This is a genomic window from Mesorhizobium sp. M8A.F.Ca.ET.218.01.1.1 (assembly GCF_004791165.1).
Taxonomy (GTDB): Bacteria; Pseudomonadota; Alphaproteobacteria; order Rhizobiales; family Rhizobiaceae; genus Mesorhizobium.
The window spans coordinates 1-54,937 of the sequence record NZ_SRUZ01000008.1 but is presented as its reverse complement, the minus strand read 5'-3'; the positions used below and the strand labels follow the sequence as shown (position 1 = coordinate 54,937).

Annotated in this window: 58 protein-coding genes and 1 other RNA gene (1 of these 59 cut by a window edge); 28 read left to right on the top strand and 31 right to left on the bottom strand. The window is 63.8% G+C overall.

Annotated features, from left to right (window positions below):
• From EN861_RS26315 to EN861_RS26295, 5 genes are all read right to left on the bottom strand, one after another.
• Positions 1-851, bottom strand: partial view of an efflux RND transporter permease subunit gene (locus EN861_RS26315; RefSeq protein ID WP_135866510.1) — the 5' end (the start) only. It extends 2,311 nt beyond the left edge of the window; 851 of the gene's 3,162 nt are visible here — the first part of the coding sequence; the start codon lies at positions 849-851; the stop codon falls past the left edge of the window.
• Positions 848-2,110 (bottom strand): efflux RND transporter periplasmic adaptor subunit, encoded by a 1,263-nt coding sequence (locus tag EN861_RS26310; RefSeq protein ID WP_135866508.1) that lies wholly within the window; start codon positions 2,108-2,110, stop codon positions 848-850. Before EN861_RS26310 ends, EN861_RS26315 begins: the two co-directional genes overlap by 4 nt.
• 242 nt (positions 2,111-2,352) lie before the next feature.
• Positions 2,353-2,949 carry a LysE family translocator gene (locus EN861_RS26305; protein ID WP_135866506.1) on the bottom strand — a complete coding sequence of 199 codons (597 nt, stop codon included), beginning with the start codon at positions 2,947-2,949 and terminating at the stop codon, positions 2,353-2,355.
• A 119-nt stretch (positions 2,950-3,068) separates the two neighbouring features.
• Positions 3,069-3,641, bottom strand: coding sequence for an acetolactate synthase small subunit (ilvN, locus tag EN861_RS26300; protein WP_027051201.1), 573 nt, complete (start codon positions 3,639-3,641; stop codon positions 3,069-3,071).
• A 64-nt stretch (positions 3,642-3,705) separates the two neighbouring features.
• Complete coding sequence (locus tag EN861_RS26295) at positions 3,706-5,505, bottom strand: acetolactate synthase 3 large subunit (RefSeq protein WP_127278511.1); 1,800 nt, start codon at positions 5,503-5,505, stop codon at positions 3,706-3,708.
• Between the two features lie 356 nt (positions 5,506-5,861).
• On the opposite strand from EN861_RS26295, the gene EN861_RS26290 reads away from it, so the two are divergent.
• The 3 genes from EN861_RS26290 to EN861_RS26280 all read left to right on the top strand — a co-directional run bounded on the left by EN861_RS26290 (position 5,862) and on the right by EN861_RS26280 (position 10,903).
• Positions 5,862-7,784, top strand: coding sequence for a sigma-54-dependent Fis family transcriptional regulator (locus EN861_RS26290; protein ID WP_127278512.1), 1,923 nt, complete (start codon positions 5,862-5,864; stop codon positions 7,782-7,784).
• A gap of 213 nt (positions 7,785-7,997) precedes the next feature.
• Positions 7,998-9,068, top strand: a complete 1,071-nt coding sequence (locus tag EN861_RS26285; protein ID WP_135866879.1) for a 2,3-butanediol dehydrogenase — start codon at positions 7,998-8,000, stop codon at positions 9,066-9,068.
• Between the two features lie 26 nt (positions 9,069-9,094).
• The gene (locus EN861_RS26280; protein WP_135866503.1) at positions 9,095-10,903 is read left to right on the top strand and encodes an NAD(P)/FAD-dependent oxidoreductase; all 1,809 of its coding nucleotides are present in this window, start codon (positions 9,095-9,097) and stop codon (positions 10,901-10,903) included.
• A gap of 218 nt (positions 10,904-11,121) precedes the next feature.
• Here EN861_RS26280 and EN861_RS26275 read toward each other — a convergent pair whose 3' ends face one another.
• Together EN861_RS26275 and EN861_RS26270 are read right to left on the bottom strand one after the other, a co-directional pair.
• Positions 11,122-11,706, bottom strand: a complete 585-nt coding sequence (locus EN861_RS26275) for an HD domain-containing protein (protein ID WP_135866501.1) — start codon at positions 11,704-11,706, stop codon at positions 11,122-11,124.
• Positions 11,703-12,854, bottom strand: coding sequence for a gamma-butyrobetaine dioxygenase (locus EN861_RS26270; protein ID WP_135866499.1), 1,152 nt, complete (start codon positions 12,852-12,854; stop codon positions 11,703-11,705). The genes EN861_RS26275 and EN861_RS26270 overlap by 4 nt, the downstream gene beginning before the upstream one ends.
• A gap of 119 nt (positions 12,855-12,973) precedes the next feature.
• Between EN861_RS26270 and EN861_RS26265 the strand changes: the two genes are divergently transcribed.
• Positions 12,974-13,861 (top strand): LysR family transcriptional regulator, encoded by an 888-nt coding sequence (locus EN861_RS26265; protein WP_135866497.1) that lies wholly within the window; start codon positions 12,974-12,976, stop codon positions 13,859-13,861.
• Positions 13,862-13,869: 8 nt separating this feature from the next.
• Here the strand turns inward: EN861_RS26265 and EN861_RS26260 are convergent, their stop codons facing one another.
• Genes EN861_RS26260 through EN861_RS26250 form a run of 3 tightly spaced genes read right to left on the bottom strand, consistent with a single transcriptional unit; the run spans position 13,870 to position 15,321 of the window.
• Positions 13,870-14,400, bottom strand: coding sequence for a GNAT family N-acetyltransferase (locus EN861_RS26260; RefSeq protein WP_135866495.1), 531 nt, complete (start codon positions 14,398-14,400; stop codon positions 13,870-13,872).
• A 44-nt stretch (positions 14,401-14,444) separates the two neighbouring features.
• Positions 14,445-14,753, bottom strand: coding sequence for a hypothetical protein (locus EN861_RS26255; protein WP_127280697.1), 309 nt, complete (start codon positions 14,751-14,753; stop codon positions 14,445-14,447).
• 4 nt (positions 14,754-14,757) lie between these two features.
• Positions 14,758-15,321, bottom strand: a complete 564-nt coding sequence (locus EN861_RS26250; protein ID WP_127280696.1) for an XRE family transcriptional regulator — start codon at positions 15,319-15,321, stop codon at positions 14,758-14,760.
• A gap of 153 nt (positions 15,322-15,474) precedes the next feature.
• Between EN861_RS26250 and EN861_RS26245 the strand changes: the two genes are divergently transcribed.
• Positions 15,475-17,304 carry an ATP-binding protein gene (locus EN861_RS26245; protein WP_127280695.1) on the top strand — a complete coding sequence of 610 codons (1,830 nt, stop codon included), beginning with the start codon at positions 15,475-15,477 and terminating at the stop codon, positions 17,302-17,304.
• Positions 17,305-17,513: 209 nt separating this feature from the next.
• Here EN861_RS26245 and EN861_RS26240 read toward each other — a convergent pair whose 3' ends face one another.
• Both EN861_RS26240 and miaA read right to left on the bottom strand, forming a co-directional pair.
• Positions 17,514-18,308 (bottom strand): GGDEF domain-containing protein, encoded by a 795-nt coding sequence (locus EN861_RS26240; protein WP_127871635.1) that lies wholly within the window; start codon positions 18,306-18,308, stop codon positions 17,514-17,516.
• Between the two features lie 104 nt (positions 18,309-18,412).
• Entirely contained in the window at positions 18,413-19,378 is a 966-nt protein-coding gene (gene miaA / locus EN861_RS26235) for a tRNA (adenosine(37)-N6)-dimethylallyltransferase MiaA (protein ID WP_135866492.1), read from the bottom strand.
• Between miaA and serB the strand changes: the two genes are divergently transcribed.
• Positions 19,368-20,255 carry a phosphoserine phosphatase SerB gene (gene serB, locus EN861_RS26230; protein WP_127280405.1) on the top strand — a complete coding sequence of 296 codons (888 nt, stop codon included), beginning with the start codon at positions 19,368-19,370 and terminating at the stop codon, positions 20,253-20,255. The two genes, miaA and serB, sit on opposite strands and share 11 nt — an antisense overlap.
• Positions 20,252-20,824, top strand: a complete 573-nt coding sequence (locus EN861_RS26225) for a GNAT family N-acetyltransferase (protein WP_127280406.1) — start codon at positions 20,252-20,254, stop codon at positions 20,822-20,824. Before serB ends, EN861_RS26225 begins: the two co-directional genes overlap by 4 nt.
• Positions 20,825-20,867: 43 nt before the next feature.
• Here EN861_RS26225 and EN861_RS26220 read toward each other — a convergent pair whose 3' ends face one another.
• Entirely contained in the window at positions 20,868-22,385 is a 1,518-nt protein-coding gene (locus tag EN861_RS26220) for a DegQ family serine endoprotease (protein WP_135866490.1), read from the bottom strand.
• Between EN861_RS26220 and EN861_RS36685 the strand changes: the two genes are divergently transcribed.
• Positions 22,375-22,500, top strand: a complete 126-nt coding sequence (locus tag EN861_RS36685; RefSeq protein ID WP_272483008.1) for a hypothetical protein — start codon at positions 22,375-22,377, stop codon at positions 22,498-22,500. The genes EN861_RS26220 and EN861_RS36685 overlap by 11 nt on opposite strands.
• Positions 22,501-22,530: 30 nt before the next feature.
• On the opposite strand, the gene EN861_RS26215 is transcribed toward EN861_RS36685, so the two are convergent.
• From EN861_RS26215 to EN861_RS26195, 5 genes are all read right to left on the bottom strand, one after another.
• On the bottom strand, positions 22,531-22,719 hold the full coding sequence (locus EN861_RS26215) for a DUF2065 domain-containing protein (protein WP_127281294.1): 189 nt from the start codon (positions 22,717-22,719) through the stop codon (positions 22,531-22,533).
• 6 nt (positions 22,720-22,725) lie between these two features.
• Complete coding sequence (locus tag EN861_RS26210; RefSeq protein WP_135866488.1) at positions 22,726-23,691, bottom strand: protease modulator HflC; 966 nt, start codon at positions 23,689-23,691, stop codon at positions 22,726-22,728.
• Complete coding sequence (gene hflK, locus EN861_RS26205) at positions 23,691-24,806, bottom strand: FtsH protease activity modulator HflK (RefSeq protein WP_127871641.1); 1,116 nt, start codon at positions 24,804-24,806, stop codon at positions 23,691-23,693. Before hflK ends, EN861_RS26210 begins: the two co-directional genes overlap by 1 nt.
• 166 nt (positions 24,807-24,972) lie before the next feature.
• On the bottom strand, positions 24,973-25,491 hold the full coding sequence (locus EN861_RS26200; RefSeq protein ID WP_127279687.1) for a dihydrofolate reductase: 519 nt from the start codon (positions 25,489-25,491) through the stop codon (positions 24,973-24,975).
• Positions 25,491-26,507 carry a DUF4424 domain-containing protein gene (locus EN861_RS26195; protein WP_135866485.1) on the bottom strand — a complete coding sequence of 339 codons (1,017 nt, stop codon included), beginning with the start codon at positions 26,505-26,507 and terminating at the stop codon, positions 25,491-25,493. The genes EN861_RS26200 and EN861_RS26195 overlap by 1 nt, the downstream gene beginning before the upstream one ends.
• Positions 26,508-26,689: 182 nt before the next feature.
• Between EN861_RS26195 and cobF the strand changes: the two genes are divergently transcribed.
• Entirely contained in the window at positions 26,690-27,454 is a 765-nt protein-coding gene (gene cobF / locus EN861_RS26190; protein WP_127279685.1) for a precorrin-6A synthase (deacetylating), read from the top strand.
• A gap of 43 nt (positions 27,455-27,497) precedes the next feature.
• Here the strand turns inward: cobF and EN861_RS26185 are convergent, their stop codons facing one another.
• The 4 genes from EN861_RS26185 to modA form a co-directional block, all read right to left on the bottom strand.
• The gene (locus EN861_RS26185) at positions 27,498-27,839 is read right to left on the bottom strand and encodes a winged helix-turn-helix domain-containing protein (RefSeq protein ID WP_127279684.1); all 342 of its coding nucleotides are present in this window, start codon (positions 27,837-27,839) and stop codon (positions 27,498-27,500) included.
• A gap of 74 nt (positions 27,840-27,913) precedes the next feature.
• Complete coding sequence (gene modC, locus EN861_RS26180; protein ID WP_135866483.1) at positions 27,914-29,026, bottom strand: molybdenum ABC transporter ATP-binding protein; 1,113 nt, start codon at positions 29,024-29,026, stop codon at positions 27,914-27,916.
• Positions 29,023-29,727 (bottom strand): molybdate ABC transporter permease subunit, encoded by a 705-nt coding sequence (modB, locus tag EN861_RS26175; RefSeq protein WP_135866481.1) that lies wholly within the window; start codon positions 29,725-29,727, stop codon positions 29,023-29,025. The genes modC and modB overlap by 4 nt, the downstream gene beginning before the upstream one ends.
• A gap of 27 nt (positions 29,728-29,754) precedes the next feature.
• Positions 29,755-30,549 carry a molybdate ABC transporter substrate-binding protein gene (gene modA / locus EN861_RS26170; protein ID WP_135866479.1) on the bottom strand — a complete coding sequence of 265 codons (795 nt, stop codon included), beginning with the start codon at positions 30,547-30,549 and terminating at the stop codon, positions 29,755-29,757.
• A gap of 172 nt (positions 30,550-30,721) precedes the next feature.
• On the opposite strand from modA, the gene EN861_RS26165 reads away from it, so the two are divergent.
• Positions 30,722-30,931: a molybdopterin-binding protein gene (locus EN861_RS26165; protein ID WP_063172453.1), complete on the top strand. Its 210-nt coding sequence runs from the start codon at positions 30,722-30,724 to the stop codon at positions 30,929-30,931.
• Positions 30,932-30,942: 11 nt separating this feature from the next.
• Here the strand turns inward: EN861_RS26165 and EN861_RS26160 are convergent, their stop codons facing one another.
• Positions 30,943-31,737: a thymidylate synthase gene (locus EN861_RS26160; protein ID WP_127871648.1), complete on the bottom strand. Its 795-nt coding sequence runs from the start codon at positions 31,735-31,737 to the stop codon at positions 30,943-30,945.
• A gap of 365 nt (positions 31,738-32,102) precedes the next feature.
• Positions 32,103-32,414 (bottom strand): DUF2853 family protein, encoded by a 312-nt coding sequence (locus EN861_RS26150; protein WP_135866477.1) that lies wholly within the window; start codon positions 32,412-32,414, stop codon positions 32,103-32,105.
• Between the two features lie 168 nt (positions 32,415-32,582).
• On the opposite strand from EN861_RS26150, the gene ssrA reads away from it, so the two are divergent.
• From ssrA to EN861_RS26135, 3 genes are all read left to right on the top strand, one after another.
• Positions 32,583-32,943: a transfer-messenger RNA gene (gene ssrA, locus EN861_RS26145) on the top strand.
• 211 nt (positions 32,944-33,154) lie between these two features.
• Positions 33,155-33,721 (top strand): AAA family ATPase, encoded by a 567-nt coding sequence (locus EN861_RS26140; RefSeq protein ID WP_135866475.1) that lies wholly within the window; start codon positions 33,155-33,157, stop codon positions 33,719-33,721.
• Positions 33,722-33,809: 88 nt separating this feature from the next.
• The gene (locus EN861_RS26135) at positions 33,810-34,247 is read left to right on the top strand and encodes a VOC family protein (protein WP_135866473.1); all 438 of its coding nucleotides are present in this window, start codon (positions 33,810-33,812) and stop codon (positions 34,245-34,247) included.
• Between the two features lie 70 nt (positions 34,248-34,317).
• Here the strand turns inward: EN861_RS26135 and EN861_RS26130 are convergent, their stop codons facing one another.
• The gene (locus EN861_RS26130; protein ID WP_127279265.1) at positions 34,318-35,523 is read right to left on the bottom strand and encodes a multidrug effflux MFS transporter; all 1,206 of its coding nucleotides are present in this window, start codon (positions 35,521-35,523) and stop codon (positions 34,318-34,320) included.
• A gap of 186 nt (positions 35,524-35,709) precedes the next feature.
• Between EN861_RS26130 and EN861_RS26125 the strand changes: the two genes are divergently transcribed.
• The 4 genes from EN861_RS26125 (at position 35,710) to EN861_RS26110 (ending at position 37,532) form a co-directional block, all read left to right on the top strand.
• Positions 35,710-36,399 carry a TetR/AcrR family transcriptional regulator gene (locus EN861_RS26125; RefSeq protein ID WP_135866471.1) on the top strand — a complete coding sequence of 230 codons (690 nt, stop codon included), beginning with the start codon at positions 35,710-35,712 and terminating at the stop codon, positions 36,397-36,399.
• 146 nt (positions 36,400-36,545) lie between these two features.
• Positions 36,546-37,079 carry an SspB family protein gene (locus tag EN861_RS26120; protein ID WP_135866469.1) on the top strand — a complete coding sequence of 178 codons (534 nt, stop codon included), beginning with the start codon at positions 36,546-36,548 and terminating at the stop codon, positions 37,077-37,079.
• A gap of 16 nt (positions 37,080-37,095) precedes the next feature.
• Entirely contained in the window at positions 37,096-37,305 is a 210-nt protein-coding gene (locus tag EN861_RS26115) for a DUF4169 family protein (RefSeq protein WP_135866466.1), read from the top strand.
• Positions 37,302-37,532: a ribbon-helix-helix domain-containing protein gene (locus tag EN861_RS26110; protein WP_135866464.1), complete on the top strand. Its 231-nt coding sequence runs from the start codon at positions 37,302-37,304 to the stop codon at positions 37,530-37,532. Before EN861_RS26115 ends, EN861_RS26110 begins: the two co-directional genes overlap by 4 nt.
• Here EN861_RS26110 and EN861_RS26105 read toward each other — a convergent pair.
• Positions 37,529-39,328, bottom strand: a complete 1,800-nt coding sequence (locus EN861_RS26105; RefSeq protein WP_135866462.1) for a chloride channel protein — start codon at positions 39,326-39,328, stop codon at positions 37,529-37,531. The two genes, EN861_RS26110 and EN861_RS26105, sit on opposite strands and share 4 nt — an antisense overlap.
• Before the next feature lie 164 nt (positions 39,329-39,492).
• Here EN861_RS26105 and EN861_RS26100 point away from each other — a divergent pair, with 164 nt between their 5' ends.
• The 3 genes from EN861_RS26100 to EN861_RS26090 all read left to right on the top strand — a co-directional run bounded on the left by EN861_RS26100 (position 39,493) and on the right by EN861_RS26090 (position 41,250).
• Positions 39,493-39,924 (top strand): MarR family winged helix-turn-helix transcriptional regulator, encoded by a 432-nt coding sequence (locus tag EN861_RS26100; protein WP_189343736.1) that lies wholly within the window; start codon positions 39,493-39,495, stop codon positions 39,922-39,924.
• Positions 39,925-40,029: 105 nt separating this feature from the next.
• Positions 40,030-40,335: a hypothetical protein gene (locus tag EN861_RS26095; protein WP_127871655.1), complete on the top strand. Its 306-nt coding sequence runs from the start codon at positions 40,030-40,032 to the stop codon at positions 40,333-40,335.
• Between the two features lie 33 nt (positions 40,336-40,368).
• Positions 40,369-41,250, top strand: a complete 882-nt coding sequence (locus EN861_RS26090) for a sigma-70 family RNA polymerase sigma factor (protein WP_127871656.1) — start codon at positions 40,369-40,371, stop codon at positions 41,248-41,250.
• A gap of 39 nt (positions 41,251-41,289) precedes the next feature.
• Here EN861_RS26090 and EN861_RS26085 read toward each other — a convergent pair whose 3' ends face one another.
• Positions 41,290-45,294: an AsmA-like C-terminal region-containing protein gene (locus tag EN861_RS26085; RefSeq protein WP_135866460.1), complete on the bottom strand. Its 4,005-nt coding sequence runs from the start codon at positions 45,292-45,294 to the stop codon at positions 41,290-41,292.
• Between the two features lie 133 nt (positions 45,295-45,427).
• On the opposite strand from EN861_RS26085, the gene EN861_RS26080 reads away from it, so the two are divergent.
• The gene (locus tag EN861_RS26080; protein ID WP_135866458.1) at positions 45,428-46,390 is read left to right on the top strand and encodes a Dyp-type peroxidase; all 963 of its coding nucleotides are present in this window, start codon (positions 45,428-45,430) and stop codon (positions 46,388-46,390) included.
• A gap of 57 nt (positions 46,391-46,447) precedes the next feature.
• Here the strand turns inward: EN861_RS26080 and EN861_RS26075 are convergent, their stop codons facing one another.
• Positions 46,448-46,966, bottom strand: a complete 519-nt coding sequence (locus EN861_RS26075; protein WP_135866456.1) for a hypothetical protein — start codon at positions 46,964-46,966, stop codon at positions 46,448-46,450.
• Positions 46,967-47,066: 100 nt separating this feature from the next.
• Positions 47,067-48,482, bottom strand: a complete 1,416-nt coding sequence (locus EN861_RS26070) for an FAD-linked oxidase C-terminal domain-containing protein (protein WP_135866454.1) — start codon at positions 48,480-48,482, stop codon at positions 47,067-47,069.
• A 102-nt stretch (positions 48,483-48,584) separates the two neighbouring features.
• On the opposite strand from EN861_RS26070, the gene EN861_RS26065 reads away from it, so the two are divergent.
• Together EN861_RS26065 and EN861_RS26060 are read left to right on the top strand one after the other, a co-directional pair.
• Positions 48,585-49,070 carry a thioesterase family protein gene (locus EN861_RS26065; RefSeq protein ID WP_127871660.1) on the top strand — a complete coding sequence of 162 codons (486 nt, stop codon included), beginning with the start codon at positions 48,585-48,587 and terminating at the stop codon, positions 49,068-49,070.
• 232 nt (positions 49,071-49,302) lie between these two features.
• Positions 49,303-49,500: a hypothetical protein gene (locus EN861_RS26060; RefSeq protein WP_015317249.1), complete on the top strand. Its 198-nt coding sequence runs from the start codon at positions 49,303-49,305 to the stop codon at positions 49,498-49,500.
• A gap of 61 nt (positions 49,501-49,561) precedes the next feature.
• On the opposite strand, the gene EN861_RS26055 is transcribed toward EN861_RS26060, so the two are convergent.
• Entirely contained in the window at positions 49,562-50,041 is a 480-nt protein-coding gene (locus EN861_RS26055; protein ID WP_127277573.1) for an Lrp/AsnC family transcriptional regulator, read from the bottom strand.
• Between the two features lie 89 nt (positions 50,042-50,130).
• Between EN861_RS26055 and EN861_RS26050 the strand changes: the two genes are divergently transcribed.
• From EN861_RS26050 to EN861_RS26040, 3 genes are all read left to right on the top strand, one after another.
• Complete coding sequence (locus tag EN861_RS26050; protein ID WP_135866452.1) at positions 50,131-51,048, top strand: DMT family transporter; 918 nt, start codon at positions 50,131-50,133, stop codon at positions 51,046-51,048.
• A gap of 143 nt (positions 51,049-51,191) precedes the next feature.
• Positions 51,192-52,340, top strand: a complete 1,149-nt coding sequence (locus tag EN861_RS36680) for a histidine kinase dimerization/phosphoacceptor domain -containing protein (protein WP_135866449.1) — start codon at positions 51,192-51,194, stop codon at positions 52,338-52,340.
• Positions 52,337-52,783 carry a response regulator gene (locus EN861_RS26040; protein WP_127277581.1) on the top strand — a complete coding sequence of 149 codons (447 nt, stop codon included), beginning with the start codon at positions 52,337-52,339 and terminating at the stop codon, positions 52,781-52,783. The genes EN861_RS36680 and EN861_RS26040 overlap by 4 nt, the downstream gene beginning before the upstream one ends.
• Before the next feature lie 6 nt (positions 52,784-52,789).
• Here the strand turns inward: EN861_RS26040 and EN861_RS26035 are convergent, their stop codons facing one another.
• Positions 52,790-53,677, bottom strand: coding sequence for a dienelactone hydrolase family protein (locus EN861_RS26035; protein WP_135866446.1), 888 nt, complete (start codon positions 53,675-53,677; stop codon positions 52,790-52,792).
• A gap of 348 nt (positions 53,678-54,025) precedes the next feature.
• Here EN861_RS26035 and EN861_RS35560 point away from each other — a divergent pair, with 348 nt between their 5' ends.
• Both EN861_RS35560 and EN861_RS26030 read left to right on the top strand, forming a co-directional pair.
• Complete coding sequence (locus EN861_RS35560) at positions 54,026-54,178, top strand: hypothetical protein (RefSeq protein WP_189343756.1); 153 nt, start codon at positions 54,026-54,028, stop codon at positions 54,176-54,178.
• 9 nt (positions 54,179-54,187) lie between these two features.
• Complete coding sequence (locus tag EN861_RS26030) at positions 54,188-54,619, top strand: hypothetical protein (protein ID WP_135866444.1); 432 nt, start codon at positions 54,188-54,190, stop codon at positions 54,617-54,619.
• Positions 54,620-54,937: the final 318 nt, after the last annotated feature.

The following is a 54,937-nucleotide window of genomic DNA, read 5'->3' as shown; positions in this document are numbered from 1 at the left end:
ACCGCCATGATGATGGCGCGGGTGCCGTCGTACCAGCTTGCGGTCGTGGTCGTCTGCACCGAATCGACGACGCGGGTCACCTCGCCCAGTCGCACCGGATGACCGTTCTTGGTGGCGATGATGAGGTTGGAGAAGCCGGCCGCGTTGGTAAGCTGCGTGTTGGCGGTAATGGTCAGCTGCTGCTTGTTGTTCTGCAGCACGCCGAGCGGCGTGTTGCTGTTGGCCGAAGCCACAGCCGCCTGCAGCTGATCGATCGAGATGCCCCGCGCGGCCAGCGCGGTCGGATCGATCTGGATGCGCACGGCGTATTTCTGCTGGCCGAAGATCGAGACCTGGGCCACGCCGTCGATGGTCGACAGCGACGGCGAGATGACGTTTTCGGCGAAGGCGTCGAGGTCGGTCAGCGGAACCGTATCGCTGACCAGCGACATCAGCAGGATCGGCGCGTCGGCCGGATTGACCTTGCGATAGCTCGGCGGCGACGTCATCTGCGGCGGCAGCGATTTCTGCGTGCGCGCGATCGCGGCCTGCACGTCGGCCGCCGCCGCGTCGATGTCGCGGTTGAGGACGAACTGGATGGCGATCGAGGTCTGGCCGAGCGAGTTGGTGGTCGAAATGGAATCGATGCCGGCGATGGTCGCGAACTGCTTGATCAGCGGCGTCGCCACCGATGTCGCCATGGTCTCCGGCGAGGCGCCGGGCAGCGATGCCGAGACGTTGACGACAGGGAATTCGGCGCTCGGCAGTGCCGCGACCGGCAGGAATTTGTAGGCGAACAGCCCGCCCAGCACGAGGGCGAACGACATCAGGAGCGTGGCGACGGGCCTGCGAATGCAGAATTCGGAGATCATTGGGCCGCCCCGCCGGCATTGGTCGCCTGGGCCACTTTGGGCGCGGCCTCCTTGCCTTCATGCACCGCGGCGCCGTCCTTCAGCCGTGTCTGGCCTTCGGTGACAACCTTCTCGCCGCTTTTCAGCCCTTGGCTGATGGCGCTGTTTTCGCCCTCGGTCAGCGCCACCTGCACTGGCCGCATCTGGACGGTGTTGTCCGGCTTGACCACATAGACGAACGGCCCCTTCTGGCTGGGCTGGACCGCGACGGTGGGAACCGAGGTCATCTGCGGCATGATGCCGGCGTCAAGCACGACGTTCACATATTGGCCCGGCCACAAGGAAAGATCCGCATTGGGAATGCTGGCCCGCGTGGCGATCGTGCCCGACGCGGTGTCGACGCTGGAATCGACGAAATCGAGCGTGCCCTTGCCGATCGGCCTCGGGTCGCCGTTTTGGGTCAGCGTCACCGCATTCTGCTGCGGATTGGCAAGCGCCTTGTGCAGCAGCGCGAGGTCGCGTTCCGGCAGATTGAAGTTGACCTGCAGCGGATCCATCTGGGTGATGGTCACCAGCGGCGTCGCCGTGCTGCTGTTGCCATTGCTGACCGTGACGAGATCGCCGACGGCGACGTTGACCGCGCCCAACCTGCCCGAGATTGGCGCGGCAATGGTGGCAAAGCCAAGCTGGACATTGTCGGCGTCGATCGTCGCCTTGTCGGCATCGACGGTCGCCGCCGCCGCCTTCTGCGCGGCAACGGCCTGGTCGTAGGTCTGCTGCGTCCCGGCCTGCTTGGCGACAAGATCCTTGGCGCGCTGAAGATCGGAATTCGAACTGGCAAGCAGCGCCTGGTCCTTGGCAAGCGTGGCCTGGTCCTTGGCCAGTTGCGCTTTCAGGGCGCGGTCATCCAGTGAAAACAGCACGTCACCGGTCTTCACCATCTGTCCGTCCTTGACGTCGATCGACACGATCTGGCTGGAGACGCGGGCGTTGATGTTGACCACGGCCGGAGAGGAAACGAAGCCGATGGCATAGCGGCGGATCGGAAAGTCAGCTGTCGTTGCAGTCGCCGAAACGATAGAGGCCGAACGGGCGCCGCCATTGCCGCCGCTGGCCTGTTTGCCGCCTGCCGGCTTGTCGGCCGCTGGCTTGTCTGTCGCGGCGACCTGCTTTGTGCCGATGAGCTGCTGAGCCTTGTTCAGCGCTTCCGGCGACAAATAGAGCCAGGCCGCGCCCGCACAGGCAATCGCCAGCAATGAAAGAAGGACTTTTCCACGCATCGACAAAAGACCTCTCCGTCCGACACGCCATAGCCAGGTGGTCGTATTCTAGCGCAATTCACGGCTCACTGCCGCGATTTCGCCGAATAGATAGGACGGGCGTTTGTCGGAAAAGGGCCAAAACACGGCATTACGAAGATTTAATGTGCACTGCACAATAGCTGTGCAGCCGGCTATCGTTTAGGGCCGAAGGCCCGATTGGCCCCGAAAATAGCCTCCGAAAGGGTGGAGCGGGCCGTAGCCTAGCGCAGCATCGGCCAAAGCGTCGCCGCCAGCAGCACGCCCATGGCGATGTTGAACCATTTCAGCCGCACCGCATCCGACAGGAAACCACGCAGCGCCGTGCCGAACCCCGCCCACACCGAGACGCTGGGAAGATTGACCACGGTAAAAGCCACGCCAATCAGAATGACGGACAGGAACGGCCGTTCCGGATTGGTGTAGACGGCCATCGCGGTGATGGCCATCACCCAGGCCTTGGGGTTGACCCATTGGAAAGCCGCCGCATCGACGAAGCGCATCGGCCGCGCATTGGTCTCACCCTTGCCGCTGAGCGAGCGCGACATGGCGATCTTCCAGGCCAAGTAGAGTAGGTAGACGGCACCGGCGATCTTCAGCCCGGTGTGCAATGCCGGAAACGCGGTCAGCACCGCGCCCAGGCCGAAGCCGACGGCGAGCAACAGGACGAGAAAGCCGATGCTGATGCCCAGCATGTGCGGCACTGTCCTGGCGATGCCGAAATTGACGCCGGAGGCCAGCAGCATGAGGTTGTTCGGCCCTGGCGTGATCGAGGTCACCAAGGCGTAGACAAGCAGGGCGAGGAATGCGTCGAGGGACATGATATCCTCCCAGATACGTCAGTACTCTTGTCTCTTTCCGACGGCTGCACAAAGGCCAGTGCCGGCCGTTGGTCACGCCAGTCCTGCATTCGTGGAAAATTCGGCTGGGTTACGTCGGTCTACATGCCTTGCGGGCCGCGGTTCATCGCCGCCACGCCGGTGCGGCAGATCTCGACCAGGCCGAGCGGCTTCATGATGGCGATGAACTGGTCGAGCTTGGAGCCCTTGCCGGTGATCTCGAAGATGAAATGCTCGGTATTGGCGTCGATGACGCTGGCGCGGAAAGCGTCGGCGAGTCTCAGCGCCTCGACCCGGGCCTCGCCGGTGCCGGCAACCTTGACCAGCGCGAGTTCCCGCTCCAGCGGCCGCTCCTGGCCGAGCTCGTGCGAGCGGACAGTCAGATCGACCACGCGGTGCACCGGCACGATGCGTTCGAGCTGATGCTTGATCTGCTCCATCACATGCGGCGTGCCGCGCGTCACGATGGTGATGCGCGAGAGATGTTTTTCATGCTCGGTCTCGGAGACGGTCAGGCTTTCGATGTTGTAGCCGCGGCCCGAAAACAGGCCGATGACCCGGGCGAGCACGCCCGGCTCGTTGTCGACCAGCACGGAAAGCGTGTGCGTTTCCGGCTTCTCGGTTTCCTTGGCGATGAAGTAGGCGGAGCCGGTGGGCTGAAGCTGTGCGTTCATGACGTGAATCTCGATTTCAAACTTTTGAGCTAATTCTCTGTTTTAACACGGCTTCCGCCTGCGGTTAAACCAGTTCCCTGCCCTTGGCGTCGATGGCGTTGGCCACCGCTTCATCCGTCGCCTCGTCGGGCAACAGCATCTCGTTATGCGCCTTGCCCGAAGGGATCATCGGGAAGCAGTTGGCGAGTGTCGCCACGCGGCAGTCGAACAGCACCGGCTTCCTGACCGAGATCATCTCCTTGATCGCATCGTCGAGCTCGTCCGGTTTGTCGCAGCGTATGCCGTGGCCGCCATAGGCTTCGGCCAGCTTGACGAAGTCCGGCATCGCCTCGGTATAGGAATGCGACAGCCGGTTGCCGTGCAGCAGCTGCTGCCACTGCCGCACCATGCCCATATACTGGTTGTTGAGGATGAAGATCTTGATCGGCGCGTCATACTGCACCGCCGCACTCATCTCCTGCATCGTCATCTGCACCGAGGCGTCGCCGGCGATATCGACCACCAGCGCGTTCGGATGCGCGATCTGCACGCCGAGCGCGGCCGGCAGGCCGTAGCCCATCGTGCCGAGACCACCCGATGTCATCCAGCGGTTCGGCTTGTCGAAATGATAGTGCTGCGCCGCCCACATCTGGTGCTGGCCGACCTCGGTGGTGATGTAGGTGTCCATGTCCTTGGTCAGCGCGTAAAGCCGCTGGATGGCGTATTGCGGCATGATCACGTCGTTGTTCATCTTGTAGGCGAGTGAATCGCGCGCCCGCCATTTGGCGATCTGCTCCCACCAGGGATAGAGCGCCTTCTTGTCGGCCTTGGCGCTCGCCCGCCACAGCCGCACCAGATCCTCCAGCACCCGGCCGACATCGCCAATGATCGGCACGTCGGTGTGGACGTTCTTGTTGATCGAGGACGGATCGATGTCGATGTGAATCTTCTTCGAATTCGGCGAAAACGCGGTCAGCCGGCCGGTGATGCGGTCGTCGAAGCGCGCGCCGATGCAGATCATCACGTCGCAATCATGCATCGCCATGTTGGCTTCATAGGTACCGTGCATGCCGAGCATGCCCATCCAGTTCTTGCCCGAGGCCGGATAGGCGCCGAGTCCCATCAGCGTCGAGGTGATCGGGAAACCGGTGAGGTCGACCAGTTCGCGCAGCAGGTGGCTCGCTTCCGGACCGGAATTGATGACGCCGCCGCCCGAATAGATGATCGGCTTCTTGGCGCTCGCCATCAGTTCGACCGCGGCCTTGACCTTCTCCAGGTCGCCCTGGACCTTCGGCTGGTAGGAGGTGCGCGGTGCGATCTGCGGCGGGACATAAAAGCCCTTGGCGAACTGCACGTCCTTCGGGATGTCGACCACGACCGGACCGGGACGGCCGGTCGTGGCGACATGGAAGGCCTCGTGGATGGTCGCGGCGAGCTCGTTGACGTCCTTCACAAGCCAGTTGTGCTTGGTGCAGGGCCGCGTGATGCCGACAGTATCGCATTCCTGGAACGCGTCCGAACCGATCAGCGAGGTCGGCACTTGCCCCGTCAGACAGACCAGCGGGATCGAGTCCATCAGTGCGTCCTGCAGCGGCGTCACCGCATTGGTGGCGCCGGGGCCCGATGTCACCAGCATGACGCCGGCCTTGCCGGTCGACCGCGCATAACCCTCGGCCGCGTGGCCGGCGCCCTGCTCGTGGCGCACGAGAATATGTTCGACCTCGTCCTGCTGGAATATCTCGTCATAGATCGGGAGAACCGCGCCGCCCGGATAGCCGAAGACATGCTTGACGCCATTGTCCTTCAGCGCCTGCACCACCATTTCGGCGCCAGTCATTTCCCTGCTGCTTGGCATTTCGCGCCGCTCACTCTGTCCGTTGCTCATCGGTCTGGTCCCGTACTGTCGCCATTTGGGCGTTTGCTGGTCGTTTAGTCGTGTTTCAGGCAATAAAAAAGGCCCCCGAGGGAGCCTGTGTGGTGCGCATGGGAGGTTTTCGCCCGGCGGTTACACCGCCTTGCCCACGCGCCTTCCTACGAGAATGAGTGCCGTTTTCATGGTGGCGGACCATAAAGGCGAACTCGCGGGGTCGTCAATGGGGTACGGCACGAATTCACTCAGCCGTGAGATCGGCTCCGCCACGCGATAACGCGGTAAAGCCACGCGCTACCATAGTACAGTTGAGCCCATGCGGCCGGCGCACCACTATGCCAGGCTAGGACGTTGCCTTGGGAGGAGGACGCGTGGCTGGTGAACGGGAGCATATCCGGGAGATAGAGCAGGTCCTGTCCGGCAGGACATCGGCGCGCGACGATGTCGTGGTCAAGTCCTGGCTGCGCTGTGTCGACACCCACCGGCTCGACCCCGCCCGGCCGACGGAAGCCTATATCGTCCCCGATACCCAGTTGCGCGAACATCGCGAACAGTCCGAGCGGCTGATCGCGATCGCCCGCAGCGGCCTGGAAACGCTCTTCAAGCAGGTGGCGGGCCAGAACTATGTGCTGCTGCTGGCAAATGCCAAGGGCGTCACCGTCGACTTCCTCGGCGATCCCCTGTTCATGGACCAGTTGCGAACGGCAGGGCTTTATCTCGGCTCCGAATGGTCGGAAAGCCGCACTGGAACCTGCGGTGTCGGCTCCTGCATCGTCACCGGCGAGGCGATGACGATCCACCAGACCGATCATTTCGACACGACCCACACGCCGCTCTCCTGCACCGCCGCGCCGATCTTCGACACCAATGGCGAGCTCGCCGCCGTGCTCGACATTTCCCTGCTGCGCTCCCCGCAACCGAAAATCAGCCAGAATCTGGCGTTGCATTTGGTGACGGCTTCCGCGCGGCGCATCGAGCTCGCCAATCTGATGGCACAGATGCACTCCGAATGGGTGCTGCGGTTTTCCCGTTCGCCGGAATTCCTGGACGTCGACCCCGAGGCAGCCATCGCCCTCGATGCCTCGGGCCGCATCCTTGGCACGACGCGTGGCGGAGCGCTGCTTCTGGCGCAGGCCGGAGGCGTCGACTGGCGGCACTCGCCCTCCCCCATCGGCCAGTCTATCTCGCGCTATCTCGATGTCAGCGTCGACGATCTGCCGAGCCTGACACGCGGCCGCCCGACCGAGGAGCGGCTGGTGTTCGGCCGCAGCGGCAGCGCGCTGTTCGCGCACGCCATCGAACCGCAGCCGACGACCGGACGTCGCGCGCCGGCCGAGGCGGTGCCGAAGCCGATCGGCGACCTTTCCGGCGGCGATACGGCGATGGCCGCCACGCAACTGCGTGCCGCCAAGCTGGCGCGCACGACCATTCCCATCCTGATCCATGGCGAGACCGGCTCCGGCAAGGAGTATCTCGCCCGCGCGATCCACGATTGTGCGCAGCGGCCCGGCCCGTTTGTCGCCATCAACTGCGCGGCGATTCCCGAGCATCTGATCGAGAGCGAGCTCTTTGGCCATGTCGCCGGTGCTTTTACCGGAGCCGCCGCCAGGGGGCGCAAGGGACTGATCGAGGGTGCGAACGGCGGCACGCTGTTCCTCGACGAGATCGGCGACATGCCCTACTCCCTGCAATCGCGGCTGCTGCGCGTGATCGCCGAACGCGAACTGGTCCCGGTTGGCGCCATCGAGCCGCGACAGGTCGACATCAAGATCATTTCGGCCTCGCACCATGACCTGCGCAAGCTGGTCGAAGAGGGACGTTTCCGCGAGGATCTGTTATACCGGCTGAACGCGGCCTCGCTGACCTTGCCGGCGCTGCGCGAACGCACCGATTTCGAATGGTTGCTGGACCGGCTAGTGGATCAGCGCGCCCACCTCGCCGGCCGGACGGCGAGGCTCTCGCCCGCGGCGCGTCTGGCACTGATCCGTCACCGCTGGCCCGGCAACATCCGCGAACTCGCAAACGCCATCGATCTGGCGGTGACGCTTTGCGAGGGCGGGATGATCGAGCCCACCGACCTGCCCGACTTCGCATTGCCATACCTGACGCCGCTTGCTTCGCCCGCCAGGCTGGTCGCCCTGCGTGCTCCGTCGCCCGAGGACGAGCGTGCGGCCCTGCTGGACGCTCTCGTGGCCGCGGGCTGGAACATCTCCGAAGCCGCGCGGCGTCTGGGTGTCGACCGCACGACGGTGCATCGCCGCATGAAACGGCTGCGGCTGGACGCGCCCAATTAGTGTTGCGTCGGCTGTGGCGCGCCATGGCGCGCGCAACACCGCCGCAACAGCCTGTGACAGCAGAAACCGCTAGATGATGCTGATTTTATTACGATTTCCGACTCAGCAGCATGGTTGGCATGCTGCTTGCTCCCTGTTCCAGGTACCCACATGGAACTTGGAGGAGAAGCCATGACACAGAACGCGGTCAATCTCGCGGCCACGGCGAGGAGCATGCAGGCCCTGCGCTTTCATGCAGCCAGGGATTTGCGCATCGAGGACATTCCCAGGCCGGCAAAGCCGGGGCCGGGACAGGTTGTTCTCCGCAACAGGTTTGTCGGAATCTGCGGCACTGACCTCCATGAATACAGTTACGGGCCGATCTTCATACCGACGCAGCCGCATCCGTTCACCGGCGCCAGCGGTGTGCAGGTGCTTGGACATGAATTCGGCGGCGTGATCGAGGCCGTCGGCGATGGCGTGACGTCGGTCTGGGTCGGCGACCGCGTGGCCGTGCAGCCGCTGATCATGCCGCGCTCGGGAGACTATTATGCCGCGCGCGGCCTGTACCATCTGTCCGACAAGCTTGCCCTGGCGGGTTTGAGCTGGATCGGCGGCGGCATGGCGGAAGCTGCCTTGCTCAACGACTACAATGTCGAGCGCATTCCAGACGAAATGTCCGATGAGGAAGCTGCATTGGTCGAGCCGACCGCGGTCGCAGTCTATGCCTGCGACCGTGGTGGGGTAAGCGCCGGGAGCTCGGTGCTGATCACCGGCGCCGGACCGATCGGCATTCTGACGATGCTGGCCGCGCGCGCCGCGGGCGCGACGCAACTGTTCATCTCGGACCTGAACGACACCAGGCTGGAGATGGCGCGTTCGATCCTGCCTGGCGTGGTGACGCTCAATCCGAAGCGGGACAAAGTGGATGAGGCAGTGCGCGCCGCGAGCGAAGGCGGCGTCGGTTGCGATATCGCCATCGAATGCGTCGGCAACGAGCATGCGCTGAAGGCCTGCCTCGCGGCTGTGCGCAAGCAAGGTGTCGTGGTGCAAACCGGCCTGCATCCGCACGAGAACCCGCTCGACTGGTTCCAGGTCACATTCAAGGACGTCGATATCCGCGGCTCCTGGGCCTATCCAACGCATCTATGGCCGCGTGTCATCCGCCTCATCAGTTCGGGACAGTTGCCTGCCTCCAAGGTGGTCACCAGGCGCATACGTCTTGCGGAGGCGGTGTCCGACGGTTTCGAAGCTCTGCTCGATCCAGCCGGGACCCAACTGAAAATCCTGATCGACCTGTCCTGATCAATTTGACAACCGGAGGAGAAAACATGCTCGAGAGAACCCCCACCACGAAGGCGCAGGCGCTGCTCGACAAGTTCGGCAAGGCGCTTGCGGACGGCGACATCGACGCCGCCGTCAACTGTTTCCAGGCGGATTGCTACTGGCGCGACCTTGTCACCTTTACCTGGAACCTGAAGACGATGGAGGGCCAGGACCAGGTTCGCGACATGCTGACGGCAACCTTGGCTGAAACCGGACCGAGCGACTGGAAGGTTGCGGAAGGCGAGGAAGCGAGCGAGGCAGACGGCGTCACCACTGCCTGGATCACCTTCGAGACGAGGGCGGCGCGCGGCTTCGGCCTGGTGCGCTTCAAGGGCGACTTCATCTGGACCTTGCTCACCACCATGGCTGAACTGAAGGGACACGAGGAGAAGTCCGGCTTCACTCGACCGCTCGGTGCCAAGCATGGTCACGGCAAGGACAGGAAATCCTGGCGCGAGGAGCGTGACGACGAGATCGCCGAACTCGGCCGCAGCAGACAGCCCTATGTCGTGATCATCGGCGGCGGTCAGGGCGGCATTGCGCTGGGGGCACGTCTGCGCCAGCTCGGCGTGTCGGCCATCATCATCGAAAAGAACGAACGCCCGGGCGATTCCTGGCGCAAGCGCTACAAGTCGCTCTGCCTGCACGATCCGGTCTGGTACGACCATCTGCCCTATATCGACTTCCCCAAGAATTGGCCGGTCTTCGCGCCGAAGGACAAGATCGGCGACTGGCTCGAGATGTACACCAAGGTGATGGAGCTGAATTACTGGTCCTCCACGTCGGCGAAATCCGCGAAATACGACGAGAAGGCCAAGGAGTGGACTGTCGTGGTCGAACGCGACGGCGAAGAGATCGTCCTCAAGCCCAAGCAATTGGTGCTGGCCACCGGCATGTCCGGCAAGGCGAACTGGCCGAAATACAAGGGCCAGGACATCTTCAAGGGCGAGCAGCAGCATTCCTCGACCCATCCCGGCCCGGACAAATACCGCGGCAAGAAGGTCGTGGTCATCGGCTCCAACAACTCCGCCCACGACATCTGCGCCGCTCTGTGGGAGGGTGGCGCGGACGTCACCATGGTGCAGCGTTCCTCCACGCACATCGTCAAGTCCGACACGCTGATGGATATCGGGTTGGGCTCGCTCTATTCGGAGCAGGCGGTCGAGAACGGCATGACGACACGCAAGGCCGACCTGATCTTCGCCTCCCTGCCCTACCGCATCCTGCACGAATTCCAGATCCCGCTTTACCAGCAGATGAAGGAACGCGACGCCAAGTTCTACGCGGACCTGGAAAAGGCCGGCTTCCTGCTCGACTGGGGCGATGACGGCTCGGGCCTCTTCATGAAATACCTGCGCCGCGGTTCGGGATACTACATCGATGTCGGCGCCTGCGACCTCGTCATCGACGGTTCGATCAAGCTCAAGAGCGGACCAGGCGCCGCGGTGGAAGAGTTGACGCGAACCGGTGTCAAATTCGCCGATGGAACCGAATTGCCCGCAGATCTCGTAATCTATGCCACCGGCTACGGCTCGATGAACGGCTGGGCGGCGGACCTCATCTCTCAGGAGGTGGCGGACAAGGTCGGCAAGGTCTGGGGCCTTGGCTCCGACACCGCCAAGGACCCCGGCCCCTGGGAAGGCGAGCAGCGCAACATGTGGAAGCCGACCCAGCAAGAGGCGCTGTGGTTCCATGGTGGCAACCTCCATCAGTCGCGCCACTATTCGCAATATCTGGCGCTGCAGCTGAAAGCCCGGCAGGTTGGCTTGCCGACCCCGGTCTACGGGCTCCAGGAGGTCCATCACAAGGGCTAGTCGGCTTCCCTCGCATCAAGGCGGGACTGCCCGGCTTCGGGGACTTCGACCGGCGGCGGCGCGCCCGCCGGTCTCGCCGCTTGGGGTGGTCGGCGATGGCGTGAAAACGCCCTCGCCGGCCAAACGCTCGCGGCAGGTCTCCATCCGGTATGCGGCCACCGCGTTTTCGCCGTCGAAGCGGAAACACATGGGCTGTCTCTTCCCCGTGATTGGTTGCGTCAGGGCCGATTGGCGAAGTCGTGCACGACGCGCTGCAGCAACGGCACATAGTCGCGAAACGCCCGCGTCCGCATATTGGCGACCTTGCCGCCCTCGTCCCAGATGCGAACCCGCACCGCTTCCTCATGGAACGGGTTCTCGCGGAACTCGGCGACCTCCTCGGCACTCATCGGTCCGCCCTGTAGCGACAGCGTATGAACCGAAGCCGGCGACAGCCTGGAGAAATAGGTCGGGTCCGTGGCGCAGAGATAGCGCTTGGCGGCGACGTGCAGCCGGACGCATTCGACGATGACCGGTGGGAAGAACGGCGCCAGCACCTCGCCGCCGGCCTCGTCATGGTGCTTGTCCTCGACATCGTCGGGCGAATAGGTGCCGAACTCGCTGGTGTAGTGGCCGATATCGTGCAGCAGCGCGGCCGCCACCAGCACCTCGGGCGCTCCATCCTGCTCCGCCAACCAAGCACCCTGCAGCATGTGCTCGGACATCGTAACCGGCTCGCCGAGATAGGATTCGGCGCCCCGGCGCTCGAAAGTGTCGGCGATGAACTCGACGATGGTGTCCGCGTTCAGATCCTGGCCGCTCATTCCGCGGCCTCCTTGAAGCCGTGTTCAATCGCCGCGAGCGTCGACAACAGGCCGTCCTTGTCCGCATAGCATCCCTGCAGCCAGCGCTTGCCGGTGCCGGAGAACGCCTTGCGGGCATGCATGACGCGGGTGTTGTCGACGATGAAGGCCTGGCCGGGCTCAAGCTTGAAGGTCACTTCGAAGGATGGATCCTCGATCAGTTCGGCGAAGCGGCGGTAGGCGCCATAGTAGCGATCCATGTCGGCGAACGGCACATCGACGGTCGGCGCCAGCGAGCGGTTGTTGAAGCGGATGCAGATCAGTTCGCCGTCGGGGCCAAGCTCGATCATCGGCCGTTTGGACTGCAGCCGCACGCCCGATGACCCTGCATATTCGAACCGCGCCGCATGGGAGCTCAACAGCCGAAAACCTTCGGGGTTTTCCGCCTGCAGGGCTGCGGCGACGGCAAAACCGTCGACGACGCTCGATTCGCCGCCCTCCACCGTGTTCTCGATGCAGGACAGGATCTGCAGTGTCGGCACCGGATCGCGATAGGGATTGTCGGTATGCGCCTGCAGGCCCAGATTGGTGTAGGCGAGATTGTTCGGATTGACCTCGGCGCGCACTTCGAACCAGCGCCCGTAATTGGTCTCCCTGACGTAGCCGAACAGGTCGGACACCTTGCACAGCGCCCCGGATTCGGCCGGCAGCCCATTCATCACCGCAAAGCCATAAGTCCTCACCGCCGAAAGCCATTCGCGCAGCACGCTGCGGTCATGGAAGGCCGCCTTGTAGCTGGCGCGCGGCACGCAGTTCTGCATCGTCGCCTTGGTCCAGCGCTGGATGACATCGCCTGTCCAACCGGGCTGGCGTGTCTCGTCGCGATCATAGGCGTTTGCACGCAGCCATTGGGCGGGAAAGCTGACCGTCTTTCCCTCCGGTTCGAAGCTGATCTCCAGCGCCCCGGCCTTGATGGAAGCGGCGCCAATTCTCGTGCCAGCGGGAATGTCGAGGATGGTGACGAGCCGCTGGCCGTTGCCGGCGCTGCGCGTCTTGTCGTCGAGCGCATTGTCGCGCAGCCAGATGGCGTGAAAGCGGGTGCGCCTCCCGTCTGCCCAGCCAAGTTCGATTGTTCTGCCTTCGTCGCCAACCAGCGCGTGGGTAAGCATTGAGATCCATCCTGTCCGCTACGCCCCACGGTCCGATCCGCAGGGTTTCGATTGCATGTTGATCGCGCCATAGGCATAATTCAAATTATCATTTTTTGGCCAATGACCCCGATTGACTAATGGCACGACGAACCATCCCCGCCTTGCCTCCGCTCGACTGGCTGCGCAGTTTCGAAGCCGCGGCGCGGCTGTCGAATTTCACGGCGGCAGCGGCCGAACTCGGCCTGACACAGGCGGCGGTCAGCCAGCACATCCGGCTGCTCGAGGAACGGCTGAAGACGCGGCTGTTCTCGCGGCTGGCGCGTGGGGTCGCGCTGTCGCCGGAGGGTGCCGCCTACCTGCCCCACATCCAGTCGGCCTTCGCAACCATTGCCAGCAGCACCACGGAATTGTTCGAACCACGCGCCGTCCGGACCGTCTCTATCCGGGTGCCGATCTCGTTTGCCTTGCTGGCGCTGGTGCCGGCGCTGCCCGATCTCGCCGAGGCGCTGCCGCGCGTCCAGCTCGATCTGGTGACGATCCATCGGCCGACCGACTACGATCTGCCGGGCTCGGCGCTCGACATCCGTTTCGGCAACGGATCCTTTCCCGGACGCGAGGCCGAGAGGCTGACCGCCGAGCGGCTTGTGCCGGTGGCAAGTCCGGCGCTCGCCAGTGCCGCCGACTGGACATCCCTGCCGCTGCTTCTGGTGGCCGGCGCGCGCGAGATGTGGTCGGAATGGTTCGCGGCGGCCGGATTGGCCGGCCATCCCCAGCGGTCGCACCGCTTCGACAGTTTCGTCGCCGCCATGGAGGCGGCGAGCGCCGGCGCCGGCGTGCTGCTGGGGTCGCGACCGCTTGTCGACGCGGCGCTCGACAGCAGGACGCTGGTCCCGCTCTCCGATTTTGAACTCTCCAGCACGTCAGGGCATTTTCTGACCAGGCCGTCGACCGCGCAACTGACAAGTGCCGAGCAGGATTTCCGGCACTGGCTGATAAAGCGCCTTGCCGGCGGGGCCCGGACCTGACTGGCGCGCTACCGCGAAGCTATGCCGATACGCTTCCAGTAGATCAGCGAGCCCGTCAGCCCGCCATGCGGTTTCAGCGCATAGTCAGGAATTTCGCCGGTGAGGATGAAGCCGAGCTTTTCGTAGAGGCCCGAAGCCCCCTCCTCCGCCGCCGTGTCCAGAACCAGCAACGTGCGCCCCTTCTCCGCCGCGAGGCGTTCGGCGGCCCGCATCAGGCGTGTCCCCACACCCCGGCCCCGGTATTCGACTGATGTCATCAGCTTGGCGATCTCGGCCCGATGCGGCTGGTTGGGCGGGCAGTCGAGCAGCAAGGTGACCGTCCCGACCAGAGCCCCGCCGTCCCAGGCCCCGAGCACCATTCTTTCTCCTCGTGCGGCCGCGGCCAGCGACGTCTCCCAGAATGCCCTTGCCGCTTCCGCCGCCAGCGGATGCATGAAGCTGACAGATCCGCCGGCGGCAACCGTTTCGACCAGCAGATCGGTCAGCATTGCAAGAGTTTCCCGGCTGGCGGTCAACGGCCCGATTTCGATGGTATTCATACCTGGTCCTCTGGAAACGATTACCGGGGTCGATGGCGCCGGCGTCATTCGAGATGGTGCGACCGCCGGCGCTTGCGCGCGGCCTTGATGGCGCTGATGCGTTCGGTGTCTTCTTCACTGAGATGTCGCCCGCGCTCCAGGATTTCGAGCGTGTATTCCTCATAGGTCAGGCCCAGCCGCTCAGCCTTGTCCATGCGCATCAGCATGACGTCGCGGCTTGGCGCCTTCCACGCCTTGGCGTGCGCCGCCTGCCAGGCCAGGAAGATGTAAGGGTCGCCCTTGCCCCATGGCGGCCCCTTGTACTCGTCAAGAGGCGGCCCCCCATTGTGGGAGCGCGTAGGCCGTCTTGCCATGACGTCAGCCCCTGACCAGAGCGACGAGATAGTCGGCGCCCGGCTCCAGGGCATGGAAGGTGCAATCCGACGGCGCCCCGAGCGCCAGGCAGTCGCCCGGTTCGAGCCTGTGCACCTGATCGCCTTCGGTGAATTCGAGTTTTCCCGAGATCAGCCAGATCTGCTGCTTGATGAAGGCGTAGGAAGCCGCGGGCAAGCTGACCTTCGCGCCCGCAGGCAGATGGACCTTGATCAGTTCGAGCGGCATGTCGCAGGCCGGCGACAGATGCCGCCTGACATAGCCTGTATCGGGGTCGCGCCATACCGGCTGGTCGGCCGCGCGCAGCAGTCCCCCGCTCTGCAGTTCCGCGCGCGCGATGAGGGTCGACAGCGTCATGCCGAAGGCCGCCGCAATGCGCACCAGAAGTGCGGCCGTCGGGCTGGTCATGCCGCGCTCGATCGTGCTCAGCATCGCCTTGGAAACGCCGGACCGTTCGGCGAGTTCGGCCAGCGACCAGTCCCGCATGATCCTCTCGGCGTGGATCCTCTTGCCGATGGTCGAGGAAATATCGTTCGCTATATCATCCATTCGTCCATTATAGCGAAACAACAAGACAGGTGAAGAGCCATCTCACGATAATTTTCACAGGGTCCTTAATCCTCTCTACACCATCCGACCTCATCCGACCTTAACCCCGTTCCTGTAGGCTCCGTCTCCAGGGAAATGGGGATTGGCCTGTCCATGTATGTCGAACGCGAAGCTTCCGTCGGAGAACCGACATCGCAGGAGCGCCGCAACGCAGAGCAGAACGACCGGCGCATCCTCGGCAACGTCGTGCAATGCGACGGCGCGCGCGCCACAATCAGCGCCTATGCCGACGATGTCGACGGTGCGATCACCGGCCTGTGGACGGTTGGCAAGATGATCTCCATCAATCTGGGCACGACGCGCACCGTTGGCCTGGTCTATGCGATCGGCAAGTCGGATCGGGCCTGGAGCAATGAAGGCCAGAACGCCATCGAGGTCAGCATCGAACTGATCGGCGAAGTGCGCGACGGCGCCGAACCCGGCGCCAAGCCGATCTTCGACCGCGGCATCACCAGCTATCCGCATATCGGCGCCGTCGCGCACCGTATCCGCACCCGCGACCTGCAGGCCGTCTATGACCTGGCCGGCCGCCATTCCATCACCATCGGCTCGCTGGCGCAGGACGAGGCCATCGCCGCCAACATCGCCATCGATGATACGCTTGCGCGCCATTTCGCCATTGTCGGCACGACCGGCGTCGGCAAGTCGACCGCCGTGTCGCTGCTGCTGCGCAAGTCGATCGCGGCGCGACCCGACCTGCGGATCCTGATCCTCGATCCGCACAACGAGTTCGCCGCCTCGCTGCCCGAATATTGCGTCCGGGTCGATTCCAAGACGCTCGACCTGCCGTTCTGGATGTTCACGCTGGAGGAATTCGCCGAAGTGCTGTTTCGCGGACGCGAAACGGTGCCGGAAGAGATCGACGCCCTTCGCGACCTCGTTCCGCTGGCCAAGAACCTCTACCGCAACCCCAATTCAGGCGCCTACCTCAGGCGCGGCAACGATGCGCTGACCGCCGATACGCCGGTGCCTTACCGCATCGCCGACCTGCTCAAGCAGATCGACGAGCGCATGGGCATGCTCGAAAGCAAGAACGATCGCCCGACGCTCAAATCGCTGAAGACGCGCATCGAATCCGCGGCTGCCGATCCGCGCTACCGCTTCATGTTCAATTCGCGCCTGATCGAGGACACCATCCACGAGACGATCGGCAACATCTTCCGCGTGCCGCACCATGGCCGCCCGGTAACCTGCTTCGAGATGGCCGGCATGCCCTCGGAAGTGGTCAATTCCGTCTGCTCCGTGCTGGCGCGCCTGGCCTTCGACCTCGCTTTGTGGAGCGAAGGCAAGCTGCAGCTCCTGTTCTTGTGCGAGGAAGCGCACCGCTACATGCCGGCCGATTCGCGCCTCGGCTTCGCGCCGACCCGGCATGCGCTGTCGCGCATCGCCAAGGAAGGCCGCAAATATGGCTGCTATCTCGGCGTCGTCACCCAGCGCCCGGGCGAGCTGGACCCGACCATCCTGTCGCAATGCTCGACCTTCTTCGCCATGCGGCTTGCCAACGAGCAGGACCAGGCGATCATCCGCTCGGCAATCGCCGACTCGTCCGCCTCGACGCTCGCCTTCCTGTCTTCCATGGGGCAGCGCGAGGCGATCGCCTTCGGCGAAGGCGTGGCGACGACCATGCGGCTGAAATTCGAAAGACTGCCCGCTCACCTGCTGCCTGGCACGGCCAAGCACGAGGAAGAAGTGACGAAAGCCGGCGAGGTCGACCTGGTGGCGATCGTGGAGCGGCTGCGCAACGTGCCGAAGCCACAGAGCCAGGCGATACCATTTGCCGAGGTGGTCGATTCCGGCCGCCAGGCCGGCGATCCCGACTACCGCAAACCGCCGGCGACGGCGCGCGTGCAGTCGGACGAAGATTTCGACACACGCTACGGCCTCAAACCCGCGACCTTCGGCCTGCGCCCACAGAACGATTGAACCTAACAGGTCTCTGATCTCATCGGCATTCACGCTTGGCCAAATCCCGAAAGGGAATTCGTCAGGCCGAATTGAATGACGTGGCTTTCGAGAAGCCGGAGCGGAGCGGACATTCAGTCCGTGAGCTCAGTTCTACTGCGACGCAGTAGAACGGGGAAGTCGAGAAAGCCGCATCAGGCAACCGGCCTCATGAATTCTTCTTCGGGATTTTAGGCGCAGACGCGATTGCGGCCTTGCCTCTTCGCTTCGTAGAGCTGGCGGTCGGCGCGGCGATAGAACTCTTCGGCGGTTTCCTTGCGGTCCCATACGGCGAGGCCGACGCTGGTCGTGATCTTGAGCCGGACATTGTTGCCGGAGAGGATCGACATGTTGGCGATCGCCTTGCGGATGCGCTCGGCGAATTTGGCCAGAAGGTCCGCCTCCATGTTGGGCGTGACCACGGCGAATTCCTCACCACCCAGGCGCGCCACCACGTCGTGATAGCGGGTCATGTCCTTGAGGCATCTGGCGACAGCCTTGAGCACCTCGTCGCCGACATCGTGGCCGTGGCTGTCGTTGACCTGCTTGAAATGGTCGAGATCGAGGATCATCAGCCCGACCGGTTTTTCGATGCGCCGGAACTCCTCGAGATATTCGTTCAGCGCGTCGTCGAAATAACGTCGGTTCTGCATGCCGGTCAGGCCGTCTGTCAGGGCGGCGTGCTCGAGCGTTTCGGAGCGGGCGCTGAGCGAAACCGTCATGGCGCGCAGCTTGCCTTCTTCCGTCGCCTGTTTGCGGATCAGCGGGTAGATGAAGAAGATGCCGAAAAACAGCGCGGTCGCAAGCAGCACGCCCGTCGCGAACAACAGCTTGTTGAGGTAGATGACCTTGTCCAGGCCCGATTGCGTATGGAGTTCCGTGGCGAAGGATTGCAAGAGCCCATAGGCGTGCAGCGTCACCAGGCCAGCGGCCAGGATCACGAAGATAAAGACGAAAAAAGCGGATTCCGCCTTATGGAAACGCATCTGCTCCCCGATGAAAAGTGCCCCTCGATCTTATGGCACGGGCCGCCTTACGGAGCGTTAATCCCGGCAACTTCGGCGGGAACCCTGTCCTCAAGGTCAACTTTTTAAGTTGCATTAGCAACAAGTGTTTGGATCGTGGTTTCGAGATTGTCATTGGGACGCAATCTCTGCCATTCCGGCCCCAACTGATGTCGAAACCAGGTCGCTTGCCGCTTGGCATATTGCCTGGTAGCGATCTTGGCGCGCTCGATCGCCTCGGGAAAGCTCGATTGCCCTGCAATTGCGGCCTGCAGCTCGCGAACCCCGATCGCCTTCATCGCCGGCAGGTCCGGATCGAGACGAAGGGCCGCAAGCTGCTTGACTTCCTCCAGCGCGCCCTTGTCCAGCATCCGGTCGAAACGCCTTTCGATGCGGTCGACCAGCGCCGCCCGATCCGGCTCGATGACTAGGAAATGCGCGCTTTGCCTGTCGATCAGCGGCCGGCCGCGCTCGCCCTGCCAGTCCAGGATCGACCGGCCGGAGGCGTCGAGCACTTCGAGCGCCCGCACGATGCGCTGGCCGTCGGTCGGCTTCAGCTGCATGGCGACTTTCGAATCCTCGCGCAGCAGGATGCCATGCAATTTGACCGCGCCGTGCTCCTTCAACTCATAGCGCCAGCGATCGCGGATCCGCTGCGGAATATCGGGCATTTCCGAAATGCCCTCGGCCAGCGCACGAAAATAAAGGCCGGTGCCACCGACGAAGATTGGCCGCCGCGAGAGCGTTCCGTCGTCGATGAGTTTCATCACGTCGCGCAGCCAGGCGCCGGTCGAGTAGGCAGAGCCGGGGTGCACATGCCCATAGAGAAAATGCTGCGCGCGTGCGAGTTCGGCCGCCTCCGGCCGAGCGGTCAGAACGTCGAGAACCGAATAGCCCTGCATCGAATCGGTGTTGACGATGACGCCGCCGGTGCGCTCGGCCAGCTCAAGCGCCAGCGCCGACTTGCCGCTGGCGGTCGGCCCGGCTATCAGGATCGCGTTCTTCACGCGGCCTTCGCCCGCATCCGCGCCGGAATTCTCTATGCCGCTCATTGCCACGCTTGTTTCCCGTCCCGCTGACCGCGCTCTGTCGCCGTCGCTTGCGAATATGGCCTCACGGTCGGTGGGCGCAAGCGCTGTCGTCTGGCTGGCCGAAGGCATTGCCTGTGATCTTGCCCTGCCGCCAGCGGCGCAGGCTGATGAAACCACTGCAGAGCTTCGCGCCGCACTGGGCGCCGAACCAGTCGACGTGATCGTTCAGCAGGCTGAAACACGCCGCAAGAAAGTCCTTCTCGCCGACATGGATTCGACCATGATCGACCAGGAATGCATCGACGAGCTGGCCGACGAGATCGGCGTCAAGGATCGCGTCGCGGCCATCACCGCGCGGTCGATGAATGGCGAGATCGCCTTCGAGCCTGCGCTGCGCGAGCGCGTGGCGCTGCTCAAGGGGCTCGACGCCGCAGTGGTCGACCGTATCGTCGCCAATCGGCTGACGCTGGCTTCGGGCGGCCGCGCACTGGTCCAGACCATGCGCGCCAACGGCGCCTGGACAGCGCTCGTTTCGGGCGGATTCGAGGTCTTCACCACGCGCATCGCCGAGATGCTCGGCTTTCAGGAAAACCGCGCCAACCGCCTGCTCGACCAGGGCGGACGCTTCACCGGACTGGTCGGCGAGCCGATCCTCGGCCGCGCCGCCAAGGCCGAGGCGCTGCTCGAAATCTGCGCGCGCCTTGGCCTGGCGCCGGCCGATGCCATCGCCGTCGGCGACGGCGCCAACGATCTCGACATGATCCGCCTGGCCGGAACCGGTGTCGCGCTGCACGCCAAGCCGACAGTGGCAGCACAGGCAAAAGTCCGGATCGACCATGCCGACCTAACCGCGCTGCTCTATCTGCAGGGCTACCGGCAGGAAGAATTCTTGCAATGAAACCAATCCGCACCGAACGCCTGATCCTGCGCAACTGGGAGGAGCGCGACCGCGCGCTGTTCCATCGCATCAACTCCGACGAGCGCGTCATGGAATTCTTTCCGTTCCGCCGCGACCGAGCTACCGCCGACGCCAAGATGGACGAGTTCCGATCCTGGATCGCCGAGGACGGCTATGGTTTTGCCGCCGCCGAGATTGCCGCCACCGGCGAGTGCATCGGCTTCGTCGGGCTCCTCAAGACCGATCATGTGCCCTCCCTGCCGGCCGGTACTATCGAGATCGGCTGGCGGCTGGCGCCGGAATACTGGGGCAAGGGCTATGTCACCGAGGCGGCGGAGGCCTGGCTCGCCTACGGCTTCCAGACGCTGGGCGTCAACGAGATCGTCTCCTTCGCCGTAACCGGCAATCATCGCTCGACCGCCGTGATGAAACGCCTCGGCATGAGCGCCGACCCGGCCAACGACTTCGACCATCCCGACATTCCGGACAGCCATCCCGCGCTCAAGCGGCATGTGCTCTACCGGTTGCCTCGCCAAGACTGGCAGGCAAGAAAAAGGGCGGCTCTCTAACCGCCCTTTCCATTAAAATCAGATTTTTGCAGTCCTGCCGACTTCAATCCATCCGGATCGTGACAAACCTCAGCTCACCGGTCTTCGACGCCAGCATCAGCAGCGCGTTCTTGCGCCCCTGCTCCTTCAGCGCGCCGATCCGGTCCATGACATCCTTGGGCGTGGCGACCGATTCCTGCGCGATCTCGGTGATCACCTCGCCCGGCTGAATGCCGCGCTCGGCGGCGGCCGAATCCTTGGCCACATCGGTGACGACGACACCCGAGACATCGGCGGCAATGCTGAACTTCTTGCGCGTCTCGTCGTTGAGTTCGCCGACGGTCATGCCGAGCACCGAGGCGGTCGAGACGGCCGGAGCCTTGTCGCCGCCCTTGTCCTGGTCGGTGTTGCCATTCTCGCCGCTGGCGAGCTTCTCGCCATCCTCGAGCCGGCCGAGCGTCACCTTCACCGTCTGCTCGACACCCTTGCGCACGATCAGCACGTCGACGGCTTTGCCCACCGGGCTTTCGGCCACGACGCGCGGCAGGTCGCGCATTTCGTGGATGTCCTTGCCATCGAACTTGATGATGACGTCGCCGGCCTGGATGGTGCCGTTGTCGACAGGCCCGCCCTTGATGACGCCGGCCACCAGCGCGCCCTTGGCGGTCGCCATCCCCAGGCTTTCCGCGATGTCGTCCGTCACCGGCTGGATGCGCACGCCGAGCCAGCCGCGCCGCGTCTCGCCATACTGGCGCAACTGGTCGACGACGCCCGAGGCGAGCTGCGAGGGAATGGAGAAGCCGATGCCGATCGAGCCGCCGGAGGGCGAAATGATCGCGGTGTTCATGCCGATGACCTCGCCGGCGCTGTTGAACAGCGGTCCGCCCGAATTGCCGCGGTTGATCGCCGCATCGGTCTGGATGAAGTCGTCATAGGGGCCTGAATTGATGTCGCGGTTGCGCGCCGAGACGATACCGACCGTGACCGTACCGCCGAGGCCGAACGGATTGCCGACCGCCATCACCCAGTCGCCGACGCGCATCTTGGTGGAATCGCCAAATTTCACCGCCGTCAGCTTGTGGCCTTTCGGATCGACCTTCAGCACCGCGACGTCGGTCTTGGTGTCGGTGCCGACCAGCGTCGCCTTCAAGGTCACACCATCGGAAAAATTGACCTCGATGTCGTCGGCATCGGCGATCACGTGGTTGTTGGTTACGACGATGCCTTGCTCGGCGTCGATGACGAAGCCCGAGCCCAGCGACTGCACCTTCTGCGAGCCGCCATCCTTTTCGCCACCGCGGTTCTTGAAGAAGTCGTCGAAGAAGTCCTGGAACGGCGAGCCTTCGGGCAGCTGCGGCATCGGCACGGCGCTTGGCCCTTCGGTGCCCTTCACCGTCTGCGAGGTCGAGATGTTGACCACCGCGCCGAGCACGCGTTCCGCCAGGTCGGCAACCGAGGCAGGTCCGTCGGCGGCGAATGTCGGCGTCACGAAAGACGGAACGGCTGCGGTGCCCAGGACAAGCGCTGCGGCGCCGGCGACCAACGTCCGTCGAGCGGCGCGCAAAAGGGTGTTGGATGTCATCGAGAAGCCTCCCGGCATTTCTGAAAGAGAAAAGCGCTTCGACGAAAACGCCGTGTCGCGCCATGATGGCAAGAAATACGGCACGTTTGCGGCTATGGCTATCGGCGGAGCGTAAATCGAGCGTTATTCCGCAAACCGGATGCCTTTACCCGCTCCGCACCAGCCAGACGATGCCGACACCGATGGCGATCGCCACCAGGCCGCCGATCCGCAGTGCATTCTCCGGCATCGACAGCACTTCGCCCGCGAGCTTCCTCGCAAAGCTGGGGAAGCCGCCATAGACCAGGCCCTCTATGACAAGGACCAGGCCTATCGCCGCGAAGAAATCTTGCACCGGCCGCTACTGGCCGGTGCTGGGTTGTGTCGTCGGCGCGGCAGGTGCCGCAGCCGGCGCGGTTGCTGGCGAGGCCGGTTTCGCCGGCCCTTCCTTGCCGTCGGGATCGCGGAAGAAGCGGAAGAACTCCGAGCCCGGCGACAGCACCATCGTCGTCCCGGTGTTGTCGAGCGCGGTACCATAGGCATTCATCGACCGGTAGAAATCGAAGAACGCCGGATCACGCTGATAGGCTCCCGCGAAGGTGGCGCTGCGCTGGGCTTCGCCCTCGCCGCGCAGGATCTCGGACTCCTTGCGTGCTTCGGCAACGATCTCGACCACTTCACGATCGGCGCGTGCCGTGATGCGCTGTGCGGCTTCGTTGCCGCGTGCCCTCAGCCGCGCGGCCTCCGCCAGGCGTTCCGCCTTCATGCGGTCGTAGGTCTGCTGGGAGACTTCGGCCGTCAGATCGGTGCGGCGGATGCGGACGTCCTCGATCTGCAAGCCGAGCGAGGTGGCGTCGGGCCTGAGCTGATCGCGGACTTCGCGCATCATCACGGCACGCTCTTCGGAGAGCGCGGCTTCGAAATCGCGCAGACCGTAGACGCGGCGCAAGGCAGCGTCGAGACGCGTCCTGAGCCGGGCCTCGGCCAGTTCGATCTGACCGGACACTGCCGCACGGAAGACACGCGGATCCGAGATGCGGTAGGCGATGAAGGCATCGACCTCATAGAATTTGCCGCCCGACACCTGGACGCGGATGTTGTCGAGGTCGAAGCGCAGCACCCTGTTTTCGATCAGCTGCACCGTGTCGGCGTCGAAGAACGAGAACGGCGCCTTGAAGTAGATCCCTGGCTCGCTCTTGACGTCGACGATCTCGCCGAAGCGGAGCACCAGCGCCTGCTGGCGCGCATTGACCACGAAGACCGAGGAGTAGATCAGGAAAAGGATAACCGCCGCCACGACGGCGAAAATGGGAAGACGGTTGGCCATCACTGGGTACCTCCCGTGTTCGCAGCCGGCGCGGCCGGTGCCGGTGGTTTCGGCTGCAATGCGGGCAGCGGCAGATAGGGCACGACACCTTGTCCGTTGCCCTGCTCGACGATGACCTTGCTCGAGTCCTTCAGAACCCTCTCCATGGTTTCCAGATAAAGGCGTTTGCGCGTGACATCGGGGGCTTTGACATATTCGTCGTAGACCGAGATGAAGCGCTGGGCCTCACCTTCGGCTTCCTGCACCACACGGTTCTTGTAGGCGGCCGCGTCTTCGCGGACCTGGGCGGCCTCGCCGCGTGCTTGGCCGAGCTTCTGGTTGGAATACTGATTGGCCTGCTCGACGAACTTGTCCTCGTCCTGCTCGGCGCGCTGCACCTCGTCGAACGCATCCGCCACCTCGCGTGGCGGCGCCGCGTCCTCGATGGAGACGGCGTTGACGTTGAGACCGGCCTTGTAGCCGTCCAGCGTCGTCTGGATGATCTCGCGCACCGAGGCCGCAATGCCCTGGCGGTCGTCGCGGAAAATGTCCTGCGCCGGCCGGCGGCCGACCGCTTCGCGCATGGCGCTCTCGGCAACCTGCCGCAGCATGCCGTCGGGGTCGGAGACGTCGAACAGGTAGGCGCGCGGGTCGGAGACCTGGTAGGCCACCGAAAACTGCACATTGACGATGTTCTGGTCGCCCGACAGCATCAGGCCGTTGCCGCTGGTGTTGCCGCCGCCAATGTCGACGAGCTGCTCTGAAATCTTGGCCGTCTCGACGGTCTCGAGCGGCCACCAGTGGAAGTGCAGGCCTGGCTGGGAAAGCTCGGCCTTCGGCTTGCCGAAGCGCAGTTCGACCGCGACCTCGTCGGGCTGCACGGTATAGACCGCCTGGAAGGCCCACAGAACGACCAGCACCGCGGCGATCAGCCCGAACACGGCCGGACTGGCGCCCCCGCCGCCGGGCAGCGCGCGCCTCAGCCGATCCTGGCCACGGCGAATGATGTCTTCGAGGTCTGGAGGCGACCCCTGCGGGCCGCTCGGTCCCTTCGGTCCCTGCCCCCAGGGGCCCTGGTTGTTACCGCCGCCACCCCACGGGCCGCCGCCTCCGCCACCTTTGTCGTTCCAGGGCATGAATGTCCTTTCGCTTGGAATTCCCTCAAGCGCCGCGGTTACGGCGCAAATCCAGTGTCGTTCTTCTATAGGGACGCCAGGGCGCGCTTTCAACGCGACGCCCGCCGACTTCATCGGATTTGGGCCGGTAGCGACCCTTTGTCGTCCTACAATCGCGCTTTTGTCTTCAAACTATCTCGCGGCGGCGCTCGTAAACCGTATAGCGCGTCGCATGACTGTCCTTTTCTCCTGATGGAACCTCCTGCGAACTGACCACGTGCCATGTATCGGGGTCGATCGGCGGGAAATGCGCATCGCCGTCGACGGCGGCCAGAACATGGGTGACGTGCAGACGGTCGGCCAGCGGCAGCGCCTGGGCATAGATCTCGCCGCCGCCGATGACACAGACCTCGTCGACGCCGCTCATGCAGCGGCCGCGCACGGTCGCCAGCTGGATCGCGGCTTCCAGCGTATGCGCCACCTCGACGCCCTCGGCGCGCCAGGCCTTGTCGCGGGTGACCACGATGTTCAGCCTGCCCGGCAGCGGGCGGCCGATGCCTTCATAGGTCTTGCGGCCCATGATGATGGGCTTGCCCATCGTGTCTGCCTTGAAGCGCTTGAGGTCGGTGGAGAGCCGCCAGGGCAACCCGCCTTCCCGCCCGATCACACCGTTCTCGGCAATGGCGACGTAGATCGTGACATGCATCAGTTTGCGTCCCCGCCATTGCTGTCCGACGGTTCGAGCAGGAGGATATCGATATCATGCTCGGGATAGAAATCCTTCGCTGTCATTTCGAAGCTCGTCGGCCCGACCTTTTTGACATTGTCGCCGCAGAACGAGACCAGGGCTTTCGGATTGCCCTTGTCGACGGTCAGCTTGAACTTGCCGATGGTGCCCGCCGCCCAGTTGCCGCCGGTGGTCAGGATATAGGCGATGCGGCTTTCGTAGAATTTGGGATAGCCGTCCGGATTGTCCTTCGCCGCCCTGCGCACCGCATTCTCGAAAGTGCCGTCCATGCAGTAGCGGGTCTTGTAGGCGGCGTATGAGCCCTGGAACTGGCCCTCATTGAAAAAGCTGACCGACGACGTGCCGCCGACGCTAGGCTTGTAGCGGTGCGAGACGTGAACGTCCTTGTTGGCCGGAAAGGTCGAGCGCCACCAATAGGTCGAGCGCAATTGCCAGAACGGCGCATAGCCGGGTTTTTGGCCGCCACTGTCGTCAACAGTGTCCTCGATGATGATGCCGCGGTTGACCCAATCGTCGGCCACCGCTTGCGGAAGCTTCGCCAGTGCCGCCTTGGCGGCGTCGCCGAACGGGTTGAACGGCACGTTCTGGGCTTTCAAATCCGTGCCGACGTCGATGCCGAGCGCGAACACCTTCTGCTCGAGCTCAGGCTTTGCCGGCGCGCCGTCGATCGTCACCTCGAAGCCGAGGAAATTGTCACTCTGGTTTTCGGGGATCGCCGGCATCTCCTCGGGATCGCCTGAAATGTCGGGCATCGGGAAGGCGACGATCGCCTCGACATCCTTGTCGGTGTTGTTGTGGAAGACGTAGTCGACCGTCACCTTTTGCGGCGAGATGAAGAGGTCCTCGCTTTGCATCGCCACGGCATCGCTGCGCGACAGGATCAGGCCGCCGGTGCCAAGTTCGGCAACCGAGTCGTTGGCCAATGCAGGCGCCGCCGACAGGGCCAGCGCGGTGGTCAAGATATATCGCAGCATGAAAGCCCCCTCGGCGAGAATGCCCTCATGACCCTAGCCGTTTCAATGCGGCGTTTCAAAGCCCTTCCGCGTCCAGGGCATGCGTGACCGGCTGGACACGCATGCGGTCTGGACACGCATGCGGTCTGGACACGCACGCGCGGTCTGGACTAACAGGTTCCGATCGGGCAGGAGTTCGCGCCATGCGCAAGCTTCTCGTCATCGGCATCGGCGCCGGCAATCCCGACCACATGACGGTTCAGGCCATATCGGGCCTGAACCGGGCGGACGTCCTGTTTATTCCCGACAAGGGCGCCGACAAGACAGAGCTCGCCGACCTGCGGCGCGGCATCTGCGACCGCTTCGTCACCAACCCGACCTCACGCCGGGTCGAGTTCGACGTGCCGGTGCGCGCCGAACCAACGTCTTCCTATCGCTCGACCGTCGACGACTGGCATGAGGCGATCGCCGTCATCTACGAGGGACTGATCCGCGACGAGATCGCCGGGGATGGCTGCGGCGCCTTCCTGATCTGGGGTGATCCCTCGCTCTACGACAGCGCATTGCGCATCCTCGAGCGCGTGCGCCTGAGGGGCAATGTCGCCTTCGAACTGGAAGTCATCCCCGGCATAACAGCCATCCAGGCGCTGGCCGCCAGTCACAAAACGGCGCTGAACCGCATCGGCGATCCCGTGCTGATCACCACCGGCCGCCGCCTGACCGAGGAAGGCATGCCGGACAATGCCGGCAGCGCCGTCGTCATGCTCGACGGCAAATGCGCCTTCAACACGCTGGCCGACCAGGATCTTTTCATCCAATGGGGCGCCTATCTCGGCACACCGGACGAGATCATCATCTCCGGCCGCCTCGGTGATGTCGGCGCGGAGATCGAAAAGCGCCGCGACGAAGCGCGTAGGGAAAAGGGCTGGATCATGGACACGTATTTGCTGCGGAAGCAGGAGTGGTGAGTAGTGAAGCTGTCCTAATCCCTACTGACTACTGACTATCCCCCTACCCCGCTTCGATCTCCGCCTGCAGCGCATCCATATGCGTCGCCGCTGCGGCGGACGCCGCGCGCTCGATGGCGCGAAAGCGGCTGACCACCGCCAGGCCGACCGTCGTCAGCTGCGCGCCGCCGCCCTTGCGGCCCCCGGTCTGCGCCGAGACCAGCGGCTTGCCGAACACCCGGTTCATGTCCTCGACCAGATCCCAGGCGTGCTTGTAGGACATCTCCATGCCGCGCGCGGCGGCCGAGATCGATCCGAACGTGGCGATGTGCTCCAGAAGCTCGATCTTGCCAGGACCGATCCGTCCATCCGGATCGAGATTTATCCGCAAGCTCAGCGACGGCATTTTTGCTCCTCCACGATCGCTTCAGCTTCAGCGACCGTTATTCCAAAACAATATATCGGCGATCACCACCCCTGTCAGCCGTCGGCTTCGAGCGGCAAGCCGGCGCCGGTGTTCGCCCGGTCGAAGCTCACCGTCTTGACCACCGCGAGAACCTTGCCGCCGGGACGCAGCTTCAGTGCCTGCCGCGACTGTTCGGTGATGCGGGCGAGCACCGTTGCGCCATTGCAGTCGATGCCGACTTCGACCGTCGGCCCCTCGCCCGGGCTGATCGCGACAATCGTGCCGGGCAGGATGTTGAGCGCGCTGAGGCCCGTCGGTTTCTCCGTGGCGACCATCACGTCGCGAGCGCGAATGCGGATACGCACGGAAGCCCCAGGCTTCATTTCAAGGCGCGGCACGCGGATCTCGCCGGCGGCCGAGCCGAGCACTGTCATCCCGAAAGTCTCGTCGTGACGCAGTACCTTCGTGTCCAGCACGGCGCCACCCTCGCCGCGCTCTTCGGCCGGCAACAGGTCAAGCCTTTGCATGACGGCCTCGGTCGGGCCGCTGGCGGTGACCTTGCCCTGCGCCAGCATCACCACGTCGCTGGCCAGCCGCGCCACCTCGGCGACCGAATGGCTGACATAGACGATCGGGATCTTCGTTTCGTCGCGCAGCCGTTCGATATAGGGCAGGATCTCGGCCTTGCGCGCTTCGTCGAGCGAGGCCAGCGGCTCGTCCATGAGCAGCAGCTTCGGGCTGGCAAGCAGCGCCCGGCCGATCGCCACGCGCTGTTTCTCGCCGCCCGAGAGCTTTGCCGGTCGCCGCCCGAGCAACGGGCTGATGCCGAGCAGTTCGACGACACTGTCCATATCCGCGTAGCGTTCCGCCGCCGGCGTGAACCAACGGCCGTAGCGCAGATTGCTGATCACGCTCATATGCGGAAACAGGCGCGCATCCTGGAACACCATGCCGATACGGCGCTTGTGCCTTGGCACGAAAATGCCGGCACCGGTGTCGACCAGAACGCGGCCGTCGATCTCGATGCGCCCCTTGTCCGGCCGGATCAGCCCGGCGATCATGTTGATCAGCGTCGTCTTGCCGGAGCCCGACGGCCCGAACAGCGCCGTCAGCCGCCCGGCGCTCTCGAAGCGGGCATCGATGGCGAAATCGCCAAGCCGGTGGCTGATGTCGACAAGGACGCTCATTCGATGTCCATCCGCCGCCCGACGCGCCGCGCCAGCACTTCCGAGGCGACCAGTGCCGCCATCGAGATGACGATGGAAATCAGCGTCAGCCGCAGCGCCCCTTCATCGCCGCCCGGCACCTGGGTAAAGGTGTAGATCGCCGATGGCAGCGTCTGCGTCTCGCCAGGGATGTTGGAGACAAAAGTGATCGTCGCGCCGAACTCGCCCATCGCCTTGGCGAAGGACAGGATGGCGCCGGCGATCAGCCCGGGCAGGATCAGCGGCAGCGTGATGGTGCCGAACACCCACACAGGATTGGCGCCGAGCGTCCCCGCGGCCGCCTCCATCTTGCGGTCCACTGCCTCGATCGATAGGCGGATCGCCCGCACCATCAGAGGGAAGCCCATGACGCCGCAGGCAAGGGCGGCACCCGTCCAGCGAAACGAGAAGACGATGCCGAGATGTTCGGCCAGGAATGCGCCGGCCGGGCCGCGCCTTCCGAAAGTCAAAAGCAAGAGATAACCGGTCACCACGGGTGGCAGGATCAGCGGCAGATGCACCAGCCCGTTGAACAGTGTCTTGCCCCAGAATTTCCCCCGGGCAAGCAGCAGCGCGATCGCTATGCCCGGCGGCAAACTCGCGATCATCGCGACCGTCGCCACCTTGATGGACAGCCGGACCGCATTCCATTCGTCGGGAGTGAGGTCCAGCAGCCAGTTCATCGTGCGGTATCGGGGCCTTTTTCGAACTCAGTTGCTCGGCGTGAGCACGGTGAAGCCCTGTTCCTTGAAGAGCGCGCCGGCCTTGGCGGACTGCAGGCACTTCAGGAAGGCCGTCGTATCCTTGTCCTTCGAATCGGCGGTCTGGGCAACCGGATAGATAATCGGCGGATGTGAATCCTCCGGGAAGGTGCCGACCACCTTGACGCCCTTTTCGGCGTGCGCGTCGGTGGCATAGACGATACCGAGGGCCGCCTCGCCTGTCGAAACCAGCTTGAGCGCCGCACGGACATTCTCGGCCTGCGCCACCTTGCCCTCGACCGAGGACCAGACGCCGAGCGTTTCAAGCGCCGCCTTGCCGTATTTGCCGGCCGGCACGGCCTTGAAGTCGCCCATGGCGAGCTTGCCGTCGCCAACCAGCCTGGCGAGGTCAAAGCCCTTCTCGATCCTGGTCTCAACCGTCGAATCCTTCGGCGCCACCAGCACGATCTGGTTGCCGAGCAACTTCACTTCGGTATCGGGCTTGGTCAGCTTCTTGTCGGAGAGATATTTCATCCAGTCGAGATCGGCCGAGATGAAGACGTCGGCCGGTGCCCCGCCCTCGATCTGCTTGGCCAATGCCGAACTCGCGGCATAGGAAACGGTCGCGGCCTCGCCGACATCGGCTTCGCAGGCCTTGTTCACCGCGTCGAGCGCATCCTTGAGGCTTGCCGCCGCAAACACCACGACCTTGTCTTCCGCGCGCGCTGCCGGCATTGCCGCCATCAACGCAGCCGCAAAACCGCCAATGGCGACCACCCTCAACCCGAAACCTTTGCGCGTCATCGGAAACTCTCCCCGGGTTCAAAATCCGATCGGCTCGAACCTGCAGACCGATATATCCGCATGGATATAACAAGGGAAGGCCTGGTCTGCTGAAACGCTATCTGGTCTTGCGATTGGTACTGCCTGATTGTTCTGATAAGACGACCGGGGATAAACAGCGAACGGGACGCCAATGAAGATCAGCGCCCGCAACGTTCTCAAGGGAACGATCACCGAAATCGTCAAAGGGGCCACCACCTCGCATGTCCGCATCGACATCGGCGGCGGCGCCATCGTCACCGCCTCGATCACCAACGAAGCCGTCGCCGATCTCAAGCTCGAAAAGGGCAAGCAGGCCTATGCCGTGGTCAAGGCCTCGGACGTGATGGTCGGCATCGACTGAAAAAACGCGGCTCAGACCGCGATAGGCGCCTTGATCGACGCATCGGCGACATAGTTCTCCAGCCGGAAATCCTCGAAGCGGAAGGCGAACAGGTCCTTCACGTCCGGATTGATCCACATCGTCGGCAGTGCCCTTGGCGTGCGCTGCAGCTGTTCGCGCGCCTGCTCGAAATGGTTGGAGTAGAGATGCGCGTCGCCGAGCGTGTGGACGAAATCGCCCGGCTTCAGCCCGGTCACCTGCGCCACCATGAGCGTCAGCAATGCGTAGGACGCGATGTTGAACGGCACGCCGAGGAAGATGTCGGCGGAGCGCTGGTAGAGCTGGCAGGAAAGCCGGCCCTCGGACACGTAGAACTGGAACAGGCAGTGGCAAGGCGGCAGCGCCATAGCTTCCACCTCGGCGGGATTCCAGGCCGAGACGATCAGTCGCCGCGATTGAGGATTGCGGCGGATCTCCTTGAGAAGATTGGCGATCTGGTCGATCGAGCCGCCATGGCCATCCGGCCAGGAACGCCATTGCTTGCCGTAGACCGGGCCGAGATCGCCATTCTCGTCGGCCCATTCGTCCCAGATCGAAACGTCATGGTCGGTCAGGTACTTGATGTTGGTGTCGCCGGCCAGGAACCACAGGAGTTCATGGATGATCGACTTCAGATGCAGCTTCTTGGTGGTGGTGACCGGAAAGCCGCGCGCCAGATCGAAGCGCATCTGGTAGCCGAAGACGGAGCGTGTGCCGGTGCCGGTGCGGTCGCCGCGATCGGCGCCGTTTTCCAGCACATGCTGCAAGAGGTCGAGATATTGGCGCATCGGTTTCGGCTCGATTCGAGTGTTTGGGCATTATAGCGGCCAGACCGGCGGCCGAACACAGCAAAACGGTACAAACGACGCTTGCCCCACCACTCTTTCCAGAGTCGGCGCTGCCCCTCATTGTCCTGCCGGACATTTCTCCCCGTATCAGTGGCGGGGAGAAAGAAGCTGGCCGCTACGCTGACGCCCTTTTTGCAACGTTGGTCATTGGCGAAATCATCGATGGCAGATCCCCTCTCCCGTCACTATACGGGGAGAGGATGCCGGCAGGCAGGTGAGGGGCGGCGCAAACCCCCGACAAAGCGAAAATAAAAGTTGGAGCGGCTATTCTGCCGTACCAGCCCTCGCAAACTGATGCGCGAGCGTCACAGAGAGCCGAGCTTGCCCAGATCCTTGGCCACCAGATAGTAGAAGGTCACGCGGTTCTTGGTGTTGTCGGCGTGCATCGCCTTGCAAGTCTTCTCGATCGCGGCGTCGGCCTTCGCCCCGTCGGTGACGCCGAGCTTCTTGGCCACCCAGTTCTCCTTGACCCGCCCCAATTCCTTCGGGTCCGTGCAGGATACCAGCGAGGAGTCGCGGTTCCTCAGCGCAATGCCCAGATGCTTGACGATCTTTTCGACCGCATCGGCGTTTACCGCGGCGTCATACTTCTTCACATCCGCAAGATAGTCGGCCATCAAAATTCCCCTCGTCGGCGCCACGGATCCGATCGATGAGGGCTGTGGCGCGCTTCGCAACTTGTGCGCTAGGTCGCTAACTCCTCACCGCTCGCAAAGCTTCGGTTGAGACCGCCCCCAAGTCAACCCTTGGCGTCGCGATTTGACACAGGGACAAAGCATCATTGCGGCCTTTCATTTCCGCCAAACGCCCCCTATATTCGTTTTGTCGGCTTGACCGACTATGGCGATAAATGGGCGATGAAATAAGCCGTTCGGACCCGGGGGCGGTACCCGGCGCCTCCACCAAAAGCCGCTGTTGACGACAGAGCGGTTTTTGCTGGGGGCGAAATAGGATCGACGAAGGTGTAAAGATCGTACTTTTGCCCGGCATTGTACCACCGTCATCGGGCTAAACTTATAGTTGCCAACGACAACTATGCGGAAGCACGTCTCGCTGCTTAATGCAGTGCGATAGCTTCAAATCAAGCCCTAGGGGTTCGCACTTCTAGGCGGGGTTCGGAGGTACCTGGCAACAGAAACCTCCACTTCTCCCCCTTCAATTTGCATCACGCGCAACGGCTCCTGCCGTCAAGACTTCGCACGGCCTGATGCATGTCGCCCGGAAGTGTCCTCGGTTCCGGGATAACGACATGCATAAATCAGAAGCTTACAGCAGGTCGGGCGAATCCTATTCGCCGCGACATGCTGTAGAAGCCACGAAGCCGCTGCGTCGCGTGCCCTTTCTCCATGGACAAAAAATGCAAAACGATTCCAATCGATTTTTCGTGCTGACCGGCGGCCCCGGCTCCGGCAAGACCACCTTGATCGAAGCCTTGCGGCAGGCGGGCTTTGCGACGTCTGTCGAGGCCGGACGCGGCATCATCCGCGACCAATCCGCCATTGGCGGAACCGCCCTGCCCTGGAGCGATCGCGCATTGTTCGCCGAACTGATGCTGTCCTGGGAGATGCGCTCGTATCGTGCGGCCGCCGAGCTGGCCGGGCCGGTCTTCTTTGACCGCGGCGTGCCGGACACGATCGGCTATCTCAGGCTCTGCGGCCTGCCGGCGCCGGATCACCTCACCAGCGCCGCCATGGAATTCCGCTATGCGCGCCGCGTCTTCATTGCCCCGCCATGGCCGGAAATCTTCACCCAGGACGAACAACGCAAGCAAACGCTCGACGAAGCCGAGCGCACTTGCCAATCAGTGGCAGGCGTCTATGCCGAACTCGGCTATGAATTGGTGACCTTGCCGCTTGCTCCAGTCGAGGAGCGCGTGCGCTTCCTCCTCGACGCTGCTGGATTGCCGCCGACATTGCGGACATAAAGCGGCCGGCCCGGTCCGGCCCTTCATGCGCGTTGTCGGAACCAGGCTACACCTTGTAGATTGAACCGGCATCTTGGAGGTTGAAAACATGGCGCTCAAGCGGATGGACAATGTAGGAATCGTGGTCGAGGACCTCGGAGGGGCGATCGATTTCTTTCGCGAACTCGGCCTCGAGTTCGAGGGGCGGGCCACGATCGAGGGAGAATGGGCCGGGCGTGTCACCGGACTGGGCGATCAGCATGTCGAGATCGCCATGATGCGCACGCCGGACGCCCACAGCCGGCTGGAGCTCTCCCGCTTCCTCACGCCGCCTGTCGTCGCGGATCACCGGAAAGCCCCGGTCAACGCGCTGGGCTACCTCCGCGTCATGTTCACCGTGGACGACATCGACGATACGCTTGAAAGGCTCCGCACGCGCGGCGCGCAGCTCGTGGGCGAGGTGGTCGAGTACAAGGACGTGTATCGGCTCTGCTACATCCGAGGACCTGAAGGGCTTCTCATCGGCCTCGCCCAGGAACTCAGCTGAGCGCCCGCACTGCCGCCGGCACAAAAAAGGCCGGGATCGACCCGGCCTTTCCTGGTTCACTGAGGATTGCCTATTCCGCCGGCGCTTCGACGGCTTGCCGCGAACGGCCAAGCGTGACCTTCGCCAGTGCGAACGATATCACCGCGCAGAGCGTGATGCCGGCGACCATCGGCAGCGGCGTGCCGTCGAAGAACACGCCGGCAACGCCCATGGCGAGCGCGCCGATGGCAAAATGCAGCGTGCCCATCAGCGCCGACGCCGTGCCGGCGATCTCGCCATGCTCTTCCATGGCCAGCACCGAGGTGGTCGGAATGACAAGCCCGAGGAAGCCGTAGCCGACGAACAGCAGGGCCGCCATAACATCGAGCCGGTCGACCCCCGTGGCCATGATGGCGAACAGCGCCACCATCGTCGTGGCATAGCCGGTCACCGCCACCCACACCACGCGCTTTAGCCCGAACCGTTCGGAAAGCAGGCCGGTCAGCTGCGACATGCCGATGAAGGCAACGGCGTTGATCGAGAAGAACACGCTGTAGACCGAAGGCGACAGCCCGTAATGGTCGATCAGGATGAAGGACGAACTCGACAGATAGACAAAGAAGCTCGCAATGCCGAAGCCGGCGATTGCCACCAGGCCAAGGAAATTACGGTCGCCCATCAGGAAACGGTAGCCGGCAAGCGCGGTACCGAAGGAGGACCCGACACGCTCTTCCGCCGGCCGCGTCTCCTTGAGCGAGGTCGCGAGCAGGATGGTGGCAAGCACCGCCGCACCGGTCACCGTCCAGAACACGGCGCGCCAGCCGAAATTCTCGATGATCTGGCTGCCGGTCAGCGGCGCCAGGATCGGCGACACCGAGAACACCAGCATCAGCAGCGACATCAGCTTGGCGGCCTCGTTGCCGGTGTGCAGGTCGCGCACGATGGCGCGCGGAATGGCCATGCCGGCGCTGGCGCCAAGCCCCTGCAGGAAGCGGAAGGCGATCAGCCACTCGATGGTCGGCGCCATTGCCGAGCCGATGCCGCCGGCCATGAACAGCGCCAGGCCGCCATAGAGCGGCAGCTTGCGGCCGACCATGTCGGAGATCGGCCCGACGACGATCTGGCCGAAGCCCATCGACAGGAAGAAGATCAAAAGGCTCATCTGCACGGCGGCGGTGCCGGCATGCAGATCGGTGCCGATCGACGGCAGCGCGGGCAGATACATGTCGATTGCGAACGGGCCGATGGCCGACAACAGGCCGAGCACGACCGCGATGCGGAGGAATTTGGGACTCATGATATTGGCTTCTTTCGAATCTGGTTGCCGCCGCCAGGCGACGTCTAACCCCAGGACGTTCCATCCCGAGGGATTCCTACTCCCAGAGCGAATTTATTCGTCCCTCTGGAGTGAAATCCCCTTATATCGTGTCCACAAATTTAGACACTCTTGTCCAAATCGTCAATCACCTCTATATAGATTTTCATGAGACCGGGCGTTTCTCCTGACACTTTCCCGCCACGTGGCCATGAGGCCAAGCGCATGTCGATCGTCGACGCCGCTGCCGGCGTGTTTTGCCGCGAGGGTTTCGCCGGCGCCAACATCGACCTGATCGCGGCAGAGGCCGGCGTCTCGCGCCAGACCGTCTACAACCACCATCGCGACAAGGAAAAGCTGTTCATCGCCGTGGTGCGCGACCTGACCGAACGCTGCAACGCCGGCATTTTCGCCACCATCGCCACCTTCCCCGATCAACCCGGGGATCTCGAAGCCGACTTGATCGGTTTTGCCGTGCGCTTGAACCAGAACTGCATCTGCAACCGCGACGGAAAGTTCCTGCGCAAGCTGATCCAGACCGAGGGCGAGCGCTATCCCGAGCTGTTTGCCGAATGGCGCGAACAGGGCCCGGGCCGGACATGGCCGGCAATCGCCGCCCGCTTCGCCCGCCTAGCTTACGGCGGCCATTTCACGATCGACGATCCCGACGTGGCGGCACGCCAGTTCCTCGGCCTCGTCAATGCCGAATTGCAGGCCACCTTCATGCTTGGCGGCACGCCGCGCGAGGACGAAGTGGTGCAATCGGCGACAAACGGCGTGCGCACCTTCCTGCGCGCTTTCGGCAAGCGCCCTTCCCCGACCGGCGTGAAAAAACACACTGCGCTGGCTAACGCATAACATTTGCGGTTGCGGCGAAGCCGCCTTGCCGATCAAATCGTTGGCAATAGTCCTCGCTTCGGCGCGGCGGCGGTCTATATCAGGTTTACGCCGCCCTCAAGCTTGATTACAGCTATGCGGACGATTCAACGGAACCCGACCAACTCATGGCCGACGACCACATCCGCTACGACATTCTGGCCCAGGAGGCGTTGCGCGGCGTCATGCGCAAGGTCCTGGCCGAGGTCGCGCGCACCGGCCTCCCCGGCAACCATCATTTCTTCATCACCTTCCTGACCGGTGCGCCGGGCGTGCGCGTCTCGTCGCGCCTGCGCGAGCGCTATCCCGAGCAGATGACCATCGTCATCCAGTTCCAGTATTGGGACCTGAAGGTCACCGACACCGGATTCGAGGTTGGGCTCTCCTTCTCCGACGTGCCGGAGAAACTCGAGATCCCATTCTCGGCCGTGCGCGGCTTCTACGATCCCTCGGTCAATTTCGAACTCGAGTTCGACGTCAAGACCGATGCGCAGCCCGACGAGGAACCGGCCGCACCAGCGCCCGAACCGCTGGCCATCGTCTCCGAGAAGAAGCCGAAGGCCGAGAAGAAGGCCGCCGCCGAAGCGGAGAAAAAGCCCGCCGCCGATGCCGGTACCAAGGGCGCCGAAGTGGTCTCGCTCGACGCCTTCCGCAAGAAATAGGCTCGCGGTTCCCGCCATGGCCGACATCGTCAACCTTCGTCAGCTCCGAAAACAGAAGGCGCGGGCCGACAAGGAACAGGTTGCCAGCCAGAAGCGCGCCTTGCACGGCCGCACCAAGGCCGAAAAGCAACGCGACCGCATGGTCGCCGACAAGAGCGAAAGGTTCGTCGCGGGCCATCACCGCGAAAAGCCCGGCGAAGCGGGCGATCCCAGTGACGGTCAATGAGCGCCGTCGAAAAACGCTCGGTGACCATACGCGGCCATCGCACCAGCTATTCCCTCGAAAAGCCTTTCCATGACGATCTCGTCGCGATGGCGGCGGCAAGGAAGCTGACGCTCGCCGCCCTTGTCGCCGAAGTCGACGAAACGCGGCCCCGCGACACCAACCTGTCGTCCGCGCTCAGGCTGCATGTCCTGGAGTGGGCGAAGCGCGGCGCCGCCGGCGAGACTTAAGAAGAAGCCGTGCGCTCCTCTTTCTTGCCTCCGGTGCCGAAGCCAAGCAAGGTCGAGCGCTCGCGTTCCTCGGCCTGCTTGCGTGAGCGCACGCGCATCAGATCCTTCCAGCCGACATAGCCGACCAGCCTTCCATCCTCGCGCGCCACGACCGGCAAATGCGATACATTGGCCGTCAACAATTTGTCCGACAGACCTTCCAGATATTCGTCGGGATAGGCCAGCGTCACCTTGCTTCCGGCCAGCAGCTCGCCGAGCGTCGTCGTCCGGTGCTTGCCGGCACGGCGCCAGCGCAGGATCGCCGGCGGATCGATGAGGCCGAGCACCTGCCTGTTTTCATCGACCACGGGAAAACTCGGATGCCGGGTTTCTGGCGCCGTCAGGAAGGCGGCCGCGCCATGCAGCGTCATCGTCGCCGGCACGCTCTCGACCTCTGACGTCATCACCTCACGCACCCTGGTGAGCGCGAATGGATCGACGCGATATTCGCGCACCAGGTGGTGCCCTCGCCTGGCGATCTTCTCGGTCAGGATCGAACGCTTCATCAACAGCACGGTGACCGCATGCGCCGCCGCACAGGCCGCGATCAGCGGCACCAGCACATGCGTGTTGCCGGTCAGCTCGACGGCGAAGAAAGTGGCTGTCAGCGGCGCGCGCATCGTGCCGCCCATGGTGGCGGCCATGGCCAGCAGCGCCCAGAAGCCCGGGTCCGCCGCCGGCAGGATCCCGGCAAGCACCGCACCCATCGCGCCACCCATGATCAACAGCGGCGCCAGCACGCCGCCCGAGGTTCCCGAGCCGAGCGCCACCGACCAGATGATGGCCTTGACCACCAGCAGCAGAAGCGCAGCGGTGGCGATGGTGCGGCCGTCCAGCATGTCGGCGATGTTGTCATAGCCGACGCCGAGCGCCCGTGGGTCGATCAGGCCGCCCATGCCGACCACCAGGCCGCCGAGCATCGGCCACCACATCCAGTGGATCGGCAGCTTCTGGAAGCCGTCCTCGCAGGCATAGACCATCTGCGTCAGCAGCCCGGACAACAGACCCGCACAGATGCCGATCAGCACCCAGCCGCCAAGGCCGAGGAAGGAAACCGCCATGCTGCCCTGGAACGGAAAGATCGGCCCCGGCATATGCAGCATCGTGCGCTCCACCTCCGCCACGATGGCCGCCACCGCCACGGGAATGAAGCTGCGCGGCGTCCATTCGAACAAAAGCAGTTCCACCGCCAGCATGATGGCCGCGATCGGCGTGCCGAACACGGTGGTCATGCCGGCCGCCGCGCCCGCCACCAGCAGCGTCTTGCGCTCGGTATCGCTGACCGGCAGCATCTGCGCGATCAGCGAGCCGATGGCGCCGCCGGTCATGATGATCGGACCCTCGGCGCCGAACGGCCCGCCGGAGCCGATCGAGATCGCCGACGACAGCGGCTTCAGGATCGCCACCTTGGCATCGAGCCTGGAGCGCCCGAGCAGGATCGCCTCGATGGCCTCGGGAATGCCGTGGCCGCGGATCTTCTCGCTGCCATAGCGCGCCATCAGGCCGATGATCAGCGCGCCGATGACGGGAACGAAGACGGCGGCAAGTTCGAGCGGCGTATCCTGCAGCTTCAGCTCGGCAAGCGAGAACTGGCCGAAATAGGCGATGTTGGTGGCCAGGCGGATCAGCTTCAGCAGCACGATGCCGGCAAACAGCCCGGCGGTCGCCACCACCACCGCTATCGCGGCGACGAGCAGCACCCTGGCGTCGGTGGTGAAATCCCTGAGATGACCGGGATTGGAATTGTGGGTCTTCATGGTGGCTTTGCTTCCTGGCGGCGGCCGTGTCTGGTTTTGCGGCACGGTCGAAGTGGCCAGCCGGTTGTTGGTCGGTTATGTATCGTAACACGATATATCTGTTCAAGCTGGTTTCGTTCGAAATTTCGTTTGAGCTTTCACCGGAAAACGAAGACATCTGCGATATGACGCAGCCGCCTAAGACACCACGCCCCGCCATCAGGCAATCCGACTACCAGCGGCTGTCCGAGTTCCGCTACCTGATCCGCCGTTTCCTCGAATTCAGCCAGGTGCAGGCCGAGGACGCCGGCCTGACCCCGCGCCAGCATCAGGCGCTGCTGGCGATCAAGGGATATCCGGGCGGCGGGCCGGTGACGATCGGCGACCTTGCGGAACGCCTGCGCATCCGCCACCACAGCGCCGTCGAACTGGTCAACCGCCTCGGTGAGGCAGGACTGGTCGCACGCGATCAGGACAAGGACGACCACCGCCGCGTGCTGCTGCGGCTGACCGAACGCGCCGACGATTGCCTGGCCGAACTCTCTGCCGCGCATCTCGACGAGCTGTCGCGCATCGAACCCATGCTGCGGCGCCTGCTCGACCGGGGCCAGGACTGACATCCGGCGTCTGCGCGGGCCGGTACCGAACTATTTTTTTGAAATCCGAATCCTTCGGCCTGGCTGAGGCGTCTTGGACAGACGACAGCCAAGGGAGCCGATGCGATGAAACATCATTTGATACGCTACAAAACGAAGCCGGACCGGGCGAACGAGAACGAGCGCCTGGTCAAGGCTGTGTTCGAGGAACTGCGCGGCAAATCGCCGGAAGGCGTTCGCTACATGACCTGGCGCTCCGGCGACGGCACTTTCGTCCATCTCGTCGAGATCGAAACCGACGAGCATGCTGACATCATCCCCGGGCTTGCCGCTTTCGAGGCCTTCCAAAACGGCATCAGGGATCGCTGCATCGACCCTCCGCATCGTGACGTGATGACAGTGGTGGGCCATTATCGGATGCTGGACGAGTAGCCTGAATAGAACCATGGCAAGAACGGCCGGTGCATGAACAGTCCAGGCGAGATCCCAAGGCCTTTCGACCGCTTGTTCGGCGAATTGCGTCCCAAACTGCATCGCTATTGCGCCCGCATGACAGGCTCGGTCGTCGATGGCGAGGATGTCTTGCAAGAGGCGCTGGCCAAGGCATTCGAGGCCTTGCCCAACGCCGGCCTGATCGCCAATCCCGAAGGCTGGCTGTTTCGCATCGCGCACAATACCGCGCTCGACTTTTTGCGCCGCCGCGCCCGTGAGAAGACGTTCTACGAGGAGGAGCCGGACATGATCGCCGACCCGGCAAATTCGATCGCCGAACGGCAGGCCGCGGCAGCCGGATTGCACAGTTTCATGCGCCTTCCCGTCGCGCAACGAAGCAGCGTCATCATGATGGATGTCCTGGGCTATTCGCTGCGGGAGATCAGCACCATGCTCGACACCAGCGTCCCCGCGGTCAAGGCCGCGCTGCATCGTGGCCGCGGCCGGCTGCGTGAGATCGCAGACGAACAGGACGATCGTCCTGTTCCCAGGCTGAGTGCATCGGAGCGCCTGTTGCTCGACGCCTATGTCGATCGCTTCAACGCCCGCGATTTCGACGCCGTGCGGGACATGCTAGCCGATGAGGTACGCTTGGAACTGGTGGCCAGGGCAAGGCTCAGCGGCCGCAAGGAGGTGGCAACCTATTTCGGCAATTATTCCCGGGTGCGGGACTGGCATTTCCAGCCTGGTTTCGTCGAAGATCGTCCGGCAATCCTCGTGCGCGATCCCAACGATCCCACGGCAGCGCCGGCATACTTCATCCTGCTGGGTTGGCAGGGCGGCAAGCTCGCCGCCATCCGCGATTTCCGCCACGCCAGATACGTCGCTGACGGCGCTGAAACATTCGTTCTTTGAGGCGATTGCCAGTCGGGCGGGCAGCCGGAATGCCTAGTCCTACTGCAGCGACTTCAACAGATTGTCGACCGTGAATGGGTTGGCTTTCGGCTTGGCCGGAGGCGGATTGTCGTTGGCGGGCGACTGCTCGGCCTTGGGCGCCTGTTGCGCCGCCTTGCGCTCCGCCTCGAGCCTGGCTTTTTCCTGGGAGGCAATGCGCATTGCCTCCTCCGCCTTCTGGCGTTCCTGTTCGGCCTGCGCCTTGGCCGCCTCGTCGGCTGCCTGCTGTTCCGCCGCCGCCTTGGCCTCGGCATCGGCCTTGGCTTTCGCGTCTGCGTCCGCCTTGGCTTTCGCTTCCGCGTCGGCCTTTGCCTTGGCATCCGCTTCAGCCTGGGCCTGAGCGTCGGCTTCCGCTTTCGCCTTGGCGTCGGCCTCCGCTTTCAGGCGCGCCGCTTCCTCCTGTTGGCGCAGTTCCTCGGCGGCCTTGTCGCGGGCATCCTGAAGTGCCGCGTAGTAGCGCACCTCGCGCCGCAGCCGCTGTTTCTCGAGCAGCGCGGCCTGCATCGCCTCGACGCGCTGCTGTTCTTTTTCCAGCGCGCGCTGGGTCAGGAACTGCGCCAAGGGCTCGCTGTCGAACTGCCGTTTCACCGCGCCGAGCGGCCCCTCGGCGGTGAAATTCACGGCCGGCTCGGAGCCGACCAGCGCTTCTTCGCCGGCCCGATAGGTGACCGCGCCCTTGGCCGAAACCGTGCTGGCGTTGAGGTCGGCCGTGATGTCGGCCGACAAGGTCGCCGCCGGATTTTCAAGGCTGATCGGCGGCGCCCTGAGCGTGCCGCCGGCAATCGTGAAGGCGACCTCGGCGTCCTTTGCGGCGAAGCTGCCGGCGGCGGCGATGTCAGGCGCGAAGCCGGCCGTCTTGGCGGCGTCGATATCGCGGCCGATCGCATCCGCCTTGACAAGGAAGGCGCTGAAGGCATCGGGATTGACGCCGGCGATTTGCAAACCCTTCAGCGCCGCCGTGCCGGAACCAGACAGGGCGGCGATCATCGCGTCGACCGACTTGCCGCTGGTCGACAGCGTCGTCGAGAAATCGCTGGTGCCGCCGATGCCCGCGTCCGGCAAGACGCTTGCCAGATCGGCACCCGCCAGCTTCATCTGTCCGGTGAAAAGCCCCGTGCCCTCATTGTTCTTCAACTCGAACAGGCCGGTCAGCGCCCCGCCGAGGAATTTGGCCTTGAGATCGGCCACGCGGATGCCGTCCGGGTCGAGCTTGAGCGAGAAGGCCGCGTCATAGGCGGTGGCGAGCGGGCCGGCGGCCAGCGAAGCCGTGGTCAGGTCGAGATCGGCCGTGAACGGCAAGCTGGACTTCTGGCTGAACGGCGCCGACGGCCACGCACTGGCCCTGTTACTCTTGCCGGCCTTGTCACTCTTGCCGGCATTGTCACTTTTGTCGGCCCCGTTCTTGTCCACGAGAAAAGCGGAATCCCCGAACAGCGCCACCGCCATCGGATCAAGGTCGAGTTCGTCGAGCGCCAGCGCGCCGGCCAGATGCGGCACGCCGTCCTTGCCGTCCACGCCCTGCTTGACATCGAGGTTGATGTCGCCGGACACGGCTGCCTCGTTGATGGCGCCGCTGAGCCCGGAGAGCACCAGCAGGCCGTTGCCATAATCGGCCTGCGCGGCCAGCGATGTCGACATGCCGGCTCCCATGCCGGGCAGGCCGATGCCCGTCGTCATCAGCCATGGCTCGATGTCGGAGGCGTCGAGGTTGACCTTGCCCTTCGCCGTCGGACCTTGCGGCGTGTCGGCGACCGTTCCCTCGAAGCCGGCCTTGAAGTCGTTGCCGGCAAGGCTGAAGCTCGTCGTCAGGCCGCCGCCGAACGTGCCCTTGGCCTGGATATCGGTGCTTGCCTCGCCCAGCATGCCGAGCGGTAGCGCCGGCAAGCCGTAGAGCGCCAGCAAGGCGGTTGCGTCCGGGTTCCTGGCATTGAACGTCAGTGTCACGGGGGCGTCAGAAAGCTTGCCCACCGCGCCCTTCCCCGACAGCGACGCCGAAAACGCCGAGCCGCCGGCCTTACCTTGCCCGCTCATCGCCAGGCCCGTGGAGCCGTCGCCATTGTCGGCGGCACTGGCCACGAGGTCGATGCGCGCATCCTGGAACAGGTCGGGATAAGCGGCGGCGCGGCCCGCGAGCCCCTTCAGCACGGCATTATCAGGATAATGCTGCGCGGCGACGTCGATCAGCGGTTTCAGGTCGACAGCCACCACCGAGGCGTCGAGCTTGCCGGTCGGGCTCGCCGGAAAATCCTTGATCCGGCCGGTGGCGCTGATCGAGGCGCCGGCCAGTCCGCCCACCGACAGCCGGTCGATTTCGAGCAGCCCGTCCCGCAGCCTGAGTGCGGTATCGACCGTGTCGGCGGTCAAGCCGCCGGCGCTGACCGGGCCGGCCTTGATCTGGAAATCGAGGTCGCTGCTGGCAAAACGGTTGGCGCCCTTGTCGCTGACGAAGATCGAGGCGAAGGCCGCCAGCCCGTCGACATCAAGTTCGCCGCCCTCGAGCCGCATCAGCACCGAGGGCTTTGCGTCGCCGTCGGGCTGGCTGGAATCGATGCGACCGGAAAACTTCGCCTTGCCCAGGATCAATTCGAGATCGCTGAAGGATTGATGGTTCTCCGAGAGATCGACCTTGGCCTTGAAACCGGCGGCAGGCAGACGGCGGATCGCCTCGTCGACATCCTTCGACAGCCACGCCGCAAAACCCGAGGGTTGCGCCACCGCCAGCAGCAATGAGCCGGTGAAGCCGAAATGGCCCTGCACGTTGAGCATGACCTTGCCATCGGCTTCCAGCTTGGTGCGGCCCGGCAAGGTCGCGGCGAGCGATTTCACCGACCAACCGTCATCGACCGGCTCGGCGGAAAGATGAACATCGCGCACCGTCGTGTCGCCGGCCACCACCGCCGGCAGCTTGACCTCGACCGTGCCGGGAATTGTCGGCTTCGGCAGATCGAGCAGCGCCTGTTCCAGCCCCGCGATACGCTGGTCCAGCGTCAGGCCCGCGCCGGCCGGCGCACCCACCGCCTCGTCGAGTTGCACCTGCGCGCCATTGGCCTCGATGGCGAAACTCGGTTTCTGGCCGAGATCGACCGAGGCCTTGCCGTCGGCGGTATAGGGATTGTCCAGCGGACCGGTCTCGAAACGGAATTCGTCGACGCCAAGCTTCTGGTGATCGAGCGAGAACTTGCCGTTCAGCCGAAAGCCCGGATCGGGCTTGCCGGCGCTGACCTTCACCGTCTCGCCATCCGTGCCGCGCAGCTCGGCTGAATTCTTGTCGGCGCCCGAAATCTTGAACTGGCCGGAATAGACGGCCGCACTGTTGACGATGCCCGCATTGCCGTCGGTCTCGATGACCAGCGGATAGGCATCGGGGTCCGCCTTCAGCCGAAGCCGCAGCTGCCCGGAAGGTTCGGCCTTGCCGGTCGAGGCCGCAACCGTGGCGCGCAAGCCGTCGAGACGCAACGTGCCGTCCATGCGCCACGGACCGGCCAGCGATTTGGCTGAAATGGTCGAGTTGATCTCGGAGAAGATGTGGCTGCGGCCGCCGGCGGCATGGCGCAGTTCGATCTGCCCTTCCGTCACCGTCAGTTTCTCGATCGAGACCTGTCCGGGGTCGAAGGGCGAAGACGGCCGCATCGCCCAGTCGACGGTACCATTGGCGGCGATGTCTATGATTGCCTTCGGCCGCACCAGCCGCATGTCGAAAATCAGCACCTCGCCGCGCAGGAAGGGCGCGAGTTCCGCATCCATCGAAAACGTCTCGACGGTCATGGCCGGCTGGCCGTTGGGGCCGCCGGCGACGGCGACGTTGGAAAACGTCACCGAGGGAAACGGCAACAGCCTTGCCGTGGCGTCGCCCTGCACGGTTACCTTGCGGCCCAGGATGGCGCTTGCCTCGCGCTCGAACTCGGCGCGGTAGCCGGTCCAGTCGACAAAATACGGCACCACCAGCGCCGCGCACAGCACCAGCACGAACAAGCCACCGAAGATCACGAACAGGCGTGCGAGCATCAGCTCCGAACAGGTTGATTGAAATTCTGCCGCACTCTACCCGCATCCGCGTGTCGATAAAGAGGCAAATCATCCCGTGTTGCGTCCTGCCGGACGATCTGAAACAAATCCTGGAAAAAGCGGAGATTCTCGGATGTCGGGCAAGAACTGGGACCGTGTGCCGATCGATGCGCAGAGCGTCGATGCCCCGCTTTCGCAATCGGCGATTTTTCTTGTCGTCACCGTTGCCGGCGAACAGCCGGTCCTGGCCAGGGTGTGCTCCGTGCTCGGCGAACTCGACGACCTGGTCAAGACCGTCGGATTCCGCGACCTTGGTGGCCGCCTGTCCTGCATCGCCGGCATCGGCAGCGATCTCTGGAACCGGCTCAGCCCCGGCCGGCGGCCGCTGGAGCTGAAGCCGTTCGCTCCGATCAAGGGCGCGGTCCATTCGGCGCCAACGACGCCGGGCGACCTGCTCTTCCACATTCGCGCCGAGCGGCCCGACATGTGCTTCGAATTCGAACGTATCCTGCTCGACAGGCTTGGTCCCGGTGTGACCGTCGTCGACGAAGTGACGGGCTTTCGCTATTTCGATGCCCGCGACCTGCTCGGCTTCGTCGACGGCACCGCCAACCCGGCCGGCCTTGACTTGCCCGCCTCGGCGCTGGTCGGTGACGAGGATGCCGATTTTGCCGGCGGCAGCTATGTCGTGGTCCAGAAATATTTGCACGACATGCAGGTCTGGGCGCGCATTCCAACGCCCGAGCAGGAGGCGATCATCGGCCGCACCAAGATCGACAACATCGAAATCGATGATGACGACGCGCCGCGCAAGTCGCACAAGTCGCTGGCCACTATCGAGGATGCCGACGGCAATGAATACGATATATTGCGCGACAACATGCCGTTCGGCAGGCCCGGGCAGAACGAGTTCGGAACCTACTTCATCGGCTACAGCAGATATCTCTGGGTCACCGAGAAAATGCTGCAGCGCATGTATGTCGGCGATCCGCCCGGCGCCTATGACCGGCTGCTCGACGTCTCGACGCCGCACACCGGCACGACCTTCTTCGCCCCCACCCGTCCCATGCTGCAGACGCTTGTGCAGGCGAAGTAAGAGAAGCTTTGTCGCTGCGCAGTAGAGCGTCGGCTGGCGGCCTCTATCCGCGGCCCCTCAACGTGCGTCGCGTTTCGCCTGCGCCACCTTGGCCGCCTTGCGCTGCCGGCCGAGTTCAGCCGGTCGGACCAGGCTTGCAACCTTCTGGTTGGCCACGGCCTGCATACCCTTGTGCGCCGTGCGCGAATTGTGCGTCGGACCGTTCGGGGCTTTCTGCTTCAAGGTCAGCGCCTTGCGCGCGTTGCCGACCAGCGAAATGCGGGCCGCCAGTTGGCGGCGCAGTTCGGCCTCGCCGTTCAGCCGCCGCATCGCCGTCGCCAGCACCGCAAGCTTCACTTGTGAACCGCCATGAGCCTTCGAGGCGGTCGCGCCCTTTGACGCGCCCTTGCCGCGGATTTCACGACGGCGGCGATGCGCTTCGGTCTGCGCCTTGTCGCGCCGTTCCCGCAACAGCTTGACCAGGCCGGAAAGGTCGGCGTCGGAAAGATCCTGGACCGCCGGATGGTGCGACTTCTCCACCAATTCCTTTTCGTCGGCGCTCAGCGCGCGCGCTTCTTCCTTGCGTGAAATGGCCATGACAGTCCTCCTCAGCCGGCACGCCTGTTTTCCAGGCTTGCCACTTGAGGAGCCTCGACCCGAATGGCGGCGCGGTCAAGACCGGCGCCTCACGATGCCCTTAGCCCATGTCAGGCAGGATCTTGCCCGGATTCATGATGTTTTGCGGATCGAGCGCCTGTTTGATGGTGCGCATGATGTCGACGCCATGGCCGAGTTCGTGGCGCAGGAAGCCGATCTTGCCCTGGCCGATGCCGTGCTCGCCGGTGCAGGTGCCCTCCATGGCGATCGCCCGCATATTGAGCCGTGCGACGAACTTTTCCGACAGCGCGATTTCCTCGGGGTCGTTGACATCCATCAGCACCAGCACATGGAAATTGCCGTCGCCCGCATGACCGACGATCGGCGCGATCAGGCCCATCTCGGCGATGTCGGCTTCGGTCTCGGTGACGCATTCGGCAAAGCGCGAGATCGGCACGCAGACATCGGTCGACAGGCCCTTGGCGCCCGGCCGCAAGGTCAGCGACGCCCAGTAGGCGTCGTGCCTGGCCTTCCACAATTTGGTGCGCTCCTCGGCGACGCTGGTCCACAGGAACGGCCCGCCGCCATTTTCTTCGGCGATCATGCCGAAGGTCTCGGCCTGCTCGGCAACGCCGGCGTCGCTGCCGTGGAATTCCACGAACAGGCACGGGCTCTCGGGATAGTCGAGCTTGGAATAAGTCTTCATCGCTCGCATCTGCAGCGCGTTGACCAGTTCGATGCGCGCCACCGGAATGCCCATCTGGATCGTCGCGATCACCGCGTTGCAGGCCGCCTCGACACTCGGGAACGGGCAGACGCCGCCCGAGATTGCCTGCGGAATGCCTTGCAGCTTCAAGGTCAGCGCGGTGATGATGCCGAGCGTGCCTTCGGATCCGACCAGCAGCCTGGTCAAGTCATAGCCCGCCGAGCTCTTTTTCGCCCGCTTGCCGGTCGTCACGGTCTCGCCGTCGGCCATCACGGCGGTCAGCGACAGCACGTTCTCGCGCATCGTGCCGTAGCGCACCGCATTGGTGCCGGAGGCCCGCGTCGCCGCCATGCCGCCGAGCGAGGCATTGGCGCCCGGATCGATCGGGAAGAACAGGCCGGTGTCGCGCAGATGCCGGTTCAGGCCCTCGCGCGTCACGCCGGGTTCGACGGTGCAGTCGAGATCCTGCGGATTGACCGCAAGAATGCGGTTCATCCGCGACGTATCGACCGAGATGCCGCCACCCGGCGCGTTGGTGTGGCCTTCGAGCGACGAGCCGACGCCAAACGCGATCACCGGCACGCGGTGTGCCGCGCAGGCGCGCACGATTTCCTGCACCTCGGCCGTCGTCTCCGGGAAAGCGACGCCGTCGGGCGCCTGCGTCGGAATATAGGTAGTCGTATGCGCGTGCTGCGAGCGGATCGCCTGTCCGGTCTGGAAGCGCTCGCCCAGACGCTGCTTGAGGATGCCGAGTACGGCCGCGATGCCTTCCTCGTTGCGTTCGACCGGATTGAGGTCGCTCAGAGCCATGGAATCCTCCGCGAATGGACCAGCATGCATGCTTGTCATGCGATTATGGATGCGTAGTCTCCACGACCACGCTCTGTCCAGCACCAGAACAAGGAAGTTTCGATGTCCATCCTCGCCCCCTTCGTTTCCAAGCCCATGGACATCGAGAAGGACTGGATCGACTATAACGGCCATCTCAACATGGCCTATTACAACGTGCTGTTCGACCGCTGCTCGGACGAGGCCTTCGAGGCGATGGGCATGGGCCTGGACTATGTGAAAGAGCGGCGGCTCACCATCTACACCGCCGAAGTCCATGTTTGCTACGTGCAGGAGTTGCACCTGGACCACAAGGTCATAGTCTCCTTTCAACTCATCGACCATGACGAGAAGCGGCTCAGGGCCTACCAGGAAATCCGCCATGTCGACGGCTGGCTCGCCGCCACGTCCGAGACCCTGTCGCTGCATGTCGACATGTCGGGGCCGAAGGTGGCGCCCTTCCCGGCCGATGTGCTGGCCAGGATCGAAGCCATGCGCGCCGCCCATTCGGTGCTGCCAATGCCCGAACGCGCCGGGCGCTCGATCGGAATCAGGCGCAAGCAGGGCTAGGGCAAATTCGAGGACGGAACGACTTCAAAGCCACACCCGCGAACCAAAATCGCCGGCCCCCTCAAATCGACTGGCGCCAGCGCTTGAAGCGGTCCTGGACCCACATTAACCTTACCGAGGTTTTAACGGGAACAAGCCAATTGAGCCGTTGAACGACTCAGCGGAGCGGTCGAAAACGTCCGCACCAGGGTTGTTTACGGGCGGCGGGGCGAAGCCGGTTCGAGGGACGTGCATGAAAACCGACATCAAGGTCGAGGTGGATAGGCTGGCGGCCGATCCGCGCATATCAGACTATGATTTCTGGCGTTCGCTCAAGAATGTCGACAACGAGATCTTTCACATCGCCAACAACAACGAACCGATCCCATTCGACATGATTCGCTGGCGCAGCATCCTGAAACGCGCCCGCCTGAAGCGCGGCCACGCCTGAGGCAAGCGATTTCGATCGCCGTCTGGCGCTGACATTTTTCTCAAGCAACATCTCACCGAGATCAAACCTGCCGCTTGATCGCCGCCAGCGGCGAGCGCGCGATCACCGGCGACGACTGGATGATCGCCGTGTTGGTCATCGCATGGGGGATGATGCGATCGATCACCCGTTCGAGTTCGGCCACCGAGCCGACATGCGCCAGCGCGATGAAACAGTCTTCGCCTGTCACCCGGTCGCATTGCGCGATCTCGGGCAGGGAGCGGATGATCTCGGCCACGACCGCCAATTGCCCCGGCACCGGCCGGATGCGCAGCCATGCCGACAGTTTCAGGCCAAGCGCCGCGGGATTGATTCTGACCGAATAAGCTTCGATCACGCCGTTCTCCTGCAGCCGCTTGAGGCGCTCGGCCACACTCGGCGCCGACAGGCCGACCGAGCGCGCCAACTCCGCCGTGCTGATGCGCGCGTCCTCTTCCAGCAAGCGCAATATTTTCATGTCGGCGGCGTCGAGGTCGACGCTTTCGCTTCGAAGGCGTTTCATGGAAAAATCCTTGCTTCCGGGAAAGAAATGACCGGACTTGCTGCTCATCGTCCATATAAACCGGAAAGATCGCCTGCGATACTGCGCCGATGGATGACCAGGCGCAAGTCCCGACTGCCGGTCGCGATGCCACCAGGCCTGCTCTTGCCGGCCCCGACCGCCTGGCGACGAGACTGCCGCCGCACGTCTGGTTCGGTGTCAGCGCCATCTTCCACTATCTCGGGCCGGCCTTCGCCGTATTGCTTTTCCCGCATGTCGGCGTGCTCGGCATGGCGTGGCTGCGCATCGCCACCGCGGCGCTGATCTTCGCGCCGCTGACGCGGCCCTGGCGAACCTTCGTCGGAACCGATACGCGGACGCGCCTGTTGTTGCTGGCCTTCGGCGCTTGCCTGGCGGTGATGAACTGCTCGTTCTACCTGGCGCTCGACCGCTTGCCGATCTCGCTGGTGGCCGCGATTGAATTCGTTGGCACCATCGGCATTGCGCTGGTCGGCCTCAGGAGCACCCGCAATCTGGTCGCTCTTGCCATAGCCGTCACCGGCACCTTGCTGTTGACCGACGTCAGATGGTCAAGCGACCCGATCGGGCTGTCCTGGGCCTTCCTCAACGGCGCGCTCTTTGTCGGCTACATCATGCTTGGCCACCGCGTCGCCCGCACCGGCGCCGCCGACGGCATCGCCGGCCTGGGTGCCGCCATGGCGGTCGCTTTGGTCGTCGTGCTGCCGATCGGCTTCACCGACGCGCTGCCCGCCTTCTTCTCGCCGCCGCTGCTCATTGCCGCCGTCGGCGTCGGCATCTGTTCCTCGGTCATACCCTATGCCTGCGACCAGCTCGCCATGGCGCGGTTGCCGCGCTCGAGTTTCGCGCTGATGCTGTCCCTGCTGCCGGTCACCGCGACACTGATCGGAGTCGTGGTGCTGCGTCAGATCCCCGGTCCGGCCGACTGCATCGGCATCGCCCTGGTGGTGGCCGGCGTCGCCTTCCACAAGCCGGCCTCCGCCGGCTAGTCGAGAAATCCCTTTCCTCCCAGTCGGTTGCAAAAAGCATCCGTTGGTTCCCACCTGCGTCGAACTGCGACAGGCCGTTCGAGATTGAACCAAATCCGACTTTGAGCCGTTGTCTCCCACGAAAAATGGCTTGGAGCGACGCGATGGACTGGAAAAAGACCAGGGAACCCGCCGACGCATGGCACATGACCGACGACCTTCATGTCGAGCAAGGCAAGGGCGACCCCTTCGCGGCGGCCATCCGTGCCACGCGGATGTCTATGATCATTACCGATCCGCGCCGGCAGGATAATCCGATCGTCTTTGCAAACGACGCCTTCCTGCGCCTGACGGGATACGAGCGCCATGAAGTTATCGGCAAGAACTGCCGCTTCCTGCAGGGCCCCAAGAGCGACAAGGCCGCCATCGCAGAGATACGCGCCGCGATCGAGAACGAGACCGATCTTAGCGTCGATATCCTGAACTACCGCAAGGATGGTTCGAGCTTCTGGAACGCGCTCTACATAAGCCCTGTCTCCAACGACAAAGGCGAATTGCAATTCTTCTTTGCTTCCCAGCTCGATGTTTCAGACCGCAAGCGTTCGGAACATCGCATCACCGCGGACAAGGATCGCTTCGAGAAAGCCGTGAGGGAACGTACTGCGGAACTCGAGGCGGCGCTCGAGGCGCAGACCACGCTGCTGCACGAGGTCGATCATCGCGTGAAGAACAACCTGCAGATGATCTCCTCGCTCATCCTCATGCAGAGCCGGGCCGCCAGTGACGAGAATTTGAAGCGCTCGCTGGGCACGATGCTGGAACGCATAGAGGCGCTCAGCACCGTGCACCGCCGGCTCTACCAATCCAAGGACGTCAGCAAGTTCGATGTCTCGGATTTTGCCAGGGATCTCGTCTCCGAGCTGCTCACGGCTTCGGGACGCTCGGAAATCAATCCGAAACTCGATCTCGAGTCCATCATCATCCCAGCCGAGAAGGCAACGCCGGTGGCATTGATGGTGAACGAGCTCCTCACCAACGCACTCAAGCATGCCTTCAAGGAAGGGCCGGATGGCACGAGATCGGGCAGCATCGGCATCAAGATGAGCCAGCCAGACGGCCATTTGAACATCGAGGTCTCGGACGACGGCGTCGGCATGGCGGACGCCAATGGGGACGCCTCCTTCGGCATGCGGCTGATCAAGTCGCTTGCACGCCAATTGCGCGCCGACATCGAGTGGCGCGATGCCGGTCCCGGCACTCGCGTTGTCATTTCGATGCCCAACGGACCACAGCACAAAGGGAACCTGTCATGAATGAGCCTCTCAAGGTCCTGATCGTGGAGGATGAGGCCTTGCTGGCCATGGAGCTGGAAAGCCTTGTCCAGGACGCCGGCCACAGTGTGGTGGGCTGGGCGACATCCCTGGCCGAAGCAAGGGAGGTGGTTGATTCGACGCGGGCCGACATCGCCTTTGTCGACATCCACCTCACCGACGGCCCGACCGGCATCGATGTCGCCGAATATATCGACGACAGGAAGAACTCCATGGTCGTTTTCATGACCGCCAACCCGAAGCGCATTCCCGACCATTTCGCCGGCGCGATCGGGGTCATTGCCAAGCCCTACACGGTCCACGGGGTGACTTCGGCCCTGCGCTATTTGCAGGAAGGCGTACGGCGCCCGCCGCCGACATCGGAGCGTCCGGCGGGCTTCACCTTGTCGCCGGCTTTCGAGACGGTCTGGGCGCCGGGAAGGTGACGACGATCAAGCCAGCTTCTGCTTGAGGAAAGCGACGGTCCTGCCCCAGGCGAGATCGGCCGCCTTCTTGTCGTAGCGCGCCGCCGAGGTGTCGTTGTTGAAGGCATGGTTGGCGCCTTCATAGACATAGACCGTGTATTCGACATGCGCGGCGTCGAGCTCCTTCTTGAAGGCATCGATCCCGGCATTGGTGCGCTGGTCGAGGCCGGCATAATGCAGCAGCAGCGCAGCCTTGATCTTAGACGCGTCGGCGGCGTTCGGCTGCATGCCGTAATAGGCGACGCTGGCGGCGAGGTCGGGCGCATTGACGGCCAGCATGTTGGCCGTGCCGCCGCCCCAGCAGAAGCCGATGGCGCCGACCTTGCCGTTGCCGTCCTTGTCGGCCTTGAGAAAGGCGACCGTCGCCACGCCGTTGGCCACGGTCTGCGCCGGGTCGAGTTTCCCGAACATGTCGCGCGCCTTGTCCTCATCGGCGGGCGTACCGCCGAGCGGCGACAGGAAATCGGGCGCGAGCGCCACGAACCCTTCCAGCGCCACACGCCGGGCGACGTCGCGGATATGCGGGTTGAGCCCCCTGTTTTCATGAATGACGATGACGGTGCCGAGCTTGCCGGCCTGGTTCGCCGGCTTGACCAGATAGCCCTTCATCTCGCCGCCGCTGCCGGGATAGGTGATGTCCTCGCCTTTCACGCGGACATCGTTTTCGGCGACAATCGCCGCCTGGGCGGAGTTCGCCGCCAGCATCGGCGCGATCGCGGCGGCCGCGGCACCCGATCCAGCAAGCCTGGTCAGTTGCTCCATGAAGCGACGGCGATCGAGCGTCAGATGGGTGTATTCGTCATAGGCGTCGATCATCGCCTGGGTGATGACGGGCTTGGTGGTGACGTCGGTCATGGGCTTCCTCGATCTCGGTGTCTTGACTTCGGTTTCCTTGCCGTCCGCAAGATAGGGGCGAGCCTGTCATCGTCCACTGGACGGTGACACCTCGCCGCCTCCAAGACCGCCAGCCAGGCCGCTGAAGATCATCACGTTTTTGTCATCGGTGAATAATCTTGATGGCGCTGCCACAATAGTGGGGGAAACTGGCTGGCCGGCCGCTTTTGGCGGTCACGGTAGAGCAATTCCAGGAAAAGTGCGTAGCGGTTTTCCGTCCGGAATTGCGTAAAACAAGAAGTTAGAGTGGGGCAGAGGTTCTATCAAACTCTGAACCGCTCTAGGCCCGATCTGGAAGGAACAATGCCGATGACCACGACCTCGCCGATGCTCGCAACAGCTTTCATGGTTGCGGCCGCCGTTCTGGCGATGCGCGCGGCCGTTGTTGCGGCGAGTCGCAAGTCCATGGTCAAGGTACGCAGCCGCCAGCGCCATCCGGCAAACACGAAAACCCAAGGTTGAGGTGAAGTCATGGACGTCCAGGACATCGTGAACACCGTCTCGCAGAAGGCCGGTCTCGACCAGGCTACGACCGAAAAGGTCGTCGGCACCATTTTCTCGGTCCTCGAGCATGAGGCGGAAGGCACCAGCGCCTCCTTCTTCTTCGCCAAGATTCCGGGCGCCGATGCGCTGGCGCAGAAATACGACGTCATGGCCGCCCCGGCCGGCGGCGGCGGCTTCCTGTCCTCGCTGCAAGGCGCGCTTGGCGGCGTTCTCGGCGAGAAAGCCGGCGCGCTGGTCAACGGCCTCGCCGCGCTCAAGGCATCCGGCCTCGACATGGCGCAGATCCAGAAGGCAGGCGAGACGCTGGTCCAGCAGGCCGAGGCAGCCGCCGGCCCCGATTTGACCAACCAGGTGCTCGGCTCGGTGCCCAGCCTGAAGAGCCATCTGGGGCTCGGCTAAGACGGCGACGCCGGCCGCCCGGTCGAAGGCAGAAAAACGTCCTGCATTGCGACGCTTTGCTGACCATGGCTGGCGCTGCCCCTCACCTGCCTGCCGGCATCCTCTCCCCGTATAGTGACGGGGAGAGGGGCGCTGTCATCGCCGATTTCGCTAATCCCCAATGATGCAAGAAGGCGCCGCGGTTGCGTCCAGTGTCCAGCCGATAGATGGGTAACAGATTGAACCGGATACATAGGTAACAGTTCTCCCCCTATGCATCCGCCGCAGCGCCAAGCGGTTTGGTTGGCGCGGCGCTGCGGCGGACGAGCTTCATACGTC

Coding starts and splice junctions, on each gene's coding strand:
- EN861_RS26105 (WP_135866462.1), bottom strand. CDS start 39,328: ATGAAGACCCACAATTCCAATCCCGGTCATCTCAGGGATTTCACCACC.
- cobF (WP_127279685.1), top strand. CDS start 26,690: ATGCGCAAGCTTCTCGTCATCGGCATCGGCGCCGGCAATCCCGACCAC.
- ilvN (WP_027051201.1), bottom strand. CDS start 3,641: ATGAACGCACAGCTTCAGCCCACCGGCTCCGCCTACTTCATCGCCAAG.
- EN861_RS26060 (WP_015317249.1), top strand. CDS start 49,303: ATGAAAACCGACATCAAGGTCGAGGTGGATAGGCTGGCGGCCGATCCG.
- EN861_RS26135 (WP_135866473.1), top strand. CDS start 33,810: ATGGCGCTCAAGCGGATGGACAATGTAGGAATCGTGGTCGAGGACCTC.
- EN861_RS26080 (WP_135866458.1), top strand. CDS start 45,428: ATGTCGGGCAAGAACTGGGACCGTGTGCCGATCGATGCGCAGAGCGTC.
- EN861_RS26165 (WP_063172453.1), top strand. CDS start 30,722: ATGAAGATCAGCGCCCGCAACGTTCTCAAGGGAACGATCACCGAAATC.
- EN861_RS26095 (WP_127871655.1), top strand. CDS start 40,030: ATGAAACATCATTTGATACGCTACAAAACGAAGCCGGACCGGGCGAAC.
- EN861_RS26040 (WP_127277581.1), top strand. CDS start 52,337: ATGAATGAGCCTCTCAAGGTCCTGATCGTGGAGGATGAGGCCTTGCTG.
- miaA (WP_135866492.1), bottom strand. CDS start 19,378: ATGAGCGGCATAGAGAATTCCGGCGCGGATGCGGGCGAAGGCCGCGTG.
- EN861_RS26185 (WP_127279684.1), bottom strand. CDS start 27,839: ATGCCGTCGCTGAGCTTGCGGATAAATCTCGATCCGGATGGACGGATC.
- EN861_RS26220 (WP_135866490.1), bottom strand. CDS start 22,385: ATGACATCCAACACCCTTTTGCGCGCCGCTCGACGGACGTTGGTCGCC.
- EN861_RS26310 (WP_135866508.1), bottom strand. CDS start 2,110: ATGCGTGGAAAAGTCCTTCTTTCATTGCTGGCGATTGCCTGTGCGGGC.
- EN861_RS26240 (WP_127871635.1), bottom strand. CDS start 18,308: ATGCGTTTCCATAAGGCGGAATCCGCTTTTTTCGTCTTTATCTTCGTG.
- hflK (WP_127871641.1), bottom strand. CDS start 24,806: ATGCCCTGGAACGACAAAGGTGGCGGAGGCGGCGGCCCGTGGGGTGGC.
- EN861_RS26275 (WP_135866501.1), bottom strand. CDS start 11,706: ATGAGCGGCCAGGATCTGAACGCGGACACCATCGTCGAGTTCATCGCC.
- EN861_RS26070 (WP_135866454.1), bottom strand. CDS start 48,482: ATGGCTCTGAGCGACCTCAATCCGGTCGAACGCAACGAGGAAGGCATC.
- serB (WP_127280405.1), top strand. CDS start 19,368: ATGCCGCTCATTGCCACGCTTGTTTCCCGTCCCGCTGACCGCGCTCTG.
- EN861_RS26120 (WP_135866469.1), top strand. CDS start 36,546: ATGGCCGACGACCACATCCGCTACGACATTCTGGCCCAGGAGGCGTTG.
- EN861_RS26250 (WP_127280696.1), bottom strand. CDS start 15,321: ATGGATGATATAGCGAACGATATTTCCTCGACCATCGGCAAGAGGATC.
- EN861_RS26200 (WP_127279687.1), bottom strand. CDS start 25,491: ATGCATGTCACGATCTACGTCGCCATTGCCGAGAACGGTGTGATCGGG.
- EN861_RS26140 (WP_135866475.1), top strand. CDS start 33,155: ATGCAAAACGATTCCAATCGATTTTTCGTGCTGACCGGCGGCCCCGGC.
- EN861_RS26260 (WP_135866495.1), bottom strand. CDS start 14,400: ATGAATACCATCGAAATCGGGCCGTTGACCGCCAGCCGGGAAACTCTT.
- EN861_RS26295 (WP_127278511.1), bottom strand. CDS start 5,505: ATGAGCAACGGACAGAGTGAGCGGCGCGAAATGCCAAGCAGCAGGGAA.
- EN861_RS26030 (WP_135866444.1), top strand. CDS start 54,188: ATGGACGTCCAGGACATCGTGAACACCGTCTCGCAGAAGGCCGGTCTC.
- EN861_RS26115 (WP_135866466.1), top strand. CDS start 37,096: ATGGCCGACATCGTCAACCTTCGTCAGCTCCGAAAACAGAAGGCGCGG.
- EN861_RS26210 (WP_135866488.1), bottom strand. CDS start 23,691: ATGGCCAACCGTCTTCCCATTTTCGCCGTCGTGGCGGCGGTTATCCTT.
- EN861_RS26270 (WP_135866499.1), bottom strand. CDS start 12,854: ATGCTTACCCACGCGCTGGTTGGCGACGAAGGCAGAACAATCGAACTT.
- EN861_RS26265 (WP_135866497.1), top strand. CDS start 12,974: ATGGCACGACGAACCATCCCCGCCTTGCCTCCGCTCGACTGGCTGCGC.
- EN861_RS26225 (WP_127280406.1), top strand. CDS start 20,252: ATGAAACCAATCCGCACCGAACGCCTGATCCTGCGCAACTGGGAGGAG.
- modC (WP_135866483.1), bottom strand. CDS start 29,026: ATGAGCGTCCTTGTCGACATCAGCCACCGGCTTGGCGATTTCGCCATC.
- modB (WP_135866481.1), bottom strand. CDS start 29,727: ATGAACTGGCTGCTGGACCTCACTCCCGACGAATGGAATGCGGTCCGG.
- EN861_RS26050 (WP_135866452.1), top strand. CDS start 50,131: ATGGATGACCAGGCGCAAGTCCCGACTGCCGGTCGCGATGCCACCAGG.
- EN861_RS26035 (WP_135866446.1), bottom strand. CDS start 53,677: ATGACCGACGTCACCACCAAGCCCGTCATCACCCAGGCGATGATCGAC.
- EN861_RS26245 (WP_127280695.1), top strand. CDS start 15,475: ATGTATGTCGAACGCGAAGCTTCCGTCGGAGAACCGACATCGCAGGAG.
- EN861_RS26075 (WP_135866456.1), bottom strand. CDS start 46,966: ATGGCCATTTCACGCAAGGAAGAAGCGCGCGCGCTGAGCGCCGACGAA.
- EN861_RS26110 (WP_135866464.1), top strand. CDS start 37,302: ATGAGCGCCGTCGAAAAACGCTCGGTGACCATACGCGGCCATCGCACC.
- EN861_RS26085 (WP_135866460.1), bottom strand. CDS start 45,294: ATGCTCGCACGCCTGTTCGTGATCTTCGGTGGCTTGTTCGTGCTGGTG.
- EN861_RS26195 (WP_135866485.1), bottom strand. CDS start 26,507: ATGCTGCGATATATCTTGACCACCGCGCTGGCCCTGTCGGCGGCGCCT.
- EN861_RS26065 (WP_127871660.1), top strand. CDS start 48,585: ATGTCCATCCTCGCCCCCTTCGTTTCCAAGCCCATGGACATCGAGAAG.
- EN861_RS26130 (WP_127279265.1), bottom strand. CDS start 35,523: ATGAGTCCCAAATTCCTCCGCATCGCGGTCGTGCTCGGCCTGTTGTCG.
- EN861_RS26255 (WP_127280697.1), bottom strand. CDS start 14,753: ATGGCAAGACGGCCTACGCGCTCCCACAATGGGGGGCCGCCTCTTGAC.
- EN861_RS26285 (WP_135866879.1), top strand. CDS start 7,998: ATGCAGGCCCTGCGCTTTCATGCAGCCAGGGATTTGCGCATCGAGGAC.
- EN861_RS26305 (WP_135866506.1), bottom strand. CDS start 2,949: ATGTCCCTCGACGCATTCCTCGCCCTGCTTGTCTACGCCTTGGTGACC.
- EN861_RS26100 (WP_189343736.1), top strand. CDS start 39,493: ATGACGCAGCCGCCTAAGACACCACGCCCCGCCATCAGGCAATCCGAC.
- EN861_RS26125 (WP_135866471.1), top strand. CDS start 35,710: ATGAGACCGGGCGTTTCTCCTGACACTTTCCCGCCACGTGGCCATGAG.
- EN861_RS26055 (WP_127277573.1), bottom strand. CDS start 50,041: ATGAAACGCCTTCGAAGCGAAAGCGTCGACCTCGACGCCGCCGACATG.
- EN861_RS26160 (WP_127871648.1), bottom strand. CDS start 31,737: ATGCGCCAATATCTCGACCTCTTGCAGCATGTGCTGGAAAACGGCGCC.
- modA (WP_135866479.1), bottom strand. CDS start 30,549: ATGACGCGCAAAGGTTTCGGGTTGAGGGTGGTCGCCATTGGCGGTTTT.
- EN861_RS26280 (WP_135866503.1), top strand. CDS start 9,095: ATGCTCGAGAGAACCCCCACCACGAAGGCGCAGGCGCTGCTCGACAAG.
- EN861_RS26090 (WP_127871656.1), top strand. CDS start 40,369: ATGAACAGTCCAGGCGAGATCCCAAGGCCTTTCGACCGCTTGTTCGGC.
- EN861_RS36680 (WP_135866449.1), top strand. CDS start 51,192: ATGGACTGGAAAAAGACCAGGGAACCCGCCGACGCATGGCACATGACC.
- EN861_RS35560 (WP_189343756.1), top strand. CDS start 54,026: ATGACCACGACCTCGCCGATGCTCGCAACAGCTTTCATGGTTGCGGCC.
- EN861_RS26150 (WP_135866477.1), bottom strand. CDS start 32,414: ATGGCCGACTATCTTGCGGATGTGAAGAAGTATGACGCCGCGGTAAAC.